Below are 55,646 nucleotides of genomic sequence, written 5' to 3'. Positions count from 1 at the left end.
TCTACACAGGCGGATTTCTCGTCTTCATCCTGCTGATGGCCGTCCTTGAACAGATGGGCGTCGGCGCCGATACGATCGGCATTCTCTTCGTCGCCTTCACCATTTTCATCTACGCGGCCATCGGCTGGATGTCGCGCACGATGGAAGTGGAAGCCTATTACGTCGCCGGTCGTCAGGTGCCCGCCGTCTACAACGGCATGGCGACTGCGGCGGACTGGATGTCCGGTGCGTCCTTCGTGGCGATGGCCGGCGGTATCTATTTCGGCGGCTACAGCTACCTCGCCTTCGTCGTCGGCTGGACCGGCGGCTACATCCTCGTGAACTCGCTGATGGCGCCCTACCTGCGCAAGTTCGGCTGCTACACGGTGCCGGACTACATCGGCACGCGCTATGGCGGCAACTTCGCGCGCATTTTGGCCGTCGTCATCCTGGTCGCCGCATCCTTCACCTATGTGACGGCGCAGATCACCGCAACCGGCACGATCGCCGCGCGCGCACTGCACATTCCGTTCTCCTGGGGCGTATGGTTCGGCCTCTTCGGCATCCTGGTCTGCTCCATGCTCGGCGGTATGCGCGCCGTCACATGGACGCAGGTCGCGCAGTACATCGTGCTGATCATCGCCTACCTGGTGCCGGTCATCTGGATGTCGAACGTCCAGGGCTTCGGCATCATTCCGCACTTCTCCTATGGCGAAGCGGTCCAGACCATCACGGAGCTCGAGGCTCAGTATGGGCTGACGGCACCGCCTGAGGGCGTTGCGGGCATGAAGGCGCTGGTCACACCGCATGTCGAGCCGACAGGCGCATTGGCCGAATGGCGCTTCATCACCTTGGCCATCTGCATGATGGCAGGTACGGCATCGCTGCCGCACATCCTGATGCGCTACTTCACCACGCCTTCCGTGCGGTCCGCCCGCAAGTCGGTCGCATGGTCGCTGCTCTTCATTTTCCTGCTGTACTTCACGGCGCCGGCTCTGGCCACGCTGACGAAGCTGCAGCTTCTGGATCCGTCGCTGCCGACGGCCATCATCGGCAAGACGATTGAGGAAGTTCAGGCCCTTGCCTGGGTCCAGAACTGGAGCAGCGTCAACTTCCTGGCGATCATCGACCACAATGGCGACGGCATTCTCCAGCTCAACGAGTTCTTCATGCGTGAAGACATCGTCGTCCTGGCAACGCCGGAAATCGCGGGCCTGCCCTACGTCATCTCCGGCCTCGTTGCCGCAGGCGGCATGGCGGCTGCAATGTCGACGGCAGACGGTCTGCTGCTCGCCATCGCCAACGCGCTCAGCCACGACCTTTACTACAAGGTCATCGATCCGAAGGCCGACACGAAGCACCGCCTGATCGTCGCGCGCGTTCTTCTGGTGATCATCGGTGCCGCAGGTGCCTTCATGGCTGCGATGCAGCTAACCGGCATTCTCGGCGCGGTTGCATGGGCCTTCTGCTTTGCCTGTTCGGGCCTCTTCTTCCCGCTCGTTCTCGGCGTGTGGTGGAAGCGGGCGAATACGCAAGGCGCGATCGCCGGCATGGCAGCGGGCTTCATCTCCGGCACGATCTACCTGTGGTACGTCTATACGGGTGGAGCGCCGATCATGGGTCTCGACGATCTGCGGTTCGGCATCATCGGCATGGCCTTCAGCCTCGTCGCGATGGTTACCGTCACCTTGATGACGCCGGAGCCCGATGCGGAAATCCAGCGCATGGTCGACGAAACCCGCATTCCGACGGGTAAGCCGATCCTGGACCCGCACTAAGGCCCAGTTGCAAACGCCGCAGGGGCGGGACATCGTCCCGCCCCTGCCCTTTTTCTCAATGAACGATTCGGTCGATGGAACAGGTACTTGGAAGTTTCCCGCTCTGGGTGATCGTCGTCGACTACGTGCTCGGCGTCATCATGTGGACGCTAATCGGGCGGGCGGCGATGAACGTCTTCCTGTCGGAAGATTCGAACTTCTTCTTCATGCGCTTCTTCGTGCGCTCGACGAATTCGATCCTGCGCGTATTCCGGCCGATCACGCCAAGCTTCCTGCTCGAACCGCTGATCCCGCTCTACGTCGCGTGGTTCTTCTTCCTGTTCCGATTCTACGTGATGCCGTGGTTGCTCGGCTATTCGGTGATGGGCATGCTGTCCTTCCCGCTCGAAAGCGAGATTGCGCGCGCCATCCAGGCGTTCCTCACGCCGCGGTCGTAGCCTTCAAAGCATCGATCAGCGCGGCGGCCGCGAGCATGTCACGCTTCTTGGCGGCGCGCATCCGTGCAGCCTCGCCATCCTCGCCCCACTGCGCGGTGTTCCAGTCCTCGTCGACATGGGCAGCCGCCCAGCCCTCTTCCGGCGAAAGCTCCCCCGCATCGACCGCGAGCGCGATCAGCGCCGAACCGGTGAGCGACGTCATGACGTGCAGCGCCGACAGGCGGAACGGTTCTTCGCGCATCTTCAGGTGAATGCCGATGGCGCCTATGGCCTCGCGCGGCTGGTCGACATGCTTGACGCCCTCCGCGAGAACGAACCGCGCGCCAAGGCCGTCGCGCGCCCAGTCGATGATTCCGTCCCAGGCTTCGCTTTGGCGCTCGACCAGCGATTCCGGCCCGTCGGCGCGGTAGCAGACCAGGTCGGTCGAGGAGTAACGAAGGATGTCTTCGAGTACGGCCTGCGCGTCTGTCGAAACGCCATCGATGGCGGTGTTGGCAATGCGCAGAACCGGCATGTCGAATGGATTGATTTCGTCGGCCTGCGCGTCGAACTCATCGGCGACGAGCCGCGCGGCGGCCTCGGTCGGCAGCGCAAGCACGGCGCGTCCGGGCGTTCGGACCTGCTTGCCATCAAGTTCCACTGCGAACGTGCCGCTGGCGGCGTCCTGCCGGACCGAAGCCGCCTTGTAGAAGCGCTTGGGAAGCGGCGTACGCATCTGCTTTTGGGCCCGCTTCATCGGGTTTTCGTCCGAAACGAACGGGGTGTCGAGATCGCTCAGGATATCGCGCATGGTTGGTCCTCGAATGTTCAGCCGGGCGGAATGCGTCTGCGCACCGGGCGGTTGACGACGAAAAGCCCGGCGGCGATGAGCGTCAGTGCCGCGAATATGTTCATCGAAAGCGGCTCGTTCAACAGGAAGCCGCCGCATAGAACGCCGAAGGCAGGCGTCAGGAAGGCGAAGCTGGCAAGTCCGGTCGCCGGATAGGTCCGGATCATCCAGAACCAGAGGATGTAGGTGAAAGCGACCACGAAGATCGCCTGAAACAGCAGCGCGCCGGTCGCCAGAGTCGACACATCCCGCAGGATCGCGCCGCCGAAAGGCAGAAGCGGGATGGCAAAGATGACGGAAACGACGAGCTGGTACATCAGCGTCTTTTCCGCCGTCGCGTCCGACAGTTTGGATTTCTTGATGACGAGCGTCGTCGCGCCCCAAAGGATGCCGGCGGCAAGACACATGAGATCACCGCGCAGGGCCGAGGCGTCGGGCAGGCTGAGCTGATCGACGAAGACGAGCGCCACTCCGACGAACGCCATCGCCAGCCCGAGGAACTTGGTCGAAGTGATCCGCTCGCCGAGAAGGAAGTGCGCCCCGATCAGAACCCAGAACGGCATGGTGTTGATCATGAGCGCCCCGCGCGCTGCTGTCGTGTAATCGAGGCCGAAGAAGATCAGCATGAACTCGATGGCAAACAGAGCGCCGGCAAGGAGTCCCGGCCACAGCGTCCCATCACGCTCGAACAGGCGGATGCCGCGCCAGACGCACCAGCCATAGACCAGAACCGCCGCGATGCCCGAGCGGGCAAGCGTCAGGAAGATGGGGCTGTAGCCGGTATTGGCAACCTTGATGGCGACCTGATTCAGGCCCCAGGAAAAGGTCAGCATGATCATCATGGCAACGGCGAATCCGTCGATCGCCGCGCGTCGGTCAATCGCCGTTCCTGCCTCGCTCATTCAGTCGTCCGCCGAATTCTCGTCGAAGCCGAGGAGGTTCCAGCTCTGCTTCATATGGGGCGGCAATTGCGCTGTGACGTCGATCTTGCCGCCATCAGGATGCGGAATGATGATCCGGCGCGCGTGAAGGTGCAGGCGCTTCTGCATGCCTCCGGGGAAATCGTAATTCCTGTCGGCCTCGAAATATTTCGGATCGCCTAGAATTGGGCAGCCGATATGCGCGGCGTGGACGCGAAGCTGGTGCGTGCGGCCGGTATAGGGCTCCATCTCGAGCCATGACATCGTCTGCGCGGCCTGTTCGACGATGCGGTAAAAGGAGACGGCATGGTCCGCGCCCTTCTCGCCATGGTCGGCGACGCGCATCCGGTCGCCATCGATGGTGGATTCCTTGACCATCCAGGTCGAAATCTTGTCCTCGCGCTTGGGTGGCACGCCCTTGACCAGCGCCCAGTACGTCTTCTTGGTCTCGCGGTGGCGGAACGCCTCGGCAAGCTTCATCGCCGCAAGGCGCGTGCGGGCGACGACGAGGACGCCCGAGGTGTCGCGGTCGAGCCGGTGAACCAGGCGTGGCTTCTCGCCCTTCTGGCTGCGCAACGCCTCGAGCATGGAATCGACGCTTCGCGTGATGCCCGATCCGCCCTGCACAGCCAGACCGGCCGGCTTGTCGAAGACGATGACCTTCTTGTCTTCGTAGAGCGTCATCTTGGCGAGCACGTCGCCGTCTTCCTCGCCGCGCATGGTCCGCGCCGTAACCGGGCCGGCCTTGCGATCGACCGCCAACGGTGGAACCCGAACCTTCTGGCCCTCCTCGAGACGCGTGTCGGACTTGACCCGTCCGCCGTCGACGCGGACCTGGCCGGAACGCAGCAGCTTTTGTAAGGGGCCGAAGCCGAGCCCGGGGAAATGCACCTTGAACCAGCGGTCGAGGCGCATTCCTGCCTCGTCCTTTGCCACTGCGATCTGTTCAACGCCTGCCATTCTTATTCTCTTTTCGCGTATGAAGAGCGCCCATAGCACCCCAAACACGCAGGCGCGAGGTTCAAGGCGTCGAAAACTGCAATCCAGCGGCCTATCGGCCCGATTGACGCTCCACGCGCAGCTTCTGCCAATAGTCGAGGCGCTTCTTGATCTCGCGCTCGAAGCCGCGGTCCGGCGGGTCGTAGAATTTTTGGCGACCGAGCGCCTCGGGGAAATAGTCCTGACCAGAGAACGCGTCGGGCGCGTCGTGGTCGTAGAAATAGCCGGTGCCGTAGCCTTCCGACTTCATCAGCTTGGTCGGTGCATTGAGGATGTGCTTGGGCGGCAGCAGCGAGCCGTTCTCCTTGGCCGCGCGCATCGCCGCCTTGTAGGCGACGTAGACGCCGTTCGACTTCGGCGCGGTGGCCAGATAAACGCATGCCTCCGCCAGCGCCAGCTCGCCTTCCGGGGACCCGAGATAGTCGTAGGCGTCCTTGGCCGCGAGCGTGATCGCCAGCGCCTGCGGGTCGGCAAGGCCGATATCCTCCGAGGCCATGCGCACGAGGCGGCGGCCGAGATAGAGCGGGTCCTCGCCCGCATCCAGCATGCGCGCCAGATAGTAAAGCGCGGCATCCGGGTCCGAGCCGCGCACCGATTTATGCAGGGCGGAAATCAGATTGTAATGCCCGTCCTGTCCTTTGTCGTAGACAGGTGCCCGACGCTGGACGATGCGCTGCAGGCCTTGCGCGTCGAACACCTCGTCGCCGGCCGCCGCCCGCCAGATTTCCTCGGCGAGCGTCAGCGACGCGCGCCCGTCGCCGTCCGCCATGCGCAGGAGCACCGCGCGCGCTTCTTCATCGAGCGGTAGCGGCTTTTGTTCGTTCTCCTCGGCGCGGACCAGAAGCCGCTCGATGCTCTCGCCGTCCAGCGGATGGAACGTCAGCACCCGCGCCCGCGACAGAAGAGCGGCGTTGAGCTCGAAGGACGGGTTCTCCGTCGTCGCGCCGACGAGAATGACGGTGCCGTCTTCCATCACCGGCAGGAAGGAATCCTGCTGTGCGCGATTGAAACGATGAATCTCGTCGACGAAGAGAAGCGTCTGCCGCCCCTGAGCGCGCCGCAGCCGCGCCGTCTCGAACACCTTCTTCAGGTCCGCGACGCCGGAGAAGATCGCCGATATCTGCTCGAAGGCGAGGCCCGTCTCGCCGGCCAGAAGCCGTGCGACGGTCGTCTTGCCGGTCCCCGGCGGTCCCCAGAAGATCATCGAGCCGAGCGTGCCGGAGCGCAGCATGCGCGTCAGTGCCCCGCCCTCGCCGGTCAGATGCTCCTGTCCGACGACGTCGGCGAGGTTTTGCGGGCGCAGTCGGTCGGCGAGCGGCTGGCCCACCGGCCGCCGGTCATCCTGATCGTCACCTGTCGAGAAGAGATCGGCCAAGGGGTCCGTCCGTCAAAAACGCAGCGCCTGGCGCAGCAAACGCCCCTCGCGCTCCAGTGTAAAGCGCCACCAGCGAGTCTGCGCCGATGCAGCCGTTTCGAGCGCGGCCGGGCTGTCGATCTCGTCGCCATTGACCTCATGCACGATGTCACCGGGCCGAAGGCCGAGGCTGGCAGCAGGGGACGAGCGGTCGATCTCGACGATCGCGACGCCGCGCGCCTGTTCGGGCAGGCGCAGCCGCTGCGCGAGGCGCGGCGACAAATTCTCCACCGTCGCGCCTGCGAACGGGCTCGAACCGGAGATCTTCACCGCTCCACCCGCAGCCCCCTCCGGCGCGCGCACGAGCGTGATGTCCAGGTCGCGCTCCTGCGCTTGGCTCAGAACGCCGAGCCTTGCGGTCGAGCCGATGGCGAGCGTCGCGAGGCGATAACCGAGGGCGTCGGGATGCTCGATCGCACGATCGTTCAGCGCCAGCACGACGTCGCCCGGGCGCAGGCCCGCGTTGGCTGCTGGCCCTTCCGCCGCGACGCTTGCGACCAGCGCACCGCGCGGCCGGTTCATGCCGAGCGCCTCGGCGATCTGCGGCGTCACCGCCTCGAAGGTCGCGCCAAGATAGGGTCGTTCGAAATAGTCCGAGCCGACCTTGGCGGCGTCGACGACGGCGCGGACCATGTTGGACGGGATCGCAAAGCCGATGCCGATCGACCCGCCCGACTGGCTGAAGATCGCCGTGTTGATGCCGACCACCTCGCCGCTCATATTGACCAGCGCGCCGCCCGAATTGCCCGGATTGATCGCTGCATCCGTCTGGATGAAGAAGCCGAAATCGGAAATACCGATATGCGATCGGGCGAGCGCGGAGACGATGCCGCTCGTGGTGGTCTGGCCGACGCCGAACGGATTGCCGATGGCGAGCACGAGGTCGCCGACTTCCAGCGCGTCCGAATCGCCGAGCGCGATGGACGCGAACTCCTCGTCGGCCTCGATCTTCAGGATCGCGAGGTCGAGCGACTCGTCCTTCAGAAGGATTTGCGAGGTGAATTCGCGCCCGTCGGGCAGCGCCACGCGCACTTCGTCGGCATCGCGGATGACGTGGTTGTTGGTGACTACATAGCCGGATGGATCGACCATCACGCCCGAGCCGAGCGAGGATTGCACGCGCGGCGGCATCTGCCGGTTGAAGAACTGCTCGAAGAAGGGATCGCCCATGAAGGGCGAGCGCGCCTGCACCTGCTGCGAGGCGTAGACATTGACGACGGCGGGTCCGGCCTCGGCGACCAGCGGCGCGTAGGAAAGCTGAACCTCGCTCTGGCTGAACGGTAGCCGGCGTTGAGCCGGGCGCTCGCCTGCCGGCGCCTCAGCGGGCCGCTCGGTGCGCTCATTGCCGAAGCCGAACATGTCGAGCAGGCTGCGATTGCGCTCTTCCTGCGCATGCGCGGGCCCGAGCACCGTCGCTGCCATCGTCAAAGCCAAGATCAGTCGGCGCATCGCGAATCCCCTTGTCGTTTCGCGGGCAATGTCGTGTCCGATTGTGCAAAATGGAAGGCCCCGAATGCAGAAAGGGGCCCTTGCGGACCCCTTCCCTTATTCAAGCCGAACCAACGCCTTATTCGGCGTCCTTGTCCTTGGCAGCGGCCTTCTTCTTCGGCGCAGCCTTCTTCTCGGCCTTTTCAGCCTTGTCGTCGGCGTCGGCCTTCTTTTCGGCGGCCTTCTTCTTCGGCGCAGCCTTCTTTTCCGCCTTCTTGGCGTCGGCCGCTTCGTCCTCGTCCTCGGCCAGAAGCTCCTCGCGGGTCACCTTGACGTCGGTCACCTTCACCTCGTTCAGAAGGTGGTCGACGACCTTTTCCTCGAAGAGCGGGGCGCGGACATTGGCGAGCGCGGCCGGGTTGTTGCGGTAGAAGTCGTAGACTTCCTGCTGCTGGTGCTGCGGGACGCGGCGGATCTGTTCGAAGAGCGCGCGCTGCAGCTCGTCGTCGGTGACCTGAACGCCGGCCTTCTCGCCGATCTCGGCGAGGACGAGGCCGAGGCGCACGCGGCGTTCGGCAAGGCGCTGATACTCGGCGCGTGCTTCGTCTTCCGTCGTCTCTTCGTCCTCGAAGGAGCGGCCGGCCTGTTCGAGATCGCGGGTGACCTGCGTCCAGATATTGGTGAACTCGGCCTCGACCAGCTTGGACGGAGCTTCGAACTTGTACTCTTCGTCGAGCGCGTCGAGGAGCTGGCGCTTGGCCTTCTGGCGGGTCAGCGCGCCGAACTGGGTCTCGATCTGGCCCTTGATGATCTCGCGCAGCTTCTCGGCCGATTCGAGACCGAGCTGCTGGGCGACTTCGTCGGTGACCTCGAGGTCGCCCGGCTTGGCGACTTCCTTGACCGTGACGTCGAAGGTCGCTTCCTTGCCCGCGAGGTTCTGCGCGCCGTAATCGGCCGGGAAGGTCACGTTGATCGTCTTCTCGTCGCCGGCCTTCATGCCGACGACCTGGTCCTCGAAGCCGGGGATGAACTGGTTGGAACCGAGCACGAGATTGGCGTCTTCGGCAGCGCCGCCGTCGAAGGCTTCGCCGTCGATCTTACCGACGAAATCGATCGTGACGCGGTCGCCTTCGGCAGCCTTGCCCTTCTTGGTCTCGTAGGTGCGCGCGGATTCGGCGACCTTCTTGACCTGCTCCTCGATCTCCTCTTCCGGCACGTCATAGACCTGACGGGTGATCTTGACGGACGAAAGGTCCTTGGTCTCGATCGCCGGGATAACTTCGTAGTCGATCGAGAACTCGAAATCCTGGCCACCGGAGAGGATCTTCTCGGCTTCCTTCTCGTCCTCGGTCATGGTGACCTCGGGCTGCATCGCGGCCTTCTCGCCGCGGTCGGCGAGAATGTTGCGCGGCGAGGACGAGATGATCTCGTTGACGACTTCGGCCATGAAGGAGCGGCCGTACATCTTGCGCAGGTGCTGGACCGGAACCTTGCCAGGACGGAACCCGTTCAGGCGCACCTTGCCCTTGGCGTCGGACAGCCGCTCCATGAGCTTGGCTTCCATGTCCTTGGCCGGCACGGACACCTTGATCTGGCGCTTCAGCCCGGAATTGAGCGTTTCGGTAACCTGCATCTTACAACCTTTGCTATCGCATGCTGCTGTCGCGACGGCGCGCCGCCCAGCCTGCTGAATTCTTGTGGCTTGAACGTCTCAGCCCCATCCGAACCGGGCCGACGCTCAATTTCATTTCCCCGGGTGGCCGTTGGTGCGGGTGGAGGGACTTGAACCCCCACGCTTTTCAGCGCTTGGACCTAAACCAAGTGCGTCTGCCAATTCCGCCACACCCGCTTCACGAGCAGTCAGCCCTTGAAATCGGCTGGTTCTATATCACCGGCTCATGATCGATCAAAGGAAAATTGCCCCGAAAACGGGCTTTTTTCTGGTCGCTCGAGACATCTAGAAGAGCGGTTCGCGATAGATGGCGCGGCCATCGTGGAGAAGCGCCTTGATCTGGGCCGTGCCGTCCTCATCGACGGCCGCCACGATCTCGAAGCGATCCTGCCGCATAGCGTCCTCGATCGCCCTGCCCTCGCCCTCCGGCACGTAGTAGCGCTCGATGCCGTAGGCGACCTGAACCGTCGCCTCGCCCGAGCCGGGCTCGCTGGTGACAATGCCGCGCAGATCGATCTCGTTTTCGAGCCGTTCGGCAGCGGGTGGTTCGTCGAGCAATGCTGCAACGGGTGCAAACGAGCCGTCATCGTCGCGCGACAGGCGCACGTAGACCCAGCGGCCTTTCAGGTCGCGCCCGTCCGTCTCCCCGATCAGCGACCGGTCGATGCGGGAAATCGGATAGCCGAGGACGACATAGTCGCCGCGCAGGAGATCGCGCGGGTCGACCGGCTCGACGGCGAGGCGGATTTCGGTTCCCTCGCGCAGGATGCCCGCGCGGCAGAGGATCATCGAGCCGAGGAAGCCGATCTGGACCGCTGCAAGACCAAGGGCGATGGCGAAAATCCTGGCTGGGCGTCTCATGTCGATGCGCCTTCCTGCGCCGGAGGTGCCATCCGTCGCTCGAAGCGCGTCACCAGCCGGGCGAAAATGGCGAGCGCGATCGCGGCGAGCGTCAGGAAGCCGAATGTACCGAGCATCGTGCCGACGGTCTGGACATAGATGAAGATGAGTTCGCCGGCGAAGGCGACATAGACCAGCCGCCGGACGCCGCTGCTCTCCTTCCCGCCAAGCAGAAGCGCTGCCGTCAGTCCGGCGAACATCAGGCTTGCAACGACCACCAGTCCCGGGCCCTCGTGCCACTCGACATGGAGAAGCACGCCGGCGAGAACGAAATATTGCAGCATCGACAGTTCGAGGCCGAGATGGGGTGCGGCACTCCTCTCGCCGCGCCAGTCGAGACGTGTCGCGGCGGCGAAGCCGAGCGCGGCCAGCGCCATGGTGACGATCGGCACCGCGACGCCCCAGGCGATGAAGAGCACGGTCACATAGGCGCCGAAGGCTAGAAGCGCCAGATCGCGCGCCAGGGCGACGCGCGTATGGAGTGAAACGATCCAGCCGGCTGCCAGCATCAGCGGGAAGAGATGCGCCGACAAAGGCAGGTTCGCTTCGATCCCGCCCCAGTCTCCGAGGCCGGCTATGAGCCAGACCACGGCGAGCAGGATCGAGGCCATCGTTAGCGCGCGCGAGCGCAGCGCGACCGCCGAACCGATCGCCGACAGCCACCAGACGAGGTAAAGCCCGCTCTCGCTGCCCGACAGATGGTACATCTGGCCGACCAGAGCCATGCCGGCCGCAAACGCCGCCGAGCCGATCAGCCACAGCGCGTCGGCAAGATAGCGTCTGCCCAGCATGGAGGCCCATGCGCCAAGGCCGTTCGCCGCGAGGATAATGGTCGCGATCAGCCCGACACGCGCCAGACGCGGCATCGCTTCCCAGTTCGCGGCGATGAAGATCAGGAGTGCGGCCGAAAAGAGCAGCGCCGACATCACGATCAGGACGCCGGAAACGGCAAATCCCCCGTTTCGCGTGGCGACGTCGTGACGAAGGCGCTCAGCCAGTTCGGCATCGATCAACCCGCGCTTTTTCCAGTCTTCGATTTCGCGCTGCACAAAGCGGTTGCGTCGCGTCATGCAAATTCCCTTCAAACCCCTGCCCTGGCGGGGATATGACGCCTTACGACTGCGCCCGAATCGTGGCGCCTGCCCACTTTCGACACAGCTCCTAACAGCCATTAATGGTGCAATGCACAAATTGCATCGCAGGCATGCAGAAACTGCACTTCAAATATGCAGGTGCCGGGATTATCTGCACGTCATACCGCAAGAACAACAGCAAACACGAAACGAGACCGACCATGAACCTGATCCGCAACTACCGCAACTGGCGCCGTTACCGCGACACCGTCAACGAACTGAGCCGCCTGTCGACCCGCGAACTCAACGACCTCGGCATCGCCCGTGGGGACATTCCGTTCGTCGCCCGCAAGGCCGTCTAACGATACAATCAGTTCCGCTCGTCCCGTCTCCTCCCCGGGGCTCGAGCGCGAAAGACCGGCGATTATCCTCCTCCCGATCGTCGGTCCACATCAGCGGCGCTCCCGGTCCTCCCCCGGTGAGCGCCGTTTTCTTATCTGCGGCCCATCCGGCCGCGCCCCAGCCATTCCTCCAGACGCATGACATCCGGTGGCCCGCCCGCGGGCTCGTACCAGCTATCCACGGCCCAGCGCTGCCCGCCCTTGTCGCGAATGACGGCGGTCGCGTGGAAATAGCGTCCATCGAAGATGACCCCGCGCGTCACGTTGGTCTGCACTGTGTGGTGCTTCAGCAAACCGTTCGATTCGAGATAACGCAGGAAGGTGCGGGTGTTGGTGGATTCGTCGATGCAGTCCATCTGGCCGTGCTGGCCGGTTTGCGACAGGTCGGATTTCGGCTTGTCCGCGACGCCCAGCCGTGCCGTCGCCGCATTCTCGAAGACCTGCACCGCCTTGCGGATCGCATCGCGCTCTGCCGCGGCATCCGCATTTGCTGCGAACAGGGCGCGAAGGCGTTTCTGGTCGTCCGCCGAGAAGGTCAGTGCCGTCTGGTTGCGGCAGTCGAAGCCGTGGCAGACCGTGATCCGGCCGGTCGACACGTTCGCGATGTCGTCATTGTAGTTGGACGAAACGGAGGTGCAGCCGGCCGCTATTGCTGCGAGGGCCGTGAGGAGAGCGAATCGCGACGACAGGGTCATCCGTCTTCGTAGCATCCGCCTCCCGCATCGCAACGGAGCTTTGATTTGCAAAGGCGCGCGCTGTGGATTATCTCGCCGCAATGAGCACACAACCTGTACACGTCATCGGCGGCGGCCTTGCCGGTTCCGAAGCCTCCTGGCAACTCGCCCAAGCCGGCGTTCCCGTCATCCTGCACGAGATGCGCCCCGTTCGCGGCACCGACGCGCACAAGACCGAAGGTCTTGCCGAACTCGTCTGTTCGAACTCGTTCCGTTCCGACGACGCCGAGACCAACGCGGTCGGGCTTCTCCATGCCGAGATGCGCCTTGCCAATTCGCTGATCATGTCCTGCGGCGACGCCAACCAGGTGCCGGCAGGCGGTGCGCTCGCGGTCGACCGCGACGGCTTTTCCGACGCCGTGACGGCCAAGCTCGAAGCCCATCCGTTGATCACTATTCGGCGCGAGGAGGTCGACGGCCTGCCGCCCGCGGAATGGGACAAGACGATCATCGCCACCGGCCCCCTCACCGCGCCCTCGCTGGCAGCGGCGATCGCGGAAGCCACAGGTGCCGATGCCCTCGCCTTCTTCGACGCCATCGCGCCGATCGTCCATTTCGATTCCATCGACCTCGACGTCGCCTGGTTCCAGTCGCGTTACGACAAGGTCGGTCCCGGCGGCACCGGCAAGGACTACATCAACTGCCCGATGGACAAGGACCAGTACCTCGCCTTCGTCCAGGCGCTGATCGACGGCGGCAAGACCGAGTTCAAGGAATGGGAAGGCACGCCCTATTTCGACGGCTGCCTGCCGATCGAGATCATGGCCGAGCGCGGTGTCGAGACGCTGCGGCACGGCCCGATGAAGCCGATGGGCCTGACCAACGCGCACAATCCCGAGGTCAAGGCCTATGCCGTCGTCCAGCTTCGTCAGGACAATGCGCTCGGCACGCTTTACAACATGGTCGGCTTCCAGACGAAGCTGAAATATGCCGAGCAGACCCGCATCTTCAAGATGATCCCGGGCCTGGAAAATGCAGAGTTCGCGCGGCTCGGCGGGCTCCACCGCAACACCTATCTCAATTCGCCGACGCTGCTCGACGGCTCGCTTCAACTGAAGTCGCGACCGGGACTGCGCTTTGCGGGCCAGATCACCGGCTGTGAAGGCTATGTCGAGAGCGCGGCCATCGGCCTTCTCGCCGGCCGCTTCGCCGCTGCCGAGCGTCTGGGGCAACCCCTGCCCGTGCCGCCGCTGACGACCGCGTTCGGCGCGCTGCTGAACCACATCACCGGCGGCCACATCGTCAGCGACGAGGAGCCGGGCAAGCGCTCCTTCCAGCCGATGAACGTCAATTTCGGCCTCTTCCCGCCGATCGAAGCGCCGAAGTCGGAAGGCAAGCGCTTGCGCGGCAAGGAAAAGACCAACGCCAAGCGCCGCGCCATCACCGCGCGCGCGCTCGTTGATGCGCGCGAATGGCTCGGCGTCGCGCCCGCGCGCGAAGCGGCGGAATAGCTACTCCGCCGCCGGCAAGCCGGGCTTGCCGGCCTCGCCCGGATGGCGCTTCACATAGGCGGCCTTGATCGTCTGCGAGGTCTCGCGCGACCCGTCATGGCTCCAGCCCGGCGGCTGGAACAGATAGTTCAGCCGCTCGGAAATCGTCAGCCCCGGCTGCGCGGCGTCCTTGAACATGCCGACCCATTCGTGGAACGCCACCTTCACCGGATTGTACGTGCCGATGTTCCTCACGATGCCGTAGCGCGGCGCATCCTCCTGCAACTCCTCGACGAATGTCCCGAACATCCGGTCCCAGACGATCAGGGTGCCGGCATAGTTGGCGTCGAGATAGCGCGGGTTGGTCGCGTGATGGACGCGGTGGTGCGATGGCGTGTTCATGATGAACTCGATCGGCCGCCACATCTTGCCCACCGTCTCGGTGTGAATCCAGAACTGCCAGACGAGGTTGAAGCCGAAGACGAAGGCGATCACCGCCGGGTGGAAGCCGAGCAGCACCAGAGGCACCTGCAGCACGAACATGCCGGTGAAGAGCCCGGTCCAGCTTTGCCGCAGCGCAGTCGACAGATTGTAGTGCTGGCTGGAGTGATGATTGACGTGCTCCGCCCACACCCAGCGCACCCGATGCGCGATGCGGTGGTAGGCATAGTAGCGCAAATCGTCGAGCAGGAAGGCGGTGAGGAACACCCACCAGCCGAGGCCGAGGTCGAACAGCCGGAACTGCCAGACCCACAACAGCGCGGCGAACGACACGACGCCGAGCAGGATGCCGGCCACGACGTTGCCGGTGCCCATGAGAAGGCTCGTCAGCGTGTCGCGGGTCGAGAAATCTCCCTTTGCCCTCCCCGTCCGCACCAGCCAAAGCTCGATCAGCATGGCGAGGACGAAGAACGGGATCGCAAGCTGCGTCACCGATGGAAACTGATAGTCATCCATGCCGGACGGACCCGATGTGATAGCGCGGTACGTCGAGGGCGGCCTGCGGGAACCAGCCGGCGACTTCCGCCGCGACGGCCGTGTCGTCGAAGACGTAGCGCCCGCCCCTCCAAGTGAAATCGCGCGGTGAAACGGTGATGGCGGCGTGATCGGCGACGACGCTGGCGGCTAGGTCGGATGCGCCGATTTCCCGCGTCAGGAAATGCTGACCGAAAATCTGGACGTAGCCGACGCGGCCCGGCGTCGAAAGGCGCAGGAACGCGACATCGCGAGTTTGCGTCAGACGCCCGTCGAGCACTTCGGTTTCCGGATAGTCGCCACGATAGGCGGCGATGGCGTCGAACACGGTCTCGAACTGGCCCAAACGGCTGCCGCCCGAATAGTGGACTGCCAGAACCACGACCGCGATGCCGACGACGACGATCGATGTGAGCAGGACAAGGCTCATACCTGGATCTCCTCCCGATCCGGACTTTGCAGGAGGCAAGCGTAGCAGCATTGACGTTTGCGTCAACGCGCCGGCCAGCCTCCAACGCCAACCTTCAGCATCTGCCACCGGCGCCCAAGCGGCCCGGCAAGACGCCCCCCGTGGCGCACGGCAGCCGCCGACGGTGCCAGGGCGATGAAGGCCGGGCGCACCGTGTTGGAAAGCGCGGCGGTGGCTGCAAGAAAGGCGCTGCGATGCTCGCGCGCGATGGCCTGCAGACCCTCGACCGCAGCGCCGGATCGCTCCTCATGTCCCGCTTCGCCAAAATGCTGGCGATCGAGCTTGATCGCAGCCAACAGGTCGCCCGGCAGGTAGGGCCGCAGCCGCGCCGGCTGGTTCCGCCACCGCAAGGCCTGCGTGATGGTCGCCATACAGCCGCCATGGCCGCAGGCGTCGGCAGCGCGGCTCGCCGTGTCGCGGTCGAGGACCATCGCGGCAAGCTGGAGCATGATCCCGCTCGTCTCGCCGCAATAGGCTTCGAGATCACCGCGCGTCGGAAAACCGTCATCGTAGAGATCGAAAAGGCGGGCCTCGAGATAGGTCGAAAAGGCCGTCTTCGGCAGGTCGTAGGTTTGGATCACCGTTGCAAGTTCATCGGCGAGCGGATTGCCCGTTGCACTGTCCCCTTCGGCATCGATCCGATCCTGCCACCAGCGGATGCGGATTTCGCCGGCCATCGGCTCGCGCACCTTGCCGCGCAGCGAGGCGATCTCGGCGTCGAACGCGGCCAGCGCCAGAAGTGCGTTCCGCTTGTCTTGAGGCGCGAAGAGGCTGGCGAAAAACCGGTCCGGATCGTTCTGGCGAACGAAATCCCGGACGAAGACCGCGCTATCCATCACTCGACCGCGATCAGGGCCGCGGCGACGGCGCGCTCCTCGGCGAGGAGTACGTTGAACGTACGAACGGCCGCGCCCGTCGACATCGGGTCAGCGGAGATGCCGGCTTCACGCAAGCGCTTGCGAAGATCGGCCGGCAAGGGGCGCAAATCCGGTCCCATCCCGACGAGCAGGATTTCGATCGCGTCGCTTTCGGCCAGAAGCGGTTCGAAATCGTCGATCATCAGCGCCGCCGGGTCCGCCGGCGTCCAGCCATGAATGCCGGAGGGCAGGCAGAGAATCGATCCGCGATGCGACATGTCGGCAAAGCGGAACCCGCCATTGCCATACGCGTCAATCGGCGCCCGGCCGGGAAAGTGAGCGTCCCGAATGATCAGGCCGTGCCCCATCGGATCAGGCCTGGCTGGGCTGAACCGGCGGAGCGTCGGCCGTCTCGTCCTTCTCGACCTTCGCCGGGCGAAGATTGAACAGGATCAGCAACGGGCCGGCAACGAACACCGACGAATAGGTGCCGACCAGGATGCCGATGATCATCGCGATCGTGAACGACGCGATGACCTCGCCGCCGAACAGATAGAGCGCGAACAGAGCGAGCAACGTCGTCACGCCGGTCAGGATCGTCCGCGACAGGGTCTGGTTCAAGGACAGATCGAGAATGTCTGCGATCGGCATCTTCTTGAATCGCCTGAGATTTTCGCGCACGCGATCGTAGACGACGACCGTATCGTTGATCGAATAGCCGACCACCGTCAGCACCGCGGCGATACTCGTCAGGTTGAACTCGATGCCCAGCAGGACGTAGAACCCGATCAGCATGATCACGTCGTGCAGGGTCGAGACGATGGCGCCGATGGCGAACTGCCATTCGAAGCGCAACCAGATATAGACCAGCATCGCCAGCATCGCGACGATGACCGCGATCGTGCCGTTTCGGGCGAGTTCGCTCGAGATGGTCGGGCCGACGATTTCGACCCGGCGGAATTCGTAGTCCGCTTCGAGCACGCTGCGAACCTGCTGAACCGCCGCCTGTTCTGCGGTGTCGCTTTCAGCATCCTGCGTGCCGATGCGGATCAAGAGCTCGTTCGGGCTGCCGAACTCCTGCACCTGCACTTCGCCGAGGTTGAGATCGGTCAAGCGGCTGCGTACGTCGCCCGCATCCGCAGGCCCTTCCCGCGACTGGACCTCGATGCTCGAGCCGCCACGGAAGTCGATGCCGTAATTCATGTTCACGGTGAAGAACAGTGCGATCGCGGCAACCGTCAGGGCACTCGAGATGAGGAAGCCCCAGTTGCGGACCTTCATAAACGGGATCTTGGTGTCGAACGGGATGTAGCTGACGGCGCCGGCGGGCATTTCGGTCGGGCGCTGCCTGCGAAGCCACCAGGCAATGAGCCAGCGCGTCAGGGTGTAGGCGGTGAAGACCGTCGTGATGATGCCGATGGCGAGGGTGACGGCGAAGCCACGAACCGGGCCAGAGCCGAGGAAGAACAGGATCGCCGCCGCGATGAACGTGGTCAGATTGGCGTCGATGACGGTCGACAGCGCGCGCTGGAAGCCCGAATCGAGTGCCTGGACGATCGATCGTCCCTGGCGGCGCTCTTCACGCACGCGCTCGAAGATGATGACGTTCGAATCGACGGCCATGCCCATCGTCAGCACGATGCCGGCGATGCCGGGCAGCGTCAGTGTCGCGCCGAGCGTCGACAGGATCGCGACGATCATCGCGAGGTTGGCGAGAAGCGCGATGTTGGCGATGATGCCGAGCTTGCCATAAGCGACGATCATGAAGGCGAAGACGAGGAAGCCTGCCAGCAGCGAGGCAATCTGGCCGGCTTCGATCGAGTCCTGGCCGAGGCTCGGGCCGACGGTGCGTTCTTCGATGATCGTCAGATCGGCCGGCAAGGCACCGGCCCGCAACAGAACGGCGAGGTCGTTCGCACCCTGCACGGTGAAGCTGCCGGAAATCTGACCCGAACCACCGAGGATCGGTTCATTGATGCGAGGGGCGGAAATGACTTCGTCGTCGAGAATGATCGCGAAGGGACGGCCGACATTCTGCTGGGTCGCCTGGCCGAAGCGCGTCGCGCCCTGATTGTCGAAGCGGAACGAGACGACGGGTTCGTTCGTCCGCTGGTCGAAGGTCGCCTGCGCGTCGACGAGGTTTTCGCCCGAAACGATGACGCGGTTCTCGATGAGATAGGGAACGCGCGGCTCGTCCGTCGAGTAGAGGACTCGCGTGCCGGCCGGCGGCCGTCCGTTGATCGCATCGTCGACGGAGTTGGTCTGGTCGACCATCTGGAACGTGAGCTGCGCCGTCTGGCCTAGAATCTCCTTCAGCCGTTCGGGGTCCTGAAGGCCGGGAACCTGAACGAGAATTCGGTCCTCGCCCTGGCGCTGGATGATCGGTTCCGTCGTGCCCAGTTCGTTGACGCGCCGGCCCACCACCTCGATCGACTGGTTGAGCGCTGAATTGAGCCGGTATGCGATGCCCTCCGTGCTCAGCGACAGACGGAAAAGGCCCGGTTCCGTTTCGGCCAGATCGACTTCGGTCACGACGCCGGTGCCGAACAGCCCGGAAGATACGGGCTCGGCCAGCGCCTGCAGCGCCGTGCGTGCCGTTTCGATCTGGGCTTCGTCGCGAACGCGAACCTGGACGGTGCTGCCGCTTTCGGTCAGGCCCGTATACCCGACGCCCGCGTCGCGAAGCGAGGTTCGCACATCGTCCCGCACGGTCTCGAGACGATCGTTCGCGAGGCCCTGCCGGTCGATCTGGAGCAGCATGTGCGAGCCGCCCTGAAGATCGAGGCCGAGCGTCATCTGACGCTTGGGCAGCCAATCCGGCAGAGCCGACAGCGTCGATTGCGACGCCATGTTCGGCAGGGCGAAGAGGACGCCCAGGAGCACCAAGAGCCAGATCGAGATCGTCTTCCAGCGGGAAAAGTAAAGCATTGGGCCTCGTAAGGGCAGTTTCGCAACAGGGCTTTGCCGCCCCGCGCCACACATTATCGACTTATCGGCTCAATCGAAGCAAATCCGGCGCAGACCGGCCGCATCGGTGCGCGGCGCTCGGGACCATCGAAGCTCGATGATCCCAAATTGCGACTACTTCTTGGCGTTCTGGTTGGCGACCGGCTCGCCCTTGACGCGGACATCCGCGATCATCGCGCGAAGCGACGTCACCTTGAGACCGTTGCCGAGGTCGATCTCGAGCTCGTTGTCGTCGATCACCTTGGTGACCTTGCCGATCAGGCCGCCGCCGGTGACGACCGTATCGCCGCGACGAATGGCGGTGAGCATTTCGGTGCGCTTCTTCAACTGGGTCCGCTGCGGGCGGATGATCAGGAAGTACATGATCACGAAGATCAGGAGGAAGGGCAGAATGCTGACGAAAATGTCAGGGGCGCCGCCGGCTGCCTGCGCATATGCGGGGGTCACGAACATCGATTGCTCCTGGTGAAAATACGCGAAGGGACCGCATGCGGCGGTCCCGTGAAATCGGCGCGAATATAGTCGCTAAGCCCATCAATGCAACTCTTGTTGCCGCCCGTTACACCGCTTTGCGCATGCGGGCCTGCGTGATAGAGCCGCAGCATCGTACAAGCTGGAGGAAGAGCAAGTTGGATCGCCCTGACGTCGCCCGCCTGATGACGCAACTCGACCGCATCGTCGAAGCCCTCGAACGCATGGGGCCGCGGTTGGTTGCGACGCCCGATTTCGATGCGGCGGATTGCTTCGTCTGGAATGCCGAGGAGCTGTCGCTCGATCCGGTCAGGAAGGTCAGCCGCGTCGCAATCGGCCTGATCAAGGGCGTCGATCGCGTCCGCGACATTCTGCTTGAGAATACGCAGCGCTTCGCTATTGGCCATTCCGCCAACAACGTCCTGCTTTGGGGTGCGCGCGGCATGGGCAAGTCGTCACTGGTCAAGGCCGCGCACGCCGAAGCTGCGGCCACGTCCCCGGCCCTCAAGCTGATCGAGATTCATCGTGAGGACATCGACACCCTGCCCCGGCTGCTCGGCCATCTGAAAGACACGCCGTACCGCTTCATCCTGTTCTGCGATGACCTGTCCTTCGATCACGACGACACGTCCTACAAATCGCTCAAGGCGGCGCTCGAAGGCGGGGTCGAGGGCCGGCCGGATAGTGTCGTCTTCTACGCGACCTCCAACCGGCGCCATCTCCTGCCCCGCGACATGATCGACAATGAGCGCTCGACGGCGATCAATCCGTCGGAGGCGGTCGAGGAGAAGGTGTCGCTGTCCGACCGCTTCGGCCTCTGGCTCGGCTTCCACAAATGCTCGCAGGACGACTACCTGGCGATGATCGACGGGTACGCCGCGCATTTTTCGCTCGACGTACCGCGTGAGGAGTTGCATCGCGACGCGCTGGAATGGGCCACGACGCGCGGCGCGCGTTCGGGCCGGGTCGCCTGGCAGTTCACGCAAGATCTGGCGGGACGGCTCGGGCGCAGCCTTTGACGCGCAACGCAAATTGCCCGCCCCGCAAGCGGGACGGGCAGACGCGATCCTGGACTGGAGACTAAACAGGCAGCGTCGAACGCCGGCCACTTCGTGCGGCGAGGCGTCGATACCTCGCACCGCACAAATGTGGCCAAATCATTGCCCGCCTATTCGAGATAGCCGGCCGGGTTGACGGGGGCGGAGTCCTTGCGGACCTCGAAGCGCAGCTTGGGCGCCTCGGCATTGCCGCTCATGCCGGACGTCGCGATCTGCTGGCCGCGCGTGACCTTCTCGCCGCGCGCCACTTTGAGGTCGCTCGCATGTCCGTAGACGGTGACGAGGCCGTTGTCGTGGCGCACCAGAACCGTGTTGCCGAATTCCTTGAGCCCGTCGCCCGCATAGATGACGACGCCATTTTCGGCGGCCATGACCGGCGTTCCGTTCGGGACCGAGATGTCGATGCCGTCGCCGCTCTGCGCGGAGCCGAAATTCGAGATCACGCGGCCGCGGACCGGCCAGCGCATCTTGCCGACGCCGGTCGAGTCGGGCGCGACCGCCGCACCGTCCTTGACGGCCGATTCGACAGACGCCTGAGCCGAGGATGACGGCGCGTATGCTGCCTCCTGCGCACGCGGCGGCTGCGCTGGCTGCTGCGGCGCCGGGGTGGCGTTGGTGACGACGGGATCGCGCGGCGGCGCGGCTGCAACCTGCGTCGTCGCCTGCGCCGAGCCGCCCGGAATGGTCAGCGTCTGGCCGATGCGGATGAGCCCGCTGTCGAGATTGTTCGCCCGCTTGATGGCATCGGCGGAGACGCCGGTGCGCCGCGAGATTGCGGACAGCGTGTCACCGGAGGCGACCGTGTAGCTCGATCCACCTGCGGCACCGGGAGCCGGCGCGGCCTGCGGCTGGGGCTGCGCGCCCGCGCCGCCAACGGTCGGCGTCTGCGGCAGCACGGCAACCTGCGTCTGGCCCGGCTGCTGCGGCTGCGTCGGAGACGGAAGGGCGTTCGACGCCGGCTGAATGGGTGCCGGCTGGTTGACCTGCGGAGCGGCAGCCATCTGCGCGCCGGAAGGCGGCGCCAGCGTGGCGCGACCAACGGGGGAAGCGGCAACGCCCTGGTTCGCATAAACCGGCTGCGACTGCTGGTAGACCGGCTGCTGCTGGGTTGCGTAGACCGGCTGTCCGCCGCCTACTGTCGCCGCCGGGACCGGAGCACCGCGCTGGCCGTTGCGCGTGACCGAACCGGTGTAGGTCTGGTCGACGCCGGCAACCTGCTGATTGCCCGGATAGGGCTGCGAGACCGGCGCGACGGCAGCCGCGCTGTTCGACGTCCCGGTGAAGAGTGAATCTTGGAAGCGCTGGACATTGGAGCTGCAACCGGCAGCCAGGCCGCCAACCACCGCAATTGCGGCGCTGCGCAGGAGAATCCGTCGCGTCTGATGAGAAAGGCCGAAGCACATGGCAGAACCCGCAATTACCCGATACCAACTGATCTGGATTAAAGCGCGTTAATGTTACTGGCCGGTTAAATTCGACGGCTTATTCGTGGCATTTCAAGGGAAATCAGATGACCGCGGCCACGCCTTTGACGATCGGCTGGAAACGGACGCGGCCGATGTCCTCGCGCTCGAAACGGCTGCCGACCTTAGTCAGCCGCGTCAATGCCTGTTCGTCCTCGGCGGGGCCGATCGCGGCGATCATGATGCCGTTGCTCGACAACTGGTCGACGAAATGGCGCGGCAGCGCGTCGAAGGCACACCAGGCGATGATGCGGTCGAACGGACCTTCGGCGGCAACGCCGGAAAGGCCGTCGGCATGTCGCACGATGACATTTTGCAGACCGAGCGATTCAATTCGCGCCTGCGCCTGTTCGGCCAGCGTCTTGTAGCGCTCCAGCGAGAGCACCCTGCCCGCGATCCGGCCGAGGATCGCCGCCGTGTAGCCCGAGCCCGTCCCGATTTCGCAGACGCGCAGCCCGGGCTGGACCTGGAGCGCGCCAAGACATTGCGCCTGCAGATCGATGCCTTCGATCGCCTCGCCGCATTCGATCGGCAGGAAGCGTCGCGACCAAGCGTCGGTCTGCCACTGGCTGGGGACGAAGCCTTGCCTCGGCGTCGCCTCGATCGCCGCGATCAGTTCGCGGCCGGTGATGCCCAGCGCGCGGGCACGCAGCAGGAATGCGGCAAAGCCTTCGCGCTCGACCGTGTCCGTCATGACGCGAGCGCCTTTGCGAGCTGATCCTTGACCTCGTGGGCGGTCAGGTCGAGATGCAGCGGCGTCACCGAGATATGATTGTCGCGCAGCGCGGCCAGATCCGTGCCTTCGCGGATTTCGGACGGCTCGCGGCCGAATCGCAGCCAGTAATAGGGAAAGCCACGACCATCGCGCCGCTTGTCGAGCCAAAGGCCGTGGATGCGCTTGCCCTGGCCGGTGACGACCGCGCCCTTCACATCGCCGGGCGGACAGTTCGGGAAGTTGATGTTGAGGAAGATGCCCGCCGGAAGCGACGCGTCGAGCATGCGGCGCAGGATGGCGGGCGCGTGCGTTTCGGCCGTCTCCCAGTGCAGCGTGCGGCCTTCCTCGGTCACGTTGTAGCCCTGGCTCAGCGCGATCGACGGAACGCCGAGAAGCGTACCCTCCATCGCGCCCGCGACCGTGCCCGAATAGGTGACATCGTCGGCGACGTTGGAGCCGGAATTGACGCCGGACAGGATCAAATCCGGTGGCTCGGGCAGGATTTCGCGTACGCCCATGATGACGCAGTCGGTCGGCGTGCCGCGCACGGCGAAATGCCGATCCGAAATCTTGCGCATCCGCAGCGGCTCGGACAGCGAGAGCGAGTGTGCGAAGCCCGACTGGTCGGTTTCCGGCGCCACCACCCAGACGTCGTCGGAGAGTTCCCGCGCGATCCGCTCTAGAACCTGCAATCCTTCGGCATGGATGCCGTCATCATTGGTGAGCAGAATGCGCAAGGTGACTTCTCCTATTTGACGCCGATCTTTTCGAGCCCGCCCATATAGGACCGCAAGGCTTGCGGGACGGTGACGCTTCCGTCCTCGTTCTGGTAATTTTCCATGACCGCGATCAAAGCGCGGCCGACGGCGGTGCCCGAGCCGTTCAGCGTGTGGACGAAGCCTGTCCCCTTACCGTCCGCGCGGCGGAAGCGTGCATTCATACGCCGCGCTTGGAAGTCGCCACAGACCGAGCAGGACGAAATCTCGCGATAGGCGTTCTGACCCGGCAGCCAAACCTCGATGTCGTAGGTCTTGCGCGCGCCGAAGCCCATATCGCCGGTGCAGAGCGTCACGGTGCGGAACGGCAGGTCGAGACGCTTCAGCACCTCCTCGGCGCAGGCCGTCATCCGCTCGTGCTCGGCGATCGATTCGTCCGGCGCGGTGATCGAGACGAGCTCGACCTTGTAGAACTGGTGCTGGCGCAGCATGCCGCGCGTGTCGCGCCCGGCCGAGCCGGCTTCCGAGCGGAAGCAGGGCGTCAGCGCCGTCATGCGCAGCGGCAAGCGGTCGTTGGCCAGTATTTCCTCGCGAACCATGTTGGTCAGCGAGACTTCGGCTGTTGGAATAAGGCCGAGCCGACCTTCGCCATGCTTGGCGAAGAACAAGTCTTCCTCGAATTTCGGAAGCTGGTTGGTGCCGAACAGCGCCTCGTCGCGCACCAGCAGCGGCACCTGCATCTCGGTGTAACCATGCTCGCTCGTGTGCAGGTCGAGCATGAACTGGCCGAGCGCGCGTTCAAGCCGCGCGATCTGGCCCGACAGAACCGTAAAGCGCGAACCCGAAAGCTTCGCCGCGCGCTCGAAGTCCATTTCGCCGAGCGCTTCGCCGATCTCGAAATGCTCGCGCGTCCAGTTGGTCTTCGGCTTCGGCTCGCCGATCCGGCGGACCTCGACATTGTCGTTCTCGTCCTTGCCGAGCGGAACGTCGTCGAGCGGGATGTTGGGCAGGATGGCGAGCGCGTCGCTCATGGCGCGGTCGAGATCACGCTCGGTCGCCTCGCCATTCTGGACGAAGGCCTTGATGTCGGCGACTTCGGCCTTCAGCCGCTCGGCGAGCTCCATGTCGCCGGAGCGCATGGCATTGCCGATCTCCTTGGACGCGGCGTTGCGGCGTTCCTGCTTTTCCTGGAGGGCGACGAGATGGGTGCGGCGCGCCTCGTCATGGCCGATGATCTCCTCGACCTTTGCGGCGGCCTCGTCCTTCGTCCAGCCGCGCTTTTCGAGAGCGGCGGAAAGCGCTTCGGGCTTTTCGCGAATCCATTTGATGTCGAGCATTGGCAGAGCGTCCCGGTATATGTCAGGGAGTGGCCGTGGCCGAACGATGACGGGTCCGGCGAGCGCCTAGACCTCGGAGGATGCAGCTTCCGCCTTTTCGCGGGCGATGCGCTCCAGTTCGCGCTTGCGTTCGAGCCTGCGGGCAATCCAGATGGAGACCTCGTAGAGAAGGATCGTAGGCAGCGCAAGACCGATCTGGCTGACCGGATCGGGCGGCGTGATGACGGCCGCGACGACGAAGGCGGCGACGATCATGTACTTGCGTTTGTCGGCCAGCCCCGCGGCGGTGACCATGCCCACACGCGCCATCAGCGTCGTCACGACGGGAAGCTGGAACACCAGCCCGAATGCGAAGATCAGCGTCATGATGAGGCTAAGATATTCCGAAACGCGCGGCAGGAGCGAAATCTGGATTTCCTGGTCCGGACCCACCTGCTGCATCGACAGGAAGAACCACATCACCATCGGCGTGAAGAAGAAATAGACCAGCGCGGCGCCCATCAGGAACAGGATGGGCGATGCGATCAGGAACGGAAGGAACGCGGCGCGCTCGTTCTTGTAGAGGCCCGGCGCGACGAATTTGTAGACCTGATTGGCGATCAGGGGAAACGCCAGAACCATACCGCCGAACATGCCCAGCTTGATCTGGGTGAAGAAGAATTCCTGCGGCGCGGTGTAGATCAGGTCGACGCTCTTCGGGTCGAGCCCTGCCCACTCGGTCGCCCACTGGAACGGAATGACGAGCAGGTTGAAGAGTTCGCGGGCGAAGAAGAAGCAGATCAGGAAGGCGACGAAAAAACCGATCAGCGCCCGGATCAGCCGCGAGCGCAGCTCGATCAGATGGTCTAGCAGCGGTGCCGAACTCGACTCGAGGTCGTCGTCTTTGGTGGTCACTTGTCCGCCTTCGCCTTGGCCGTGATCGTCTTGGCTGCTTTCGCCGCCGGTTTTGCCTTTGCGGCGGCAGGCTTGACCGCTGCCACCTTCGTCGGCGCGGCCGCGCCATTGCCCTTCGCGGCAGCCTTGGCAACCGGGGTCTTTGCGGGTCGCGCGGCCTTGACCGGTGCCTTTGCCGCACCCGGAGCAGGTTTCGTCACAGACGGTGCATTCGTCATCGCCTCGGGCATTGCCGTCGCGCCGGTCTTCAGCGGCTCTGCCGGCTGCGGCGTCGAGGCGGGCTTTTCGGCGGAGATGGGCGTCGAAGGCTTCATCGCCTTGTCGAGCCCGGATCGCACATCCTTGGCCGCCTGCTCCATCGGGTTCAGCGCCTTCTTGATCTCCGACGCCGGATTGAGCTTGCGTGCGTCATCGGCCAGCGACTTCAGATCCTGAAGGTCGGCTTCCTTGATCGCCTCGTCGAATTGCTTGCGGAAATCGCCCGCCATCGAGCGCACCGTCGACATCGTCTTGCCGAAGGAGCGCAGAAGGCGCGGCAAATCCTTCGGACCCACGACCACGATCAGTACGATCGCGATGACGAGGATTTCGGACCAGCTAAGATCGATCATCATTCATGTCCGCGTCAGGCGTTGCGGCCTTCTCGCGATCAGGACGACGTCTTTCCGACCTTGTCCTTGCCGGTCGGCGCCATCGGCTCGTCGGCGCGGTGGTCGAGCGTCTTGGTCCCGACATCCTCGTCGTCGGCCATGCCCTTCTTGAAGCTCTTGATGCCCTTGGCCATGTCGCCCATCAGCTCGGGAATCTTGCCCCGGCCAAAAAGAAGAAGGACGACGACGAGCACGATGAGCCAGTGCCAGATCGAGAAGCTACCCATGATCACTCTCTTTCGAACAATTCGTTCGTTCTTGACTTATGCGTTTTCGGAACGGCTTTCAAACACGAGAACATCAGACTTTCTGACGTTTAGCCAGACGTCCCGGCTCGACCGGGGCAACGCGCCGCAGCGGATGCGTGCCCGCACGTGTCGCTCAGCCCCTTGAACCGCAAGTTCCAGCAATTCCACCACCCCGAGGAAACGGCGTGATATCACCCGCGCCGGGATTTCGCCAACGCTTTCCGTCACATCGAATGCCGAAAGCCGTGTGGCGACCGCAACGCCGACGCCATCTTGAAACCCGTTTGCGTCGAAAATACCGATCGGCGTCTCGACGCGTCCTGACAACGCGCGGCCGTCGAAAATATTCAGTTCCGAAAAGAAACCCGCCGCAAAAAGATTGACGGGGGCGTTGAAGAGTTGCTCGGCGGTGCCGGTCTGGACGAGCTCGCCGTCCTTGAGTAGCGCAATCCGATCACCCATCCGCATCGCCTCCTCCGCATCATGCGTGACGACGATCGCCGTCGAGCGGCTCTGGCGCAGGATGCCGAGCGTTTCGGCGCGAACCTGGTCCTTCAGACGCGAATCGAGGCCGGAGAACGGCTCGTCCATCAACAGGACGCCGGGCCGCGGCGCGATGGCGCGGGCAAGCGCCACGCGCTGCTGCTCCCCGCCCGAAAGCACGTGCGGATAGGCGTCGGCATAGGATTCGAGGCCGACGCGCTCGAGCGAGATCAACGCTTCCCGTTTCGCTTCGACGCGCGACAGGGCAGTCAGCCCGAATTTCACGTTTTCGAGGATCGTCAGATGCGGAAAGAGGGCGAAATCCTGGAAGACGAGCCCGACCGAGCGTTTTTCCGGGGGAACGAACAGGTCAGGCCCGGAAATCTCGCGGTCGTTGAGAAGAACGCGCCCGCTCGTCTGGGTTTCGATGCCCGCGGCGATCCGCAGCAGTGTCGTCTTGCCGGACCCGGAAGGGCCGAGCAGGCACAGGACTTCGCCAGGCTCGGCCGTCAGCGAAACATTGCGCAGGGTCTGGGCGTGCGAATTGAAGGAATGGGAGACGTTCTCGAAGGCGAGGCGCGACGCAAAGGTCACGCCCGCGGTGACGCGCCCGTCCTGCCTGCGTTCGATCGTTTCAGCCACGTGACCTCCGACGCCGCATCCCGCGGCGTTCCGGGTCAATCATCCTCGACCTTGGGTGTCAACAGGCCGAGTTCCTCGAGGTCGATGTCGGTCAGCGGCTCCTCGTCATCGCCGTAGAGGCCGGGATCGGCGGGCGGCTGGGGAATGTGGAGATTGGCCGGCAGACGTGCCGACAGGAGCCCCGCTCCGCGCAACTCGTCCATGCCCGGCAGATCGCGGATTTCGCTCAAGCCGAAATGGTCGAGGAAGGCTTCGCTGGTGCCGTAGGTGACCGGCCGGCCTGGCGTCTTGCGGCGGCCGCGCATCCGCACCCAGCCCGTTTCGAGCAGCGTGTCCAGTGTTCCCTTGGCGGTCTCGACGCCCCTTATATCCTCCATTTCGGCGCGGGTGACCGGCTGGTGGTAGGCGATGATGGCGAGGACTTCGAGGGCGGCGCGGGAGAGCTTTTTCTGCTGAACCTGGTCGCGGGCGAGGAGGAAGGAGAGGTCCGAGGCGGTGCGGAACGCCCACCCCTCGCCGACCCGGATCAGGTTCACGCCACGGACCGAATAGAGCTTCTGGAGTTCCGTCAGGACGGTGCCGATATCGACGTCATTTGGGAGTTTATCCCTCAAATGACGGGCTGAAACCGGCTCGGACGAGGCGAAAATGAGCGCTTCGGCCATCCGAATGGCTTCAAAAAGTGCCGAATCGGCCGATTTCGAGCTCGTTTGTCCCGAGAATGCGATGATTTTTCCGGTGTTCGGGTCCATCTCAGGCGCTTCTCGACTTCAGATAGAGCGGCGCGAAGGCACCGTCCTGACGAACCTGAAACTGTCCTTCGCGAACGAGTTCGAGCGTCGCGGCGAACGAACTCGCAATCGCGCTCGCCCGTTCCTCGGGCGAGACGACGTAGTCGATCAGGAAGCGGTCGAGTGCTGTCCACTCGGTGAAGTTTCCGATCAGGCGCGTCAGGAGTTCGCGCGCGTCCTTCAAAGACCAGACGCCGCGCTTGGCGATTCGCACATTGGTCACTGCCGCGCGCTGGCGCTTGGAGGCGTAGGCGGTCAGGAGGTCGTAGAGCGAGGCGGTGTAGGTGTTTTCGCGGCGGATCGCGATCGGTTCGGGCATGCCGCGGGCGAAGATTTCGCGGCCGAGATGGTCGCGATTCATCAAGCGATTGCCGGCCTCGCGCATGGCTTCGAGCCGGCGCAGGCGAAATTGCAGCACGGCGGCCAGCTCGTCGCCGCTCTGGCCTTCGTCGGATTCCTTGTGCGGAATCAGGAGCTTGGATTTCAGGAAGGCGAGCCAGGCGGCCATGACGAGATAGTCGGCGGCAAGCTCGATGCGCAGGTGCCGCGCGCGCTCGACGAAGGTCAGATATTGCTCGGCGAGCGCCAGCACCGAAATGCGGGCGAGATCGACCTTCTGGCTGCGGGCAAGGTGCAGCAGGAGATCGAGCGGGCCTTCGAAGCCGTCGACGTCGACGACCAGCGCGGGGTCCGACGCGGCGCGACCGTTCTCGTCCCAGAATTCTTCCAGGGGGAGCGTCGGGGTGACGGCGGGCGTATCCTTGGCCAATCCCAATCCTTCTAGGCCGCGATCAAATCCTCGAACTCGCGGCGCAATGCAATCCTGTCGTCGTCACCGCCATTGGCGATGGCCGCCATGGCGCGTGTCGCGCGCTGCTTCGCCTCTCCCGAAAGAACGGGCGCAGCGGCGGCGACCGGCGCCATTTCGTCCATCACGCCGTTGCAGTGAAGAACGACATCGCAGCCCGCGGCAAGCGATGCGCGGGTGCGGGTGGCGAAATCCCCAGAAAGCGCCTTCATGGAGAGGTCGTCGCTCATCAGGAGGCCGTCGAAGCCGATCTCACCGCGGATGAAGTCGCGAATCGCGCGGGGCGATGTCGTTGCGGGATTGTCGGCGTCGATCGCCGTGTAGACGACATGGGCCGTCATCGCGGCGGGCGCGTCCTTCAATGCCTTGAAGGGCAGGAAATCATGAATGCGCAACTCTTCCAGCGACGCATCGACGACGGGGAGCGCGTGGTGACTGTCGGAGAAGGCGCGGCCGTGGCCGGGAATGTGCTTGATGACGGGCATCACGCTGCCCGCCAGGAGCCCATCTGCCGCCGCCTTTCCGAGAACCGCGACGGCCTTCGGGTCACGCGAATAGGCGCGATCGCCGATGACGTCGTGCGAGCCTTCGATCGGAACGTCGAGGACGGGAAGGCAATCGGCGTTGATGCCGTATTGCATCAAGTCCAGTGCATGGAGGCGCGACATCAGCCAGGAGGCGCGAATGCCCGCCTGCGGGTCGGACGCATGGATGCGGCCAAGGACATCGGCCGGAGGATAGTGACCCGCGAGTGGCGGGCGCAGGCGCTGGACCCGGCCGCCTTCCTGATCGATGAAAACCGCCGCGTCGGGGCGGCCGATACAGTCACGCAGGTCGGCGACGAGATCGCGAATCTGCTCGGGCTCGGACAGATTGCGCGCGAACAGGATGAACGCCCACGGCGCCTCGCCCTGGAAGAAGGCGCGCTCCTGTGGCGTCAGAACGGTGCCCGAGGCACCCAGGATGAGGGCTTTCGAATCGGTCATGTCTCAACCATGGCATGGAGTTTTCGGCCGTCAATCGGCCCTTGAAGCAGAAGGCCGGGCGATCGGCCCGGCCTTGGATGTCTATCGCGAGACGAAGCAGTTTCCGCCGGCACCCTTGAAGCTTTCGCAGAGCCGGACGGCTTCGTCGCGCGTCGCGGCGGGAATGCGCACGCGATAGAAGGTGCCCATGCCGTCGATGTCGGCCCGCACGATGTTGACGCCCTTGCCTTCGAGCACCGAGCCGTAGCGGCGAGCCAGATCCTGATAGGCGCTCTGTGCGCTTTCGGCGGTCGGCTGCGAGGCGATCTGCATCGACCATTCTCCGACGGCCGGCGCTGCGGACGCGCTTTGCGCCACGGGCGCCTGCGTCGCGGGTGCGGCAGCGGCGACCTGGACGGGAGCCGGCTGGGCGGCGGGAGCCGCCGATGCCTGCGGCCGCGAGGGGACCACGCCGACCGTGTCCGGCATGACCGGATCGTCGGCAAGGACTTCGCCCGGCGGCACGATCGTGCCGATCGGCTGCGCATCCTGGACCAGCGGAACGGCCGTCCCCTGCCCGGCTGCGGCAGCGATCGTCGTGGCCTCGAGTTCCGCGCGGGTTGCCGCGGCCGGAACCTCGTCGCGGGGAACGAGCGTGCCATCGGGGCGGACGACCATGGTGCGAACGCGGCGCGGTGCGATCTCGATGCTGTCTTCCTCGATAATGTCCTCGACGCTCCCAAGGCGCTCGTCGTTCTTGACCGAGGCGAGCATGTTCGTCGCGTCCGCTTCGTCGAGCATCGGAATCTCTTCCATGCCGACGAGCGGGAAATCGTTCATCGGTTCGGAGGGCGTGACGGCCGCGCGGACATCCATCGGCTCCTCAGCTGACGTGACGAGTTGCTCCTGTCCGCCGCCGGGCACGCCGGTGGCGCCGGTTGCGCGCTGATAGGCCTGGCTGTTCTGGTTGGGAACCGTCGCGCCGCCGCGATTTTCCGGGCGCACGCGAACCGGCTCGGAGTCGGCGCGGACGACGACGGGCGCGCCGTTGCCGATCGGGCCGCCGACGGCGAAATAGCCAAGACCGCCGATGATCGCGACTGCGGCGACACCGCCGAGAATGAAGTATTTGCGGCGCAGGCCATCCTTGGGTGCAGGCTGCTGGACCTCGAAATCGGCATCCGGATCGTCGTCGAAATCCACATCGCCGAATTCACCCGCGCCGGACTGCGTATTCTGTTCGGGCGTATAGGCGTAGTCGCCGTCAACGAAATAGCCCTGTAGCGGAACCTGTTCTGGGACAGCCGACGTGGCCGGGGTGGGCTGGGCCGTCGGGGTTTCGTCGTCCGTCGCAAGGCTGCCGAACGCCACGTCGAGCTCTGCTTCGAGGTCGTCGGGCGAGAACAGAGGCGTGACTTCCTCCTGCTCCGCGAGTTCGGGGATTTCCAGGTCGTCGACCATCGCTACCGGCTGGTCGTCGACATCGACGGTCTCGATTTCCGGAGCGACCGGCCGATTGGCCCGCGCCATTCCAAAGAGAGGCGTTGCCGGCTGGGGCGCTTCCACCGGCCGCGACGAAGACGATTTATCACCGCCGCCGAATCGGGCCATGGCGGCAGGAGCAAGTGCGGCCAGCATGGCGAGCGGACCGGTCTTTTTCGTCACGACCGGCTCGTTGCTCGCCGATGTGGCATAGGCGGCGACCGGCGTCTCATCGAAGCTGTCCGTCGCCTCCGGCTCGAAGGCGCCTGGAACGTCGTCGTCCTGCCAGCCTTCGGTTTCCAGTTCGCTCAGATCGAACGTATCCGCCTCGGCGCCGTGCAGTTCGGGTTCGTCGAACTCGAGGTCGAGAGCCAGATCGATTTCGTCAGTGGCGAAATCGAGATCGGGTTCGATCGTGGATTGCGCTTCGACCGTGTCAGGCTGCTGCCAATTCGGCGCAGCGTCCGCGGCGGAAAGAGCCGGCGGGGGCTCGTCACCACCCAGAAGCGCGCTCAACTCGTCCTCGAGGCTCAGCGGCTCCGGTTCACTCGCAACGGGCGCAGGTGCCGAAATCTCAGCATGCTGGACAGGCGCGGCGAAAGGCGAAACATGCGCTTGGGACGATGTCGGCTCCGGCTCGATTTCGGCTCCAAGCCAGCTTTCGATATCGTTCAGGACGTCATCGTCATCGACAATCTCGCGCCGCAACTGCGGCTCGAAAGGCGAGGACAGTTCGGACGCTGTCGGGATCGAAACGGATTCGACCGGGCCTTCGGTTCGCAGGTCGAGGGGCGCCCATGCAGGGGCATGTTCCTCGTCGTGTGATAATTCAAGATCCTGGGCGTATTCGGACTGTTCTTCATGGTCGGCAGCGGGGCCGGCCTGCAGGACATCGTCATGCGAAAATGCCGGGGCTTCGTTCGATGCCTCCGGCTCATCGAAGATCGGATGATCGTCCTGCGCCAGCGCGTCGTCGCGCGAGACGTAGCCGGAAGTGTCCACGTCCACCGGCGTCGAGGCGAAGACTTCGTCGGATGGCCAGGAATCCGTGTGGCCAATGATCGGCTCGTCCGCGACGGCAGGCGCGTCGGGGGCGATTTCCAGATCGGGATCGAAATCGAAATCGTCGTCGGAGAAGGCGTCCAGTTCCGGATCGGCCGCCGCGAAGTGCGGTGCGGACGGCTCCGGGAACGGGTCGCGATCGTCGTTCACCTCGTCAAAGGAAATCGGATCGGCAACAAGCTGCTGGGTGCCGCCGAGTTCGACTTCTGGTTCACCGGCCAGGTCGAAATCTGCGAAGGCGCGGTCGAAATCGTCGGCTTCGGGCTCTTCGATCGCTGCCTCTTCCGCGAGTTCGGGAACCGAGGCGAACAGCGCATGGGAGCGCGCGTCGAAGTCCTCCGGAACGTCTTCCTCGGCCTCGAACGACACGATGGGTTCGGCAGCCGCGTCGGCCGCCGACAGGGGCAGATGCGGCCCCTCGTCCGACATGTCGAGCTCGAATGCCATATCGAGATCTTCCAGTGCGGAGGGGTCGACGGGCTCATCAAGCTGCGAGTGGTCGAACTCAGGCTCATCGAAATACGGTTCATCGAATGCGTGCGCCTCGATCGCCGGTTCGGCTTCGGCGGGCTCCGGCTCGTATGCGGGTTCGCGCGACCAGTGATCCGCAACCGTCGTTGCGACCGGAGCCTGATCCGGCTCGTCGAAATCGCCGAGCAGCTCGCGCTCCAGATCGATATCGAAGCTTTCATTGGCTGCGAAGGCCGGCTCCTGCGCGGCGGGGCGCGGCGCGTCGGCCATGCGCATCAGCTCGGCAAAGGGATCATTGTCCAGAAAACCGGACTCGTCGGGGCGCTTGAAAGGATTGTCTGCCATGCTTTTTCCCGCACTCGCACTCGGTCGGACGCCGGCGACGTCTCAATGGATCTTGGCCGCTACCAAGGCAATGTGGGCAAAAGGTGACACTTTCCCTAGAGGCAATCAGCGCATTTCGGAGGGAGCATCCGCCCCGACCAGCGCGAGCCCCGACGAAAGAACGTTGGACACCGCCTGCACCATTCCGAGCCTGGCACGCGTCAATTCTGGGTCGTTAACCTTAATAAAGCGTAAGTCATTGTTGTCCGTACCGCGGTTCCAATGGCCGTGGAGCGCGCTGGCAAGGTCGTAAAGATAGAATGCCAGCCGGTGCGGCTCCTGAGCAAGGGCCGCCGATTCGATCAGGCGTGGATATTCGACGAGCTTGCGGATGAGGGCCAGTTCGCCCTCGTCGGTCAAGCGATGCGCGGCGGCCTTCATCGCGGCCTCGTCGATCCAGTCCGTGCCGAGCTGCTCCTTGGCCTGGCGGAAGACCGAATGGCAGCGCGCCGAGGCGTACTGGACATAGAAGACCGGATTGTCCTTCGATTGTTCGGTGACCTTGGCGAAGTCGAAGTCCAGCGGTTCGGAATTCTTGCGGTAGAGCATCATGAAGCGGATCGCGTCGCGGCCCACCTCGTCGACGACGTCGCGAAGGGTGACGAACTCCCCTGCCCGCTTCGACATGCGCACAGGCTCGCCGTCGCGGAAGAGCTTGACCAACTGGCACAGCAGGACGGTGACTTCCAGCTTGTCGCCGGCGAGCGCCTTGGCGAGCGCTTCCAGCCGCTTGACGTAGCCGCCATGGTCCGCGCCGAGGATGAAGACAAGTTCGTCGAAGCCGCGCTGGTACTTGTCCTTCATGTAGGCGACGTCGGCGGCGAAATAGGTGAACTGGCCGTCCGACTTCATCAGCGGACGGTCGATGTCGTCGCCGACGCCGGTGGATTTGAACAGGGTCTGCTCGCGGTCTTCCCAATCGTCCGGCAACTGTCCCTTCGGCGGCGGCAGCTTGCCCTTGTAGACGTGGCCCTTGAGGGTCAGGTCGTTGATCGCCGACAGGATCGCGCCGCCGTTCGCGCCGTGCAGGCTGCGTTCGGAGAAGAACACGTCGTGGTGGACGTTGAGCGCGGCCAGATCCTCGCGGATCATGGCCATCATGGCGTCGATCGTGCGGTCCTTGACGAGGGCCAGCGCTTCTTCGGACGGCATTTCGAGGAGCTTGTGGCCGAATTCCTTGGCCAGCGCCTGGCCGACCGGCACGAGATAGTCGCCGGGATAGAGACCGGCCGGGATTTCGCCGATGCGCTCGCCGAGCGCCTCGCGATAGCGCACCATCACCGACTGGGCGAGCACGTCGATCTGCGCGCCGGCGTCGTTGATGTAGTATTCCTTGGTGACGTCATGGCCGGCAAATGCGAGCAGATTGGCCAGCGCATCGCCGACGACGGCGCCGCGGCAATGGCCGACATGCATCGGGCCGGTGGGGTTTGCCGAGACGTATTCGACATTGACCTTGCGGCCGGCGCCGAGGCTGGACCGCCCGTAATCGGTGCCCGCGTCCAGGACCTCACCGAGGCGGGCCTGCCAGAAGGTGTCGTTCAGGCGCAAATTGACGAAGCCGGGGCCGGCGACATCGACCGCGGCGACGTCCGGGTCGGCCTTCAGCGCTTCGGCGAGGCGTTCGGCCAGCGCGCGGGGGCTGGTCTTCGCAGGCTTGGCCAGCACCATCGCAGCGTTGGTCGCTAGGTCGCCGTGGCTTGGATCGCGCGGCGGCTCGACGGTCACGCGCGAAAGATCGACCGTGCCCGTCTCCGTCTGCAGGTCGAAGCTCTGCACGATCTTTTCGATCCGTGCGTTGAATTCGGCGAAGATGTTCATCGAAGGCCAATCTCGTCAGATGAATTCCGCAGCGCGAGACCCGCGCGCGATGGCGCGGCCCTAGCCCAAATCGGGGGTGTGGTCAAACAGGCGGCGGTGTTCGCGCAGCGCGTAGGTGTCGGTCATGCCGGCGAGGAAATCGCCGACGTGGCGGGCTCGCGCGGCCTCGTCGAGCAGCGCGCGCGGGTCGCGCCAGTCGTCCGGCAAGGCGGTGTCGTCGGCCATATAGCGATCGAACAGGTCGCGGACGATGGCGTCGGCGGAGGCGCGTACGCGCATCACTTGAGGATGACGATACAAGTGGCCGTAAAGGAAGGATTTCAATTCCGCTTCGGCGCGTCGCATCGGTTCGGAGAAGGTCACGAGCGTTGTGCCCGCGGAATGCACGTCGGAGGCGGATCGGGGTGCGAGGCGTTCGATCCTGGCGCTTGCGGTTGCGATCACATCCTCGACCATCAACGTGATCTGGCGCCGCATCAGTTCGTGGGCGGTGCGGACGGGGTCGAGAGCGGGGTACTGTCTGCGCACGCCGGCGAGGATTCCGGCGCAGAGCGGCACGTCCTCCAGCATATCGAGCGAGATCAGCCCGGCGCGCAGGCCATCGTCGATGTCGTGCGTATCGTAGGCGATGTCGTCGGCAATGGCTGCCGCCTGCGCTTCGAGGCCGGCGTGTCGGTCGAGTTCGAGGTCGTGGCGGCGGTTGTATTCGGTGATGGCGGGCGGGATGTCGCCGGTCAGCGGGCCGTTGTGCTTGACGAGGCCTTCCAGCGTTTCCCACGACAGGTTGAGGCCGTCGAAATCGGCGTAGCGACGCTCGAGTTCAGTGACGATGCGCAGCGACTGCGCATTGTGGTCGAAACCGCCCCAGGGGCGCATCTTCTCGTCGAGCGCGTCCTCACCCGTATGGCCGAAGGGCGTGTGGCCGAAATCGTGGACGAGCGCGACGGCTTCAGCGAGGTCCTCGTCGAGCCGCAGCGCGCGCGCCAATGCCCGCGCGATCTGGGCGACTTCGATCGAATGGGTCAGCCGCGTGCGGAAATGGTCGCCCTCATGGGCGATGAAGACCTGCGTCTTGTGCTTGAGACGGCGAAAGGCGGTGGAGTGGATGATGCGGTCGCGGTCGCGCTGGAACGGGGTGCGCGTCGCGCTTTCGGGCTCCGACACGAGGCGCCCGCGCGTTTGCGCCGGATCGCTCGCATAGGCTGCGCGCGGCCGGTAGCCGAAACCGATCTCGGTCGTGTTCACCTTGCCGTCACCCGTTGCCGCTTCGTTGACTTGTCCCCGCCGGCTTCATACCTATGGTGCGAATGCGAACGCAAGGTGACGCCATGGGCATGGACGCCAAGACCGACATGAAATCCGTCGAAGTGAGCGATGCGGCAATCGCACGCGTGGCTGCGATCCTGCGCGACGAGCCGGGCAAGACGGCGCTGCGCGTCGCGGTCGAAGGCGGGGGCTGCTCGGGCTTTTCCTACACGTTCGATCTCGTCGACGGCCAGAACGACGACGATGTCGTCATCGAACGCGAGGGCGGCAAGGTGCTGATCGACGAGATCTCCCTCGTCTATATGGGCGGATCGGTGATCGATTTCGTGGACGATTTGATGGGCCAGTCCTTCCAGATCCGCAATCCGAACGCCGTTGCTTCCTGCGGGTGCGGCACGAGCTTTGCCATCTGAATGAAGATCGCGACCTGGAACATCAACGGCGTCAAGGCGCGGATCGACAACCTGCTTCACTGGCTGGGTGAAAGCCAGCCAGACATCGCCTGCCTGCAGGAGATCAAGTCGGTCGACGAGAATTTCCCGCGGCTGGAGATCGAAGCGCTCGGCTATCATGTCGAGACGCACGGCCAAAAGGGTTTCAACGGCGTCGCGCTCCTTTCCAAGCTGCGCTTCGACGAGGTCAATCGCGGCCTTGCCGGCGACGATGAGGATGTGCAGGCGCGATTTATCGAGGGCGTGTTTTCGACCGACCGCGGTGCGCTGCGCGTCGTCTCGCTCTACCTGCCGAACGGCAATCCCGTCGGCACCGAGAAATTCCCCTACAAGCTCGGGTGGATGGAACGGCTCGAACGCTGGGCGCAGGCGCGACTGGGGCTCGAGGAGCCGCTGGTTCTGGCCGGCGACTACAATGTCATCCCTGAGCCTTTCGATGCGCGCCATCCGGAAAACTGGCTGGGCGACGCGCTTTTCCAGCCCGAGTCCCGTCAGGCGTTTCGTCGCCTGGAGAATCTGGGCTTCATCGACGCCTTTCGGGCCGTTTCCGATGCGCGGGATGCCTATTCCTTCTGGGACTACCAGGCTGGCGCCTGGCAGAAGAACAATGGCATCCGCATCGATTTTCAGATGCTTTCGCCCGAGGCCGCGGCGCGGCTGCGCTCGTCCGACATCGAAAAGCATGTGCGCGCATGGGAAAAGCCGTCGGACCATGTGCCGGTGGTGATCCATCTCGATATGGACCTGGCCCGCGCCGCGTGACGTGACGCTACGTCATTTTTCGTGCTATGATCGAGACATGTTCGAGACCCTGCTCATTGCAGCGATGACTGTCGGTGCCGCAGCCGAACCGACTGTTTCTACCGGTCCCACATGCCACGCGAACGGGCTGGTTTTCGGCCAAGGCCAGATCGTCTGCCTCGACATTCCCTGCGCCCCGCAACTGGCGCGTTGCGGCATGGTTCTCAACAATTCGGCCTGGATCAAGATTCAGGATGGGTGCGTTGTCAGCAGCCAGGAGCGTCCCGGCCCTGCAATCAAGGGGTTGGCCCCGAATTTCGCAGAGGCGAAACGACACCAAAAGTGATCGTGCAGCCCCCTGCTTTGCAAGTCGCCTCTTGCCCTTCTGCGACCAACATTTGATAGTCGCCGCAATTGTTACCGTTCGGAAGAGTTCGATGAGGCAATCGAATCGCGACGTGACCACTTGGGTGGCCGATCTGCAGACGCCTCCGGGCAAGTCGCTTTCACTGCTGGGCCTGCATAGCAACGCCGGCACGAGCGAAAGCTATCGCGTCTGCCGCGCCGCGCTGCAGACGGCAGTGTTTTCCGAACTGACCATTTCGATCCTCTGTCATCCCGATGGGGTCGTCTTCCCCTGCCCCGACGGGCTCGAAGAGAGCGTCCTCGATGCCCAGTTTCGTGAAAACAGATTATCGGGGATGCCGCTCGACAGCTTGATCGAAAACGCCCTTGTCTTGCTGATCAACGAGCCTTCCGACGAAGCGCGCCGTCAATTGCAGGCCCTTCGCCTGAAGCTGGCGCGTGGGCTTGCGGCAGTCGACGACCGGCTGGGCAGGTTGGGCGAGTGTGGCGGGATCGTATCCCACTAGAGGATAGAATCTGGAGCGGGTAGCGGGAATCGAACCCGCGTATTCAGCTTGGAAGGCTGCTGCTCTACCATTGAGCTATACCCGCCTCACGTGCAGGTTCAACTTTCGATGTGGGCCGGTGGTGGAGGGGGCTGGATTCGAACCAGCGTACGCATAGCGAACGGATTTACAGTCCGTCTCCTTTAACCACTCGGACACCCCTCCGTCAGACCACATCGGAGCCGTGCAACGAGGCTTGGCTTGCAGACCCTGCCTGGACCGAAATCCAAGCCAAATCCGCGATGGGCCTTATGGCGGCAGCGCGAAATGCTGTCAACCGCGGCCGCGCCAATTGTCCAGAAATTCGCAATGACCTTGCGTCGCCCCATGTCCAAGGCCCGTCGCGCTCGCTATAGAGGGCCATGAGCGAGAAGAAGACGCCTCCCGCCGGCACGGCGCGGGACACCCATTACGCAAAGCTGCGCCGCAAGTTTCGCGACGAGAAGGCCGGCGGTCCGGTCTTCCGGCCGCGCGCGCCGATCGAGGCCGGTGCGCAGCCCGAAGACGGCTCCGTGCGGCTTTATGGCATTCACACCGTTCGCGCGGCGCTCGACAATCCGCGGCGCAAGATCACCCGCCTGATGGTGACGCGCAATGCGCTGGCGCGGCTGGAACTCGCCGAACCGCTCGACCTGCCCTACCCGACCGAGATCGTCGAGCCGCGGGAGATCGACAAGCTGGTCGGCTCCGACGCCGTACACCAGGGCGCGCTGCTGGAAGCAATGCCGCTGAAACCGAAGCGGCTCGGCGACCTCAAGGACACGCGCCTGCTTCTGGTGCTGGATCAGGTGACCGACCCGCACAATGTCGGCGCCATCATGCGTTCGGCCGTCGCGTTCTCGGCCGGCGCGCTGATCACCACCGGGCGGCACAGCCCGCAGGAATCGGGCGTGCTGGCGAAATCGGCTTCCGGCGCGCTGGAGCATGTCGACCATATCGAGGTGCGAAACCTCGCCGATGCGCTCGGAGAACTGGCCGAACTCGGATTCCAGACAATCGGGCTTGATTCGGACGGGCCGGCGGTGCTGGAAGAGACTTTCGCCGGGGAACGCATCGCGCTGGTGCTGGGCGCCGAGGGCAAGGGACTGCGCCAGAAGACGCGCGAGACGGTTTCCGCGCTCGCCCGGCTGGACATGCCCGGCGCGATCCGCTCGCTCAACGTGTCGAATGCGGCGGCGATCTCGCTTTATGCGGCGCACCGCCATCTGGGCCAAAAGGGGTAACTTGAGTTTGGCCAGCTTTCGTGCTGGCCTTCCCCGGAAGCGCGAAAGGCGCTGAGGGAAGAAGACACGCATCATGATCAAAACCGACATCGCGCGCCGGGTCTACAACCACACCTGGAAGCTCGATCCCATCATCCGCAGCCTGCTCGACACGGACTTCTACAAGCTCCTGATGCTGCAGATGATCCGGGGCGTCTATCCGGATGTCGATGCGACCTTCACGCTGATCAACCGGACCAAGTCCGTGCGCCTTGCCGACGAGATCGACGAGGGCGAACTGCGCGCGCAGCTCGACCATGCGCGCTCACTGCGCTTTTCCAAGAAGGAGATGATCTGGCTCGGCGGCAACACTTTCTACGGCAAGAGCCAGATCTTCCGGCACGACTTCCTGCGCTGGCTGGCCGACTTCCGGCTGCCGGAATACGAACTGACGCGCAAGGACGGGCAGTTCGAACTGACTTTCCACGGCCGCTGGCACGACACGACGATGTGGGAAATCCCGGCACTCGCGATCATCAACGAGTTGCGCTCGCGCGCTGCGCTGAAATCGATGGGCCGGTTCGCGCTCGACGTGACCTATGCGCGCGCCAAGGCGCGGGTGTGGGGAAAGGTCGAGCGGCTACGCGCCTATCCGGACCTTCGGATCTCCGATTTCGGCACGCGGCGGCGGCACTCGCATCTGTGGCAGCGCTGGTGCGTGGAAGCGTTGAAGGAAGGCATCGGCCCCTCCTTCACCGGCACGTCGAACGTGCTTCTGGCGATGGACACGGACCTCGAGGCGCTCGGCACCAACGCGCATGAACTGCCGATGGTGCTGGCGGCGATGGCGAATTCCGACGCCGAACTGAAGACCGCGCCCTACCGCGTGCTGCAGGACTGGCAGAGCTATTATGGCGGCAATCTGCTGATCGTCCTGCCCGATGCGTTCGGGACGGAATCCTTCCTGCGCGGGGCGCCGGACTGGGTCGGCCAGTGGACCGGTTTTCGTCCCGACAGCGCGCCGGCGATCGAGGGCGGCGAGCGCATCATCCGCTGGTGGGAGGAGCATGGCATCGATCCGAAGGAGCGGCTGATCATCTTTTCGGACGGTCTCGACGTCGACACGATCGAGCGGGCGTATCTGCATTTCAACGGCCGCGTGCGCATGGCCTTCGGCTGGGGCACGAACCTGACCAACGATTTCCATGACTGCGCGCCAGAGCGCAACGAGGCGCTGAAGGCGATCTCGCTGGTCTGCAAGGTGACGTCCGTCAACGGCCGGCCGGCCGTCAAGCTTTCGGACAATCCCGAAAAGGCGACCGGCGACCCGGCTGAAATCGAGCGCTATCTGCGCGTATTCGGTGGAAAGGAACGTGTAAGACAGCCGGTAACCGTATGATAAATCAACGTTGTTGATCAAAATTCGCGCAACCGGCGAAATTGCTCAAATAGCGGCTTGAAATGCGCCGGCCGCGATGCTCACATGCGGGCAAGACGACTTTTCGATTGCCCGCAGCCGCTGCTCGCCGCAGCCCGTTTCGTGAGTAGATACGATAAGCCAGGTCCTCGAAGTTCGCGATTTGCGTACTCACTTCCACACCCAGGACGGTGTGGTCCACGCCGTCAACGGCATCAGCTTCCATCTGGACGAAGGCGAACTGCTCGCGGTGGTCGGCGAAAGCGGCTCGGGCAAGAGCGTGGCGATGATGTCGCTGATGCAACTCCTGCCGATGCCGCCGGCCGAGATCGCATCCGGCCGCGTGAACTTCCAGGGCCAGGACCTCGTCAAGCTCAAGGCTTCGCAGATCCGCCAAGTGCGCGGCTCGCGCATCGGGTTCGTCTTCCAGGACCCGATGACATCGCTCAACCCGGTGTTCACCGTCGGCTACCAGATCATGGAGCCGTTGCGCGAGCATATGGGCCTGTCGAAGAAGCAGGCGCGGCAACGGGCGATCGAGCTTCTGGAATTGGTCGGCATTCCGGCTGCCCGCCAGCGCATCGACGATTATCCGCACCAGTTCTCCGGCGGCATGCGCCAGCGCGTGGTCATCGCCATCGCGCTGGCCTGCGATCCGAAGGTGCTGATCGCGGACGAGCCGACCACGGCGCTCGACGTGACGGTGCAGGCGCAAATTCTTGAGCTGATCAAGGAGCTACGCCAGAAACTCGGCATGGCGATCATCTGGATCACGCACGACCTTGGCGTCGCCGCCGGCATCGCGGATCGGATCGTCGTCATGTATGGCGGGCAGATCGTCGAGCATGCCCATGTCGATGACCTCTTCGACGATCCGCAGCACCCCTATACGCGCGCGCTGCTCGATTCCCTGCCCGGCCGGCACGAGGCGCATGAGAAGTTGCGGTCCATCGCCGGCCAACCGCCGCTCCTACTAAGCCAGCCGGAGTTCTGTCCGTTTTCCGCGCGTTGCAAGCATGTGTTCGACAAGTGTCTGAGGCAAAATCCGCCGCTGATCGCGGTCGATGGGGACCACCGCGCGGCCTGCTGGTGGGACCCTGGAACCGGAGGCCCGCGCGATGTCGCTTGATACCGCGATGGCACGCCCGACGCATCATGTTCCGAGCGACGAGACGCTGGTTTCGATCGACAATCTCAAGGTCCACTTTCCGATCCACAAGGGCATACTGCGGCGCAAGGCCGGCGCGGTACGGGCAGTCGACGGGCTGACATTCGAGATCAAGAAGGGCGAGACGCTGGGGCTAGTCGGTGAATCCGGCTGCGGCAAGTCGACGACCGGGCGGGCGCTGCTGCGGCTCTACCGCGCGAGCGATGGCAGGATCATCTTCGACGGCACCGACATCGCCTCGCTCGAGGGTGACGCACTGCGAAGGCAGCGGCCGCGCATGCAGATGATCTTCCAGGACCCGCAGGCTTCGCTCAACCCGCGCATGACGGTCGGCTCGATCATCGCCGAACCGCTGATCGAGCATGGCGTGATGGATGCCAAGGGACGCAAGGCACGGGTGCGCGAACTGCTGGATGCGGTCGGCCTCAACCCCGATTACGTCAACCGGTATCCGCATGAATTTTCCGGTGGGCAGCGCCAGCGCATCGGCATCGCGCGAGCGCTTGCGCTCGATCCGGAATTCATCGTCTGCGACGAGCCGATCGCGGCGCTGGACGTGTCGATCCAGGCGCAGGTGGTAAACCTGCTCGAGGATTTGCAGGCCAAGCTCGGTCTGACCTATCTGTTCATTAGCCACGACCTTTCCATGGTCAAGCACATCGCCGACCGCGTCGCCGTCATGTATCTCGGCAAGATCGTGGAACTGGCCGATGTAGAGACATTGTTCGCGTCGCCGAAGCACCCCTACACGAAGGCGCTGCTGTCGGCCGTGCCGGTGCCCGATCCGAAGATCGAGGCGAACCGGCGCCGGATCATCCTGACCGGAGACATCCCCGATCCGGCGAACCCGCCGGCCGGATGCCGCTTCTGCACACGCTGCCCGGAGGTCTTCGACCGCTGCCGGGTCGAGGAACCGGCCTGGCGCGAGGTGCAGCCGGGCCGCTTTGCTGCATGTCATCGAGTCGAAGGAGGAGAAGCGTCGAGCGCGACGTAGGAAATTCAGCATGTCGCACCGTGGCGGGTGGGAGCCAAAGCGGATGCGAAAACCGAGCAAAATCAATAATATCGCAAGGGGAAATGCAATGAAGAAACTGACGACGTTCCTGACGGGAACGGCAGCGGCCATTGCCATGACGGCTGGCGCTGCCCAGGCAGAGCGCGGAAGCGACGGCCATCTCAACATTCTCTACTGGCAGGCGGTCTCGATCCTCAACCCGTTCCTTTCGGGCGGCACGAAGGATGTCGAGGGCTCCTCGCTGGTCATCGAGCCGCTGGCGAAGTTCAACGAGGCGGGCGAAATGGTCCCTGCCCTCGTCGACGAGATTCCGACGGTCGACAATGGCGGCGTGTCCGAAGACCTGAAGTCGGTCACATGGGTGCTTTCGGAAGGGCTGATGTGGTCCGACGGCACGCCGGTGACCGCGGAAGACGTCAAGTTCACCGCCGAATATTGCATGGCCGAAGATGGCGGCTGCCAGCAGGTCGCGAACTTTACCGACGTCGAGAGCGTCGAGGCCGTCGACGAGCGCACCGTCAAGGTCAATTTCTCGATCGCCAAGCCCTACCCTTACGGCCCGTTCGTCGGTGCGCAGTCGCCGATCATCCAGAAGGCGCAGTTTGAAAACTGCGTCGGCGCGCGCGCGCCCGAATGCACCGAGGCCAATTTTGGTCCGATCGGCACTGGCCCGTTCGTCGTGACGCGTTTTGCCGCCAACGACGTGATCGAACTTGAAGCCAACCCGAACTACCGCGATGCGGCCAAGCCCGCCTTTGCGACCGTGACGCTGAAGGGCGGCGGCGACGCGGCCTCGGCGGCACGCGCGGTGCTCGAGACCGGCGAGTTCGACTATGCCTGGAATCTGCAGGTCGAGCCGGAAATCCTGGCGCAGATGGAAGCCGCCGGCCGCGGCGAGCTCATCTCCTCCTTCGGCACGTCGGTCGAGCGTATCAACCTCAACATGACCGATCCGAGCCCGGACAAGGGCGCCGACCGTTCGACCGTCGAGGCGGGGCCGCATCCGTTCCTGTCCGATCCGGCCGTGCGCCGCGCTCTGTCGATCTCGCTCGACCGCGAACTGATTGTCGAAGCGGGCTACGGCGAAACGGGGCGTCCGACCTGCAACATCCTGCCGGCACCGGAAGCCTATGCGTCGACGAATGTCGACTGGTGCCTGACGCAGGACATCGAGGAGGCCAACCGCCTGCTCGACGAGGCCGGCTGGATGCCGGGCGGCGACGGCATTCGCGAAAAGGACGGCGTTCGCCTGTCGATCCTCTACTCGACCTCGACCAATTCCGTGCGTCAGGCGACGCAGGCGCTGGTCAAGGACATGTGGCAGCAGATCGGCGTCGAATCCGAACTTCGCAACGTCGACGCGGCCGTGTTCTTCGGCGGCGATCCGGCCAGCCCCGACACGTTCCAGAAGTTCTATGCGGATGTCCTGATGTACACCAACAATTTCGACGGGACCGACCCGGAGAAATACATGGCCGAGTGGCTTTGCGACGACGCTCCGAAGCCGCAGAACGGCTGGCTCGGCGCCAACATTCCCCGCTTCTGCTCGGAGGAATATGACGCGCTGGTCAAGAAGATGGGCGAGACCGCTCCGCTCGAGGAGCGTCAGGCCCTCGCCATCCAGATGAACGACATCCTCACCAATGAGGGTGCGCATCTGCCGCTCGTCCACCGTGGCGACGTTTCCGCGAAGTCGACGACGCTGAACGGCGTCCTGATGAATTCGTGGGACTCGGAACTCTGGAACGCGGCCGACTGGACCCGCGCTGAGTAAACCTTACGAACTGGGCATTCGCATGTGACCCATGCGGATGCCCGTTCGCGGGCATGGGGCAAAGCCGCGCGGCTGACCGCGACGGCCGGAGTTCGGTCATATGTTTCACTACACGCTGAGGCGCCTGATGTTCGCGGTGCCGACATTGTTCGTCATCAGCTTCATCATCTTCGCGCTGCTCGACCTGGCGCCCAATGATCCGACCGGCAATCTGCCGCTGACGATCCCGCCGGAAGTGCGCGAGCAGATCCGCATGTCGCTCGGCCTCGGCGAGCCGTTCCACATCCGCTACCTGAAGTGGCTGCAGCAGTTCTTCATCGCCGAGCCGCTCAACCTGATCGAGCGGATGTTCGGCATCGAGATTGGCAACTCGGAAGATCGCCTGCGCATACGTTCCTGGGCGACGCGCAGCCCCGTCGTTGACCTCATCATTCAACGTATGCCGCAGACGCTCTGGGTCGTCGGCATGTCCTATGTCGTCGGTATCCTGATCGCTTTGCCGGTCGGCATCATCTCCGCCTACCGCCAGTATTCCTGGTTCGACCAGATCGGCACTTTCGTCTCGATGGTGGGCTTCTCGGTTCCGACCTTCTTCACCGGCGTGGTGCTGATCGTCGTCTTCTCGGTCTATCTCGGCTGGTTTCCCTCGATCTACGACACGACGCATCGCGTGACGGACTGGAACAGCTTCTGGATACAGGTGCGCCAGATGGTGCTGCCGGTGATGGTGCTTGCGCTCTACAACGCCGCGCAGCTCAGCCGTTTCGTGCGCGCGTCGATGCTGGACAATCTGAACCAGGACTATGTGCGCACGGCGCGCGCCAAGGGCATGAAGGAAAAGGTCGTCCTTCTCGTCCACGTGCTGCGCAACAGTCTGATCCCGGTCGTCACCGTCATCGCGCTCGGCATTCCGACGATCTTTTCGGGCGCGATCATCACCGAGCAGATCTTCCGGGTGAACGGGCTCGGCCAGCTCCTGATCATCGCGATCCAGGGTGCCGACATTCCGCTCGTTCAGACGCTGACCTTCATCTTCGCCGTGCTGATCATCCTGTGCAATCTGATTGCCGACATCCTTTACGGCATTCTGGACCCGAGGATTCGCTATGACTGATCAGGTCTCGATGGCGCCCGAGAGGGTCATTCCGCCGGCACCGGGCTCGCCCGTCGCCGCCGAACCGCGCAAGCAGCGTACGCTGACGGCCGATGTCTGGCGGCAGTTCCGCCAGCACAAGGGCGGTGTGATCGGCGCGATCGTGTTCCTGACGATCGTCTTTCTCGTGGTGTTCGGCCCGTATATCCACGGCGTCGACCCGTCAGCGCTCAACGTGCGCGAGCGCAATGCGGGCATATCGCTGTCGCATCCGATGGGGACCGACAATCTGGGCCGCGACACCTTCGCGCAGATTTTGGCCGGGGGGCGCACGTCGCTCTCTGTCGGGGTGACGGCGATGATGCTGTCGCTTCTGCTCGGCACGACGATCGGTGTGCTGGCAGGCTATTTCAAGAAGCTCGAAGGCCCGCTGATGCGGCTGACGGACCTTTTCCTCGCGCTTCCGCTGCTCCCGCTGCTGCTCGTCATCATCATGCTCTTCCGCGACACGCTGCGACGCTCATTCGGACCGGAGACGGGCATCTTCATGTTGATCGTCTTCGTCATCGGCATAACGAGCTGGATGCAGACGGCGCGCATCGTGCGCGGTGCGGTGCTGTCGGTGAAGGAACAGGAGTTCGTGCTGGCGGCCAAGAGCATCGGCACGCGCGAGCGGCGGATCATCACGCGCCACATCCTACCCAATGTGCTCTCGCCGATCATGGTGTCGGCGACGCTGGGCATCGCGACCGCGATCATCACGGAATCCGCGCTGAGCTTCCTCGGCCTCGGCTTCCCGTCGGATTATCCGACCTGGGGGCGGCTGCTGTTCGATGGCGTCAATTTCATGCAGATCAACCCGTCGCGCGTCGTCTGGCCGGGACTGGCGATCTCGCTGACGGTGCTTTCGGTGAACTATATCGGCGACGGCATTCGCGACGCACTCGATCCGCGTATCCGCGGGAGATGATCAAATCCGGCGTGGCAGGTAATGCCACGTCACCACCGCGCAGACGGCCATCAGAATGGCAAGAGAGCAGAAGACGCCGCCGAGCCCGAAGAAAATGAGCACGATGGAATAGACCAGCGGCGGCATCAGCTCCGAAAGGTCGAGATAGGTGCGGTAGACCGCCGTCATCTGGGCGCGCTCGTGCGTGCGCACGGCGCGCATGAAGACCACGGAGCCGAGTGCGTCGAGCGCGACGCCGAAGAATGCCGTGACGAGCAGGAAGGCGCCGGCGACCCAGGGCGAGGTTTCCCCCGCGGCCGCTGCAACGGCGAGCCCCGCCGCCATGCCGGCAAATGCCACGGCCATGGTGCGGCGAGCGCCGAAGCGTGCACCAAGCCGGCCCCAGAAGAGAGCGGTGAACAGGAGCGCATTGCCGGCCGAGACGATCAGCCCGCCGGCAAGGCTGCCCTGCCCCGTGACGACCATCAGGAGCGGCGCGTAGACGAAGAAGCTCGTCCAGAAGCACGAACGGCCGAACGCGATGAACCAGGCGAGCCGCAGCCGCGGCTGGGCGACGAAGCGGCCGATATTGGCGAGCGGATTGGCCGGTTTCGTCTTGCCGGGGCGGATGGCGACGTTGTCCGACAAGCGGAAATACCAGAAGAAGCAGAGCAGTACGGCGGCGAAGAGCGCGACGGCGCCATGGGCGGCCCAGAGGCCGAACTGCGCATAAAGCGTGACGCCGAGCGTCGGCCCGCACATCCAGGCGATGGTGGACCAGGCCATGCGCAGGGATTCCGACTGGATGAACTGCGTCTTGCGGATGTGGTCCATGATGTAGAGGTTGAGCGTGATTGACAGCGCCGACGCGCCGATGACGCGCGCGAGCATGCCGCCAAGCTGGCCCGCCAGCGTGCCCGTGACGAGGCAGAGCGAGCCGAGGCCGAGGAGCAGAACGCCGGCCGTGTAGACGCGGCGGCGCGCAAAACGCTGGATCGCCAGCGGCATCAGGATCGTCGCCGACAGTCCCAGAAGCGCGACAAGCGTATAGGTCAGCGAGACGGCCTGCTCGCTGCGCAGGAGATCATAGGCCTGGATGGGGATGACGCTGGCGACGGAGGCGCGGGCGAAGGATTCCAACGTGAACAGGATCGCGAAGGTGCGCGCGCCGGGCGCGCGCGCTGCCGGAAGCCAGATCGGATGACGGACCTGCGCGACCATTCGCTGCCTCCCTGATGGAGGATGAGCTATGCGGCGGCGCAGACCGTCCGGTTATGAGGAAATCGTCATGGCGTGACGCAATTTCGTCTGGACCAAAGACCGGGTTCGAGCCGGCTCAGGCGGCGTCCCATTTCGGCGAGAAATCGAAGTCGCAGATGCGGGCATTCTTGACGCCGAGCGCGGAGATGGCAGTCATCTCGGCATCGGTCAGTGCGAAGTCGAAGATGTCGAAATTCTCGGCAAGCCGCTCCTTTCGCGTCGTGCGCGGTATGGCGACGACGCCGTAATGCTGGACGTGCCAGCGGAGGACGATCTGGCCCGGTGTCTTGCCATGCGCCTTTGCCGCGACCGTGACGGCAGGCTCGGCGAAGAGATCGCCGCCGCGCGCCAGCGGGCAGTAGGAGGTCATCGCCATGCCCGCTTTGCGGCAGGCGGCGTGGACCTTCGACTGGTCGAGATAGGGGTGATTCTCGACCTGGTTGGCGACGAGCGGTGCATCGGAGAAGGAAAGCGCCTCGGCGAGTTGGGCGGTCGGGAAATTGGAGACGCCGATATGGCGTGTAAGCCCGTCGGCGCGGGCTCGGTTCAGCGCTTTGATCGTCTCGGCGAGCGGGACCTTCGGGTTGGGCCAGTGGATGAGGAGGAGGTCGACCTGGTCGAGCTTCAGCCTTTCGAGGCTCTCTTCAGCCGAGCGGCGGAAATCGGCGGGCGCCAGATCGGTCCACCAGACCTTGGTGGTGACGAAGATTTCGTCGCGCGCGAGGCCCGAGCGACGCAGTCCCTCGCCCACATCCGCCTCGTTGCCGTAGCTGGCAGCGGTGTCGAGATGGCGGTAGCCGATGTCGAGCGCGTGGGCGACGAGATCGGCGCAGTCCTCGCCTTTCAATGTCCAGGTGCCGAGACCGAGTGCCGGGATGCGCGCGCCGTTCGCTTCGATTTTGTGCACTTCGTCGTCCATCCTTATGCTTGGCCGTGCCAGTCGATTTCATGCTACCGACTTGTAACACCGAGATTCTTCAATGACCGAACTAGTGCACAGCCCGCCCAAAAACAAATCCCGCATCGAACTGATCGACGCTTCGCGCGGTGGCGCACTGATCGCGATGGCGATCTATCATTTCGCGTGGGACCTCGAATTCTTCGGCTATGCGACGCCGGGCATGACGGCGGTCGGCGGGTGGCGGCTCTTCGCGCGGTCGATCGCCTCGTCCTTCCTGTTCCTCGTCGGGTTCAGCCTGTTGCTCGCGCATGTGCGCGGGGTGCGCTGGCGGCCATTCTGGTGGCGGATGGTGCAGGTGGGCGGGGCGGCGGCGGCGATCACGATCGTCACCTATTTCGCGACGCCGGACGCCTTCATCTTCTTCGGCATCCTTCACCATATCGCACTGGCGAGCCTCGTCGGGCTCGTGTTCCTGCGGCTGCCGGCGGTGGCGCTCGTGCTGATCGCCGTCGGCGCGATCGCGCTGCCGGCGCTGTGGCGCAGCGATATGTTCAACGGCATGGCGCTCGCCTGGACGGGGCTTGCGGCGGTCAATCCGCGCTCCAACGATTTCGTGCCGCTGTTTCCGTGGTTCGGCGCCGTTCTCCTCGGCATGGCGGCGGCGAAGATCGCGCGCGCTTCCGGCTGGACGGAACGGGCGGCGGGCAAGCCCCTGCCCGGCTGGACGCGGCCTCTGCAGTTTGCCGGACAGCACAGCCTTGCCGTCTATCTTCTGCACCAGCCGGTGCTCATCGGCTTGATCTTCCTCGCCTCGCTGGTCGTGCCGCCTCAGGCCGAGGAGCCGCGCGTCGGCTTCCAGCGGGCATGCGAGGCGCAGTGCGTTGACACGCGCGACGGGGCGTTCTGTGAAGCCTATTGCGGTTGCGTCATCGCTGAAATCGATGGCGACGCGCGCGCGGGGGAGATTTACACTGGCGCACCGAGCCAGGACGCGACGGCGTGGCTGTCAGAAATCGCAACGCAGTGCTCGATCGCGACGGATATGGACATGCCGGGAGAAGCCGAATGACGACGATCGATCAGCCGCCAATGCGCTTTCCCTGGCCGCCGGTCATCATCATATCGGCTGCGGCGATCGCGATCATCCTCGGAACGAGCGTGCCGATGCCGTGGCTGCGCGGGCCGTTCGCGGAATTTCTCGCCGGCGTTGGCGCGCTGATCGTCGTCGGCGGCGCGACGCTGGCGATCCTCGCCGTGACGCGGTTTCGCAAGGTCGGCACGCCCGTCGCGCCGACGCATGCGGCGCAGCGGCTGGTGACGGACGGGCCGTTTGCGATCAGCCGCAACCCGATCTATCTGGGCGGCGTGACGATCCTCATCGGGCTCGCGCTGGTCACGCACAATGCGTGGTTCATTCTGGCGGGGTTCGCGGCAGGAATGGCGATCAGCCTTATCGCGATCCGCCCTGAGGAGCGGCATCTCGATCGGCGTTTCGGCAAGGCCTATCGCGATTATGCGAAGCGCGTTCGGCGCTGGTTCTGATCAGGTATTGACGCCGAGCTCGGCGAGGCGCTCGACGCAGGCTTCCTCGGCGCCGTCGAGTTCCGACAGCGTCTCTTCGAGGTCGCGGCGCTTCTGGCGCAAATCCTCGCGCTTCTCCTCGATGCGCTTGATCATCAATTTCAGTTGGCCAACCTCGCCGGGCGGCTCGCGGTACATCTGGATGATTTCGCGGATCTCGTTGATGGAGAAGCCGAGGCGCTTGCCGCGCATGATCTGCTTGATGAGATGGCGGTCGGCGGGGCGGAAGAGGCGCGTGCGGCCGCGCCGCACCGGGAGCACCAGCCCCTCATCCTCGTAGAACCGCAAGGTGCGGGTCGATACGCCGAACTCCCGCGTGAGTTCGGTGATCGTATAGAATTCCCGCATTCGCCCATCCGATCAAGCACTTGAAACCTGTGCGAGATTGCCACGGCATTTACGTAAAAGTCAATTGCGCCCGCTCATCGACAAGGCGCGCATTCGGCAGCATCGGCCTGGGCGAGACGGCTAGAGTAGCCCGAACCACCACGTTGCAAGCCCGAGGAAGGCGAAGAAGCCGACGACGTCGGTGATGGTGGTGACGAACACGGCCGAGGCGACGGCCGGATCGGCACCGACCTTGTCGAGCAGCAGCGGCACGAGAATGCCCGCAACGGCGGCGGTGAAGAGGTTGATCAGCATCGCGGTCGCGATGACGAGGCCGATGTCGTTCGAAAACCAGAATGCGGCGATGCCGCCGACCAGCACGGCGAACAAAAGGCCGTTGATGAGGCCGACGCCCATTTCGCGGCGGATGATGCGGCCGGCATTGTAGATGTCGAGGTCGCGCGTCGCGAGCGCGCGCACGGTGACGGTCATGGTCTGCGAGGCGGCATTGCCGCCCATGCCGGCGACGATCGGCATCAGGATGGCGAGCGCGACGATTTCCTGGATGGTGGCGTCGAAGAGGCCGATGACCGAGGCGGCGAGGAAGGCCATGACGAGGTTGATCAGGAGCCAGGGCACGCGCGAGCGCGAGGTGGTGCGCACGGAATCGGAGAGTTCCTCGTCGCCGACGCCGCCCATGCGCAACAGATCTTCCTCGGCCTCTTCCTGGATGACGTCGACGACGTCGTCGATGGTCAGGACGCCGACGAGGCGTTCGTTCTCGTCGACGACGGCAGCGGAGAGAAGATCGTACTGCTCGAATTCCTGCGCTGCCTCTTCCTGATCCATCGTCGCGGGGATCGCGTGACGCGTCTCGTGCATCACGTCCTCGATCCGGACCGTGCGCTGGGAGCGCAGGATGCGGTCGAGGTCGACGGCGCCCATCAGCCGGAAGGTGGGGTCGACGACGAAGATCTGCGGAAACGAATCCGGAAGATTCTTGTCCTCGCGCAGATAGTCGATCGTCTGGCCGACCGTCCAGAACGGCGGCACGGCGACGAACTCGGTCTGCATGCGCCGGCCGGCGGTCTCTTCCGGATAGTCGAGCGAGCGGCGCAGCCTGATCCGCTCGGTGAATGGAAGCTGCTCGAGAATCTCGTCCTGATCCTCGCGGTCGAGATCCTCCAGAATGTAGACCGCGTCGTCCGAATCGAGTTCTTGGACGGCCTGCGCGATCTGCGCGTTGGGCAGATGCTCGACGATGTCGAGGCGGATCGCCTCGTCGACCTCGGTCAGGGCGGCAAAGTCGAACTCGTCGCCCATGAGGACGACGAGGCTGCGGCGTGCCTCGGCCGGCAGCGCTTCGAGAAGATCGCCGATTTCGGACTGGTGGAGAACCGAGACTTCGCTTTTCAGCGTGTCCGCGTCCTGGCCTTCGATCGCGTCGGTGATGCGCGCAATGAAGTCCTGCCGGATCGCGCCATCTTCATTGTAGATTTCGGCCCGCACCTCTTCGCCGCCGCCGGTTTCGTTGTCGTTGGCAGTCATCGGCGCCTCCATGGGTGTTCGAATGGAGTTTGAGGATGTCGGGCGAAGCGGATGGGTAGGCCGGTTCTCGGACCGAATGGTTGGGTAGGACGAAGGCGGCAAAGCCGCAAGCCCTCGCCGACAAAAACGCCGGCGAGCGGGTGAAGGTTGCAGCGCTTCGGCTTTGGTCTCGTCAGACGGTGAGGTAGCGGCGCACGTCGGGATCGTCCAGATCGTGCGCCTCGCCGGAATGGACGATCCGGCCGCGATCCATGATGTGGATGTCGTCGGCAAGTTCGCGGCAGAAATCGAGATATTGCTCGACCAGAAGCACGGCGATGCCGGCCGACTCCCGCAGGAAGCGGATCGCGCGACCGATATCCTTGATGATCGAGGGCTGGATGCCCTCGGTCGGCTCGTCCAGCACGAGGAGCTTGGGGCGCAGGACCAAGGCGCGGCCGATAGCGAGTTGCTGCTGCTGGCCGCCGGACAGATCGCCGCCGCGCCGGCCCAGCATGTCTTTCAAAACCGGGAAAAGCTCGAAGACGTGATCGGGAATGTGACGCTCGGACCGCTTCAGCGGCGCGAAGCCCGTCTCGAGGTTTTCGCGGACGGTCAGAAGCGGGAAGATTTCACGGCCCTGCGGTACGAAGGCGATGCCCGACCGGGCGCGCTCTGACGGCGCGCTCCGGTCGAGCACCTTCCCCTCGAAAGAGATCTGGCCGGTGGAGAGACGGTGGTGGCCGACGATGGCGCGCAGCAGGCTGGTCTTGCCGACGCCATTGCGGCCGAGGACGCAGGTGATGCGGGCGGGCTGCGCAGTGAGCGAGACGCCGCGCAGCGCCTGGGCGGCGCCATAGTGGAGGGTGGCGTTGGTGACGGTCAGCATGATTTCGGTCCGGTTGATGCTCTACGTTGCCCCCCTCTGTCCTGCCGGACATCTCCCCCGCAGGTGGGGAGATCATTCTCGTCGCCGACGCTGCGTGATCTCCCTCCTTGCGGGGGATATGCCCGGCAGGGCAGAGGGGGGCGTGACCGAGTATAACGCTGAACGATCATCCCCCTCACCTTCCCAGATAGACTTCGACGACACGCGGGTCGGCGCTGACGTGGTCGAGGGAGCCTTCCGACAGGACCGAGCCTTCGTGCAGGCAGGTGACCTTGACGCCGAGTTCGCGGACGAAGTGCATATCGTGCTCGACGACGATGACGGAATGGGTCTTGGAGATGTCGCGCAGGAGACGCGCGGTTTCCTCGGTTTCGGCGTCGGTCATGCCGGCGACCGGCTCGTCGACGAGGAGAAGCTTCGGGTCCTGCGCCAACAGCATGCCGATCTCGAGCCATTGCTTTTGGCCATGGGAGAGATTGGCGGCGAGGTCGTTGCGGCGGGCGGAGAGGCGCACGGTTTCGAGGATGTCGTCGAGCTTGCGCTTCGCCTCGGCCGTCTCGCGCCAGAACAGGGTCGGGAAGATCGAGCGCGGGCCTTTGAGCGCCAGGAGCAGATTGTCCTCGACCGAATGGCTTTCGAAGACGGTAGGCTTCTGGAACTTGCGGCCGATGCCCATGATGGCGATGTCGGCTTCGTCGTGGCGTGTCAGGTCGATCTCGCCGTCGAAATAGACGTCGCCGCTGTCGGGGCGCGTCTTGCCGGTGATGATGTCCATCATCGTCGTCTTGCCGGCGCCGTTCGGGCCGATGATGGCGCGCATTTCGCCTTTGTCGAGCACGAGGGAGAGGTTGTTGATTGCCCGGAAGCCGTCGAAGGAGACGGAGACGCCGTCGAGATAGAGGATCGTGTTGGTCTTCGACATGGCGGTTACTCGGCCGGTTGCGGGCTGGCATCGGCCGCCGGCGGACGGCGGACGGGAGGCTTTTCGGGGCGCACGTTGGGGAGATCAGGTGGTGTTTCCGCCGCGCGGGCGGCCTTCAACTCGCGGCGATTGTCGATATAGCCGCCGATCGTGCCGACGATGCCCTTGGGCAGAAAGAGCGTGACCGCAACGAAGAGGCCGCCGAGCGCGAAGAGCCAGAGGTCGGGATAGGCGGCGGTGAACCATGTCTTGGCGTAGTTGACGAGGATCGCACCGATGATCGGTCCGACCAGCGTGCCTCGCCCGCCGACGGCCGCCCACACGACGATCTCGATCGAGTTTGCCGGGGCGAATTCGCCCGGATTGATGATGCCGACCTGCGGCACGTAGAGCGCGCCGGCGATGCCGGCGATGATGGCGGAGACGACGAAGGCGAAGAGCTTCACATATTCCGGGCGGTAGCCAATGAAGCGCGTGCGGCTTTCGGCATCGCGGACTGCGACCATGATCTTGCCAAGCTTGGAACGG

At 64.3% G+C, this 55,646-nt stretch carries 54 protein-coding genes and 3 tRNA genes (2 of these 57 cut by a window edge); 18 read left to right on the top strand and 39 right to left on the bottom strand.

Annotated features, from left to right (window positions below; all coding sequences use genetic code 11):
* Together ACT6QU_RS05210 and ACT6QU_RS05205 are read left to right on the top strand one after the other, a co-directional pair.
* A protein-coding gene (locus ACT6QU_RS05210) for a sodium:solute symporter family protein (RefSeq protein WP_024585608.1) crosses the window boundary here: on the top strand, nucleotides 1-1,757 show its 3' portion. 43 nt of this gene lie to the left of the window's left edge; the window shows 1,757 of its 1,800 coding nt (coding positions 44-1,800); the start codon falls outside the window, past its left edge; it ends in the stop codon at nucleotides 1,755-1,757.
* Nucleotides 1,758-1,831: 74 nt separating this feature from the next.
* On the top strand, nucleotides 1,832-2,194 hold the full coding sequence (locus ACT6QU_RS05205; protein WP_444562954.1) for a hypothetical protein: 363 nt from the start codon (nucleotides 1,832-1,834) through the stop codon (nucleotides 2,192-2,194).
* Here the strand turns inward: ACT6QU_RS05205 and ACT6QU_RS05200 are convergent.
* From ACT6QU_RS05200 to ACT6QU_RS05160, 9 genes are all read right to left on the bottom strand, one after another.
* On the bottom strand, nucleotides 2,178-2,984 hold the full coding sequence (locus ACT6QU_RS05200) for an ATP12 family chaperone protein (RefSeq protein WP_444562953.1): 807 nt from the start codon (nucleotides 2,982-2,984) through the stop codon (nucleotides 2,178-2,180). The genes ACT6QU_RS05205 and ACT6QU_RS05200 overlap by 17 nt on opposite strands.
* Nucleotides 2,985-3,001: 17 nt before the next feature.
* On the bottom strand, nucleotides 3,002-3,925 hold the full coding sequence (locus ACT6QU_RS05195; RefSeq protein ID WP_444562952.1) for a DMT family transporter: 924 nt from the start codon (nucleotides 3,923-3,925) through the stop codon (nucleotides 3,002-3,004).
* Nucleotides 3,926-4,903, bottom strand: coding sequence for an RluA family pseudouridine synthase (locus ACT6QU_RS05190; protein ID WP_444562951.1), 978 nt, complete (start codon nucleotides 4,901-4,903; stop codon nucleotides 3,926-3,928).
* Between the two features lie 91 nt (nucleotides 4,904-4,994).
* Nucleotides 4,995-6,317 carry a replication-associated recombination protein A gene (locus ACT6QU_RS05185; RefSeq protein WP_444562950.1) on the bottom strand — a complete coding sequence of 441 codons (1,323 nt, stop codon included), beginning with the start codon at nucleotides 6,315-6,317 and terminating at the stop codon, nucleotides 4,995-4,997.
* Between the two features lie 12 nt (nucleotides 6,318-6,329).
* A complete protein-coding gene (locus ACT6QU_RS05180) occupies nucleotides 6,330-7,715 on the bottom strand; it encodes a DegQ family serine endoprotease (RefSeq protein WP_444563018.1) in 1,386 nt (461 codons plus the stop codon).
* Nucleotides 7,716-7,923: 208 nt separating this feature from the next.
* Entirely contained in the window at nucleotides 7,924-9,417 is a 1,494-nt protein-coding gene (gene tig / locus ACT6QU_RS05175) for a trigger factor (RefSeq protein ID WP_444836584.1), read from the bottom strand.
* A 131-nt stretch (nucleotides 9,418-9,548) separates the two neighbouring features.
* A tRNA-Leu gene (locus ACT6QU_RS05170) sits at nucleotides 9,549-9,633 on the bottom strand.
* A 108-nt stretch (nucleotides 9,634-9,741) separates the two neighbouring features.
* Nucleotides 9,742-10,317: a GDYXXLXY domain-containing protein gene (locus ACT6QU_RS05165; protein ID WP_444562948.1), complete on the bottom strand. Its 576-nt coding sequence runs from the start codon at nucleotides 10,315-10,317 to the stop codon at nucleotides 9,742-9,744.
* Nucleotides 10,314-11,426: a DUF2157 domain-containing protein gene (locus tag ACT6QU_RS05160; protein WP_444562947.1), complete on the bottom strand. Its 1,113-nt coding sequence runs from the start codon at nucleotides 11,424-11,426 to the stop codon at nucleotides 10,314-10,316. The genes ACT6QU_RS05165 and ACT6QU_RS05160 overlap by 4 nt, the downstream gene beginning before the upstream one ends.
* Nucleotides 11,427-11,650: 224 nt before the next feature.
* Between ACT6QU_RS05160 and ACT6QU_RS05155 the strand changes: the two genes are divergently transcribed.
* The gene (locus ACT6QU_RS05155) at nucleotides 11,651-11,791 is read left to right on the top strand and encodes a DUF1127 domain-containing protein (RefSeq protein ID WP_081718860.1); all 141 of its coding nucleotides are present in this window, start codon (nucleotides 11,651-11,653) and stop codon (nucleotides 11,789-11,791) included.
* 131 nt (nucleotides 11,792-11,922) lie between these two features.
* On the opposite strand, the gene ACT6QU_RS05150 is transcribed toward ACT6QU_RS05155, so the two are convergent.
* Nucleotides 11,923-12,525: a hypothetical protein gene (locus ACT6QU_RS05150; protein ID WP_444562946.1), complete on the bottom strand. Its 603-nt coding sequence runs from the start codon at nucleotides 12,523-12,525 to the stop codon at nucleotides 11,923-11,925.
* Between the two features lie 80 nt (nucleotides 12,526-12,605).
* On the opposite strand from ACT6QU_RS05150, the gene trmFO reads away from it, so the two are divergent.
* Entirely contained in the window at nucleotides 12,606-14,015 is a 1,410-nt protein-coding gene (gene trmFO, locus ACT6QU_RS05145) for a methylenetetrahydrofolate--tRNA-(uracil(54)-C(5))-methyltransferase (FADH(2)-oxidizing) TrmFO (protein WP_444562945.1), read from the top strand.
* Here the strand turns inward: trmFO and ACT6QU_RS05140 are convergent, their stop codons facing one another.
* The 6 genes from ACT6QU_RS05140 to yajC all read right to left on the bottom strand — a co-directional run bounded on the left by ACT6QU_RS05140 (nucleotide 14,016) and on the right by yajC (nucleotide 19,715).
* A complete protein-coding gene (locus ACT6QU_RS05140) occupies nucleotides 14,016-14,951 on the bottom strand; it encodes a sterol desaturase family protein (protein ID WP_444562944.1) in 936 nt (311 codons plus the stop codon).
* Entirely contained in the window at nucleotides 14,944-15,399 is a 456-nt protein-coding gene (locus ACT6QU_RS05135; RefSeq protein ID WP_444562943.1) for a hypothetical protein, read from the bottom strand. Before ACT6QU_RS05135 ends, ACT6QU_RS05140 begins: the two co-directional genes overlap by 8 nt.
* Nucleotides 15,400-15,461: 62 nt before the next feature.
* Nucleotides 15,462-16,274, bottom strand: coding sequence for a phytoene/squalene synthase family protein (locus ACT6QU_RS05130; RefSeq protein ID WP_444562942.1), 813 nt, complete (start codon nucleotides 16,272-16,274; stop codon nucleotides 15,462-15,464).
* On the bottom strand, nucleotides 16,274-16,663 hold the full coding sequence (locus ACT6QU_RS05125) for an Mth938-like domain-containing protein (protein ID WP_444562941.1): 390 nt from the start codon (nucleotides 16,661-16,663) through the stop codon (nucleotides 16,274-16,276). Before ACT6QU_RS05125 ends, ACT6QU_RS05130 begins: the two co-directional genes overlap by 1 nt.
* Before the next feature lie 4 nt (nucleotides 16,664-16,667).
* The gene (gene secDF / locus ACT6QU_RS05120) at nucleotides 16,668-19,223 is read right to left on the bottom strand and encodes a protein translocase subunit SecDF (RefSeq protein WP_444562940.1); all 2,556 of its coding nucleotides are present in this window, start codon (nucleotides 19,221-19,223) and stop codon (nucleotides 16,668-16,670) included.
* Nucleotides 19,224-19,376: 153 nt separating this feature from the next.
* The gene (gene yajC, locus ACT6QU_RS05115; protein ID WP_024585625.1) at nucleotides 19,377-19,715 is read right to left on the bottom strand and encodes a preprotein translocase subunit YajC; all 339 of its coding nucleotides are present in this window, start codon (nucleotides 19,713-19,715) and stop codon (nucleotides 19,377-19,379) included.
* Nucleotides 19,716-19,918: 203 nt separating this feature from the next.
* Between yajC and ACT6QU_RS05110 the strand changes: the two genes are divergently transcribed.
* Nucleotides 19,919-20,752: an ATP-binding protein gene (locus ACT6QU_RS05110; RefSeq protein ID WP_444563017.1), complete on the top strand. Its 834-nt coding sequence runs from the start codon at nucleotides 19,919-19,921 to the stop codon at nucleotides 20,750-20,752.
* A gap of 149 nt (nucleotides 20,753-20,901) precedes the next feature.
* Here ACT6QU_RS05110 and ACT6QU_RS05105 read toward each other — a convergent pair whose 3' ends face one another.
* From ACT6QU_RS05105 to ACT6QU_RS05040, 14 genes are all read right to left on the bottom strand, one after another.
* Complete coding sequence (locus ACT6QU_RS05105; RefSeq protein ID WP_444562939.1) at nucleotides 20,902-22,194, bottom strand: peptidoglycan DD-metalloendopeptidase family protein; 1,293 nt, start codon at nucleotides 22,192-22,194, stop codon at nucleotides 20,902-20,904.
* A 103-nt stretch (nucleotides 22,195-22,297) separates the two neighbouring features.
* Complete coding sequence (locus ACT6QU_RS05100) at nucleotides 22,298-22,948, bottom strand: protein-L-isoaspartate(D-aspartate) O-methyltransferase (protein ID WP_444562938.1); 651 nt, start codon at nucleotides 22,946-22,948, stop codon at nucleotides 22,298-22,300.
* The gene (gene surE, locus ACT6QU_RS05095) at nucleotides 22,945-23,706 is read right to left on the bottom strand and encodes a 5'/3'-nucleotidase SurE (protein ID WP_444562937.1); all 762 of its coding nucleotides are present in this window, start codon (nucleotides 23,704-23,706) and stop codon (nucleotides 22,945-22,947) included. The genes ACT6QU_RS05100 and surE overlap by 4 nt, the downstream gene beginning before the upstream one ends.
* An 11-nt stretch (nucleotides 23,707-23,717) precedes the next feature.
* Nucleotides 23,718-25,022, bottom strand: coding sequence for a serine--tRNA ligase (serS, locus tag ACT6QU_RS05090; RefSeq protein WP_444562936.1), 1,305 nt, complete (start codon nucleotides 25,020-25,022; stop codon nucleotides 23,718-23,720).
* A gap of 66 nt (nucleotides 25,023-25,088) precedes the next feature.
* A complete protein-coding gene (gene tatC, locus ACT6QU_RS05085) occupies nucleotides 25,089-25,916 on the bottom strand; it encodes a twin-arginine translocase subunit TatC (RefSeq protein ID WP_444562935.1) in 828 nt (275 codons plus the stop codon).
* Complete coding sequence (gene tatB / locus ACT6QU_RS05080) at nucleotides 25,913-26,530, bottom strand: Sec-independent protein translocase protein TatB (RefSeq protein WP_444562934.1); 618 nt, start codon at nucleotides 26,528-26,530, stop codon at nucleotides 25,913-25,915. The genes tatC and tatB overlap by 4 nt, the downstream gene beginning before the upstream one ends.
* A gap of 35 nt (nucleotides 26,531-26,565) precedes the next feature.
* On the bottom strand, nucleotides 26,566-26,793 hold the full coding sequence (locus ACT6QU_RS05075) for a twin-arginine translocase TatA/TatE family subunit (RefSeq protein ID WP_024585633.1): 228 nt from the start codon (nucleotides 26,791-26,793) through the stop codon (nucleotides 26,566-26,568).
* A gap of 36 nt (nucleotides 26,794-26,829) precedes the next feature.
* Nucleotides 26,830-27,939 (bottom strand): ABC transporter ATP-binding protein, encoded by a 1,110-nt coding sequence (locus tag ACT6QU_RS05070; RefSeq protein WP_444562933.1) that lies wholly within the window; start codon nucleotides 27,937-27,939, stop codon nucleotides 26,830-26,832.
* 35 nt (nucleotides 27,940-27,974) lie between these two features.
* Nucleotides 27,975-28,691, bottom strand: a complete 717-nt coding sequence (gene scpB, locus ACT6QU_RS05065) for an SMC-Scp complex subunit ScpB (protein ID WP_444562932.1) — start codon at nucleotides 28,689-28,691, stop codon at nucleotides 27,975-27,977.
* Nucleotide 28,692: 1 nt separating this feature from the next.
* On the bottom strand, nucleotides 28,693-29,460 hold the full coding sequence (locus tag ACT6QU_RS05060) for a segregation and condensation protein A (RefSeq protein WP_444563016.1): 768 nt from the start codon (nucleotides 29,458-29,460) through the stop codon (nucleotides 28,693-28,695).
* 50 nt (nucleotides 29,461-29,510) lie between these two features.
* The gene (gene nagZ / locus ACT6QU_RS05055; protein WP_444562931.1) at nucleotides 29,511-30,524 is read right to left on the bottom strand and encodes a beta-N-acetylhexosaminidase; all 1,014 of its coding nucleotides are present in this window, start codon (nucleotides 30,522-30,524) and stop codon (nucleotides 29,511-29,513) included.
* Nucleotides 30,525-30,605: 81 nt separating this feature from the next.
* Entirely contained in the window at nucleotides 30,606-33,863 is a 3,258-nt protein-coding gene (locus tag ACT6QU_RS05050) for an SPOR domain-containing protein (protein ID WP_444562930.1), read from the bottom strand.
* Between the two features lie 105 nt (nucleotides 33,864-33,968).
* Nucleotides 33,969-35,723: an arginine--tRNA ligase gene (gene argS, locus ACT6QU_RS05045; protein ID WP_444562929.1), complete on the bottom strand. Its 1,755-nt coding sequence runs from the start codon at nucleotides 35,721-35,723 to the stop codon at nucleotides 33,969-33,971.
* A gap of 60 nt (nucleotides 35,724-35,783) precedes the next feature.
* Nucleotides 35,784-36,968, bottom strand: coding sequence for a deoxyguanosinetriphosphate triphosphohydrolase (locus tag ACT6QU_RS05040; protein WP_444562928.1), 1,185 nt, complete (start codon nucleotides 36,966-36,968; stop codon nucleotides 35,784-35,786).
* Nucleotides 36,969-37,051: 83 nt separating this feature from the next.
* Here ACT6QU_RS05040 and erpA point away from each other — a divergent pair, with 83 nt between their 5' ends.
* The 4 genes from erpA (at nucleotide 37,052) to ACT6QU_RS05020 (ending at nucleotide 39,054) form a co-directional block, all read left to right on the top strand.
* Nucleotides 37,052-37,402, top strand: coding sequence for an iron-sulfur cluster insertion protein ErpA (gene erpA / locus ACT6QU_RS05035; RefSeq protein ID WP_444562927.1), 351 nt, complete (start codon nucleotides 37,052-37,054; stop codon nucleotides 37,400-37,402).
* Nucleotides 37,403-38,203, top strand: a complete 801-nt coding sequence (xth, locus tag ACT6QU_RS05030) for an exodeoxyribonuclease III (RefSeq protein ID WP_444562926.1) — start codon at nucleotides 37,403-37,405, stop codon at nucleotides 38,201-38,203. It abuts the gene before it with no gap.
* A gap of 37 nt (nucleotides 38,204-38,240) precedes the next feature.
* Nucleotides 38,241-38,528 carry a hypothetical protein gene (locus tag ACT6QU_RS05025; protein ID WP_444562925.1) on the top strand — a complete coding sequence of 96 codons (288 nt, stop codon included), beginning with the start codon at nucleotides 38,241-38,243 and terminating at the stop codon, nucleotides 38,526-38,528.
* 91 nt (nucleotides 38,529-38,619) lie between these two features.
* Nucleotides 38,620-39,054 carry a hypothetical protein gene (locus ACT6QU_RS05020; protein ID WP_024585644.1) on the top strand — a complete coding sequence of 145 codons (435 nt, stop codon included), beginning with the start codon at nucleotides 38,620-38,622 and terminating at the stop codon, nucleotides 39,052-39,054.
* A gap of 11 nt (nucleotides 39,055-39,065) precedes the next feature.
* Here ACT6QU_RS05020 and ACT6QU_RS05015 read toward each other — a convergent pair.
* Both ACT6QU_RS05015 and ACT6QU_RS05010 read right to left on the bottom strand, forming a co-directional pair.
* Nucleotides 39,066-39,139 (bottom strand) — tRNA-Gly (locus ACT6QU_RS05015).
* 34 nt (nucleotides 39,140-39,173) lie between these two features.
* A tRNA-Tyr gene (locus ACT6QU_RS05010) sits at nucleotides 39,174-39,258 on the bottom strand.
* 197 nt (nucleotides 39,259-39,455) lie between these two features.
* Between ACT6QU_RS05010 and ACT6QU_RS05005 the strand changes: the two genes are divergently transcribed.
* From ACT6QU_RS05005 to ACT6QU_RS04975, 7 genes are all read left to right on the top strand, one after another.
* Nucleotides 39,456-40,316 carry a TrmH family RNA methyltransferase gene (locus tag ACT6QU_RS05005; RefSeq protein WP_444562924.1) on the top strand — a complete coding sequence of 287 codons (861 nt, stop codon included), beginning with the start codon at nucleotides 39,456-39,458 and terminating at the stop codon, nucleotides 40,314-40,316.
* Nucleotides 40,317-40,389: 73 nt separating this feature from the next.
* On the top strand, nucleotides 40,390-41,694 hold the full coding sequence (gene pncB, locus ACT6QU_RS05000) for a nicotinate phosphoribosyltransferase (protein WP_444562923.1): 1,305 nt from the start codon (nucleotides 40,390-40,392) through the stop codon (nucleotides 41,692-41,694).
* Between the two features lie 181 nt (nucleotides 41,695-41,875).
* Nucleotides 41,876-42,841, top strand: coding sequence for an ABC transporter ATP-binding protein (locus ACT6QU_RS04995; RefSeq protein WP_444562922.1), 966 nt, complete (start codon nucleotides 41,876-41,878; stop codon nucleotides 42,839-42,841).
* Complete coding sequence (locus ACT6QU_RS04990) at nucleotides 42,831-43,874, top strand: ABC transporter ATP-binding protein (RefSeq protein ID WP_444562921.1); 1,044 nt, start codon at nucleotides 42,831-42,833, stop codon at nucleotides 43,872-43,874. The genes ACT6QU_RS04995 and ACT6QU_RS04990 overlap by 11 nt, the downstream gene beginning before the upstream one ends.
* 88 nt (nucleotides 43,875-43,962) lie before the next feature.
* Nucleotides 43,963-45,669 (top strand): peptide ABC transporter substrate-binding protein, encoded by a 1,707-nt coding sequence (locus ACT6QU_RS04985; protein ID WP_444562920.1) that lies wholly within the window; start codon nucleotides 43,963-43,965, stop codon nucleotides 45,667-45,669.
* Between the two features lie 100 nt (nucleotides 45,670-45,769).
* On the top strand, nucleotides 45,770-46,783 hold the full coding sequence (locus ACT6QU_RS04980) for an ABC transporter permease (protein ID WP_024585701.1): 1,014 nt from the start codon (nucleotides 45,770-45,772) through the stop codon (nucleotides 46,781-46,783).
* Nucleotides 46,776-47,732 carry an ABC transporter permease gene (locus ACT6QU_RS04975; RefSeq protein WP_444562919.1) on the top strand — a complete coding sequence of 319 codons (957 nt, stop codon included), beginning with the start codon at nucleotides 46,776-46,778 and terminating at the stop codon, nucleotides 47,730-47,732. The genes ACT6QU_RS04980 and ACT6QU_RS04975 overlap by 8 nt, the downstream gene beginning before the upstream one ends.
* On the opposite strand, the gene ACT6QU_RS04970 is transcribed toward ACT6QU_RS04975, so the two are convergent.
* Nucleotides 47,733-48,932, bottom strand: coding sequence for an MFS transporter (locus ACT6QU_RS04970; RefSeq protein WP_444562918.1), 1,200 nt, complete (start codon nucleotides 48,930-48,932; stop codon nucleotides 47,733-47,735).
* 115 nt (nucleotides 48,933-49,047) lie between these two features.
* Entirely contained in the window at nucleotides 49,048-49,878 is an 831-nt protein-coding gene (locus ACT6QU_RS04965; RefSeq protein WP_444562917.1) for an aldo/keto reductase, read from the bottom strand.
* A gap of 73 nt (nucleotides 49,879-49,951) precedes the next feature.
* Here ACT6QU_RS04965 and ACT6QU_RS04960 point away from each other — a divergent pair, with 73 nt between their 5' ends.
* Nucleotides 49,952-50,941, top strand: coding sequence for a heparan-alpha-glucosaminide N-acetyltransferase (locus ACT6QU_RS04960; RefSeq protein ID WP_444562916.1), 990 nt, complete (start codon nucleotides 49,952-49,954; stop codon nucleotides 50,939-50,941).
* Nucleotides 50,938-51,414, top strand: a complete 477-nt coding sequence (locus ACT6QU_RS04955; protein WP_444562915.1) for a methyltransferase family protein — start codon at nucleotides 50,938-50,940, stop codon at nucleotides 51,412-51,414. The genes ACT6QU_RS04960 and ACT6QU_RS04955 overlap by 4 nt, the downstream gene beginning before the upstream one ends.
* Here ACT6QU_RS04955 and ACT6QU_RS04950 read toward each other — a convergent pair whose 3' ends face one another.
* From ACT6QU_RS04950 to urtC, 5 genes are all read right to left on the bottom strand, one after another.
* A complete protein-coding gene (locus tag ACT6QU_RS04950; RefSeq protein ID WP_024585707.1) occupies nucleotides 51,415-51,801 on the bottom strand; it encodes a MerR family transcriptional regulator in 387 nt (128 codons plus the stop codon).
* Between the two features lie 120 nt (nucleotides 51,802-51,921).
* Nucleotides 51,922-53,328, bottom strand: coding sequence for a magnesium transporter (gene mgtE, locus ACT6QU_RS04945; protein WP_029660115.1), 1,407 nt, complete (start codon nucleotides 53,326-53,328; stop codon nucleotides 51,922-51,924).
* Nucleotides 53,329-53,500: 172 nt separating this feature from the next.
* Nucleotides 53,501-54,196, bottom strand: a complete 696-nt coding sequence (gene urtE / locus ACT6QU_RS04940; protein WP_444562914.1) for an urea ABC transporter ATP-binding subunit UrtE — start codon at nucleotides 54,194-54,196, stop codon at nucleotides 53,501-53,503.
* Between the two features lie 175 nt (nucleotides 54,197-54,371).
* The gene (urtD, locus tag ACT6QU_RS04935) at nucleotides 54,372-55,118 is read right to left on the bottom strand and encodes an urea ABC transporter ATP-binding protein UrtD (RefSeq protein ID WP_444562913.1); all 747 of its coding nucleotides are present in this window, start codon (nucleotides 55,116-55,118) and stop codon (nucleotides 54,372-54,374) included.
* Nucleotides 55,119-55,123: 5 nt separating this feature from the next.
* Nucleotides 55,124-55,646, bottom strand: partial view of an urea ABC transporter permease subunit UrtC gene (urtC, locus tag ACT6QU_RS04930; RefSeq protein ID WP_444562912.1) — the 3' end only. 686 nt of this gene lie beyond the right edge of the window; 523 of the gene's 1,209 nt are visible here — the last part of the coding sequence; the start codon falls outside the window, past its right edge; it ends in the stop codon at nucleotides 55,124-55,126.

This window comes from Aliihoeflea sp. (assembly GCF_052435475.1).
Lineage (GTDB): Bacteria > Pseudomonadota > Alphaproteobacteria > Rhizobiales > Rhizobiaceae > Aliihoeflea.
This window is presented reverse-complemented; position numbering and strand designations above follow the sequence as displayed.

Coding starts and splice junctions, on each gene's coding strand:
- ACT6QU_RS05205 (WP_444562954.1), top strand. CDS start 1,832: ATGGAACAGGTACTTGGAAGTTTCCCGCTCTGGGTGATCGTCGTCGAC.
- ACT6QU_RS05200 (WP_444562953.1), bottom strand. CDS start 2,984: ATGCGCGATATCCTGAGCGATCTCGACACCCCGTTCGTTTCGGACGAA.
- ACT6QU_RS05195 (WP_444562952.1), bottom strand. CDS start 3,925: ATGAGCGAGGCAGGAACGGCGATTGACCGACGCGCGGCGATCGACGGA.
- ACT6QU_RS05190 (WP_444562951.1), bottom strand. CDS start 4,903: ATGGCAGGCGTTGAACAGATCGCAGTGGCAAAGGACGAGGCAGGAATG.
- ACT6QU_RS05180 (WP_444563018.1), bottom strand. CDS start 7,715: ATGTTCGGCTTCGGCAATGAGCGCACCGAGCGGCCCGCTGAGGCGCCG.
- tig (WP_444836584.1), bottom strand. CDS start 9,417: ATGCAGGTTACCGAAACGCTCAATTCCGGGCTGAAGCGCCAGATCAAG.
- ACT6QU_RS05165 (WP_444562948.1), bottom strand. CDS start 10,317: ATGAGACGCCCAGCCAGGATTTTCGCCATCGCCCTTGGTCTTGCAGCG.
- ACT6QU_RS05160 (WP_444562947.1), bottom strand. CDS start 11,426: ATGACGCGACGCAACCGCTTTGTGCAGCGCGAAATCGAAGACTGGAAA.
- ACT6QU_RS05155 (WP_081718860.1), top strand. CDS start 11,651: ATGAACCTGATCCGCAACTACCGCAACTGGCGCCGTTACCGCGACACC.
- ACT6QU_RS05150 (WP_444562946.1), bottom strand. CDS start 12,525: ATGACCCTGTCGTCGCGATTCGCTCTCCTCACGGCCCTCGCAGCAATA.
- trmFO (WP_444562945.1), top strand. CDS start 12,606: ATGAGCACACAACCTGTACACGTCATCGGCGGCGGCCTTGCCGGTTCC.
- ACT6QU_RS05140 (WP_444562944.1), bottom strand. CDS start 14,951: ATGGATGACTATCAGTTTCCATCGGTGACGCAGCTTGCGATCCCGTTC.
- ACT6QU_RS05135 (WP_444562943.1), bottom strand. CDS start 15,399: ATGAGCCTTGTCCTGCTCACATCGATCGTCGTCGTCGGCATCGCGGTC.
- ACT6QU_RS05130 (WP_444562942.1), bottom strand. CDS start 16,274: ATGGATAGCGCGGTCTTCGTCCGGGATTTCGTTCGCCAGAACGATCCG.
- ACT6QU_RS05125 (WP_444562941.1), bottom strand. CDS start 16,663: ATGGGGCACGGCCTGATCATTCGGGACGCTCACTTTCCCGGCCGGGCG.
- secDF (WP_444562940.1), bottom strand. CDS start 19,223: ATGCTTTACTTTTCCCGCTGGAAGACGATCTCGATCTGGCTCTTGGTG.
- yajC (WP_024585625.1), bottom strand. CDS start 19,715: ATGTTCGTGACCCCCGCATATGCGCAGGCAGCCGGCGGCGCCCCTGAC.
- ACT6QU_RS05110 (WP_444563017.1), top strand. CDS start 19,919: ATGACGCAACTCGACCGCATCGTCGAAGCCCTCGAACGCATGGGGCCG.
- ACT6QU_RS05105 (WP_444562939.1), bottom strand. CDS start 22,194: ATGTGCTTCGGCCTTTCTCATCAGACGCGACGGATTCTCCTGCGCAGC.
- ACT6QU_RS05100 (WP_444562938.1), bottom strand. CDS start 22,948: ATGACGGACACGGTCGAGCGCGAAGGCTTTGCCGCATTCCTGCTGCGT.
- serS (WP_444562936.1), bottom strand. CDS start 25,022: ATGCTCGACATCAAATGGATTCGCGAAAAGCCCGAAGCGCTTTCCGCC.
- tatB (WP_444562934.1), bottom strand. CDS start 26,530: ATGATGATCGATCTTAGCTGGTCCGAAATCCTCGTCATCGCGATCGTA.
- ACT6QU_RS05075 (WP_024585633.1), bottom strand. CDS start 26,793: ATGGGTAGCTTCTCGATCTGGCACTGGCTCATCGTGCTCGTCGTCGTC.
- scpB (WP_444562932.1), bottom strand. CDS start 28,691: ATGGACCCGAACACCGGAAAAATCATCGCATTCTCGGGACAAACGAGC.
- nagZ (WP_444562931.1), bottom strand. CDS start 30,524: ATGACCGATTCGAAAGCCCTCATCCTGGGTGCCTCGGGCACCGTTCTG.
- ACT6QU_RS05050 (WP_444562930.1), bottom strand. CDS start 33,863: ATGGCAGACAATCCTTTCAAGCGCCCCGACGAGTCCGGTTTTCTGGAC.
- argS (WP_444562929.1), bottom strand. CDS start 35,723: ATGAACATCTTCGCCGAATTCAACGCACGGATCGAAAAGATCGTGCAG.
- erpA (WP_444562927.1), top strand. CDS start 37,052: ATGGGCATGGACGCCAAGACCGACATGAAATCCGTCGAAGTGAGCGAT.
- xth (WP_444562926.1), top strand. CDS start 37,403: ATGAAGATCGCGACCTGGAACATCAACGGCGTCAAGGCGCGGATCGAC.
- ACT6QU_RS05025 (WP_444562925.1), top strand. CDS start 38,241: ATGTTCGAGACCCTGCTCATTGCAGCGATGACTGTCGGTGCCGCAGCC.
- ACT6QU_RS05020 (WP_024585644.1), top strand. CDS start 38,620: ATGAGGCAATCGAATCGCGACGTGACCACTTGGGTGGCCGATCTGCAG.
- ACT6QU_RS05005 (WP_444562924.1), top strand. CDS start 39,456: ATGAGCGAGAAGAAGACGCCTCCCGCCGGCACGGCGCGGGACACCCAT.
- pncB (WP_444562923.1), top strand. CDS start 40,390: ATGATCAAAACCGACATCGCGCGCCGGGTCTACAACCACACCTGGAAG.
- ACT6QU_RS04990 (WP_444562921.1), top strand. CDS start 42,831: ATGTCGCTTGATACCGCGATGGCACGCCCGACGCATCATGTTCCGAGC.
- ACT6QU_RS04985 (WP_444562920.1), top strand. CDS start 43,963: ATGAAGAAACTGACGACGTTCCTGACGGGAACGGCAGCGGCCATTGCC.
- ACT6QU_RS04980 (WP_024585701.1), top strand. CDS start 45,770: ATGTTTCACTACACGCTGAGGCGCCTGATGTTCGCGGTGCCGACATTG.
- ACT6QU_RS04975 (WP_444562919.1), top strand. CDS start 46,776: ATGACTGATCAGGTCTCGATGGCGCCCGAGAGGGTCATTCCGCCGGCA.
- ACT6QU_RS04970 (WP_444562918.1), bottom strand. CDS start 48,932: ATGGTCGCGCAGGTCCGTCATCCGATCTGGCTTCCGGCAGCGCGCGCG.
- ACT6QU_RS04960 (WP_444562916.1), top strand. CDS start 49,952: ATGACCGAACTAGTGCACAGCCCGCCCAAAAACAAATCCCGCATCGAA.
- ACT6QU_RS04955 (WP_444562915.1), top strand. CDS start 50,938: ATGACGACGATCGATCAGCCGCCAATGCGCTTTCCCTGGCCGCCGGTC.
- ACT6QU_RS04950 (WP_024585707.1), bottom strand. CDS start 51,801: ATGCGGGAATTCTATACGATCACCGAACTCACGCGGGAGTTCGGCGTA.
- mgtE (WP_029660115.1), bottom strand. CDS start 53,328: ATGACTGCCAACGACAACGAAACCGGCGGCGGCGAAGAGGTGCGGGCC.
- urtE (WP_444562914.1), bottom strand. CDS start 54,196: ATGCTGACCGTCACCAACGCCACCCTCCACTATGGCGCCGCCCAGGCG.
- urtD (WP_444562913.1), bottom strand. CDS start 55,118: ATGTCGAAGACCAACACGATCCTCTATCTCGACGGCGTCTCCGTCTCC.